Annotated in this window: 54 protein-coding genes (2 of these 54 only partly in view); 28 read left to right on the top strand and 26 right to left on the bottom strand. The window is 62.2% G+C overall.

Going from position 1 to position 57,116, the window contains the following annotated elements:
* The 9 genes from I6E74_RS04340 to I6E74_RS04300 all read left to right on the top strand — a co-directional run.
* On the top strand, positions 1-2,027 hold the 3' portion of the coding sequence (locus tag I6E74_RS04340) for a Na+/H+ antiporter subunit A (RefSeq protein ID WP_197123271.1). Its footprint begins 886 nt before the window's first position; the window shows 2,027 of its 2,913 coding nt (coding positions 887-2,913); its start codon lies beyond the left edge, outside the window; the stop codon is at positions 2,025-2,027.
* Positions 2,024-2,548, top strand: coding sequence for a Na(+)/H(+) antiporter subunit C (locus tag I6E74_RS04335; RefSeq protein WP_197123269.1), 525 nt, complete (start codon positions 2,024-2,026; stop codon positions 2,546-2,548). The genes I6E74_RS04340 and I6E74_RS04335 overlap by 4 nt, the downstream gene beginning before the upstream one ends.
* A complete protein-coding gene (locus I6E74_RS04330; protein WP_197123267.1) occupies positions 2,545-4,101 on the top strand; it encodes a Na+/H+ antiporter subunit D in 1,557 nt (518 codons plus the stop codon). Before I6E74_RS04335 ends, I6E74_RS04330 begins: the two co-directional genes overlap by 4 nt.
* On the top strand, positions 4,098-4,733 hold the full coding sequence (locus I6E74_RS04325; protein ID WP_197123266.1) for a Na+/H+ antiporter subunit E: 636 nt from the start codon (positions 4,098-4,100) through the stop codon (positions 4,731-4,733). The genes I6E74_RS04330 and I6E74_RS04325 overlap by 4 nt, the downstream gene beginning before the upstream one ends.
* Entirely contained in the window at positions 4,730-4,996 is a 267-nt protein-coding gene (locus tag I6E74_RS04320) for a monovalent cation/H+ antiporter complex subunit F (RefSeq protein WP_197123264.1), read from the top strand. The genes I6E74_RS04325 and I6E74_RS04320 overlap by 4 nt, the downstream gene beginning before the upstream one ends.
* The gene (gene mnhG, locus I6E74_RS04315; protein WP_197123262.1) at positions 4,993-5,373 is read left to right on the top strand and encodes a monovalent cation/H(+) antiporter subunit G; all 381 of its coding nucleotides are present in this window, start codon (positions 4,993-4,995) and stop codon (positions 5,371-5,373) included. Before I6E74_RS04320 ends, mnhG begins: the two co-directional genes overlap by 4 nt.
* Positions 5,374-5,453: 80 nt before the next feature.
* Positions 5,454-5,903 (top strand): FMN-binding protein, encoded by a 450-nt coding sequence (locus I6E74_RS04310; protein ID WP_197123260.1) that lies wholly within the window; start codon positions 5,454-5,456, stop codon positions 5,901-5,903.
* A complete protein-coding gene (locus I6E74_RS04305) occupies positions 5,887-6,747 on the top strand; it encodes an FAD:protein FMN transferase (protein WP_197123258.1) in 861 nt (286 codons plus the stop codon). The genes I6E74_RS04310 and I6E74_RS04305 overlap by 17 nt, the downstream gene beginning before the upstream one ends.
* The gene (locus tag I6E74_RS04300; protein WP_197123256.1) at positions 6,744-8,252 is read left to right on the top strand and encodes an oxidoreductase; all 1,509 of its coding nucleotides are present in this window, start codon (positions 6,744-6,746) and stop codon (positions 8,250-8,252) included. Before I6E74_RS04305 ends, I6E74_RS04300 begins: the two co-directional genes overlap by 4 nt.
* Here the strand turns inward: I6E74_RS04300 and I6E74_RS04295 are convergent.
* A complete protein-coding gene (locus I6E74_RS04295) occupies positions 8,249-10,144 on the bottom strand; it encodes a heavy metal translocating P-type ATPase (RefSeq protein WP_197123255.1) in 1,896 nt (631 codons plus the stop codon). The two genes, I6E74_RS04300 and I6E74_RS04295, sit on opposite strands and share 4 nt — an antisense overlap.
* Before the next feature lie 91 nt (positions 10,145-10,235).
* Here I6E74_RS04295 and I6E74_RS04290 point away from each other — a divergent pair, with 91 nt between their 5' ends.
* Together I6E74_RS04290 and I6E74_RS04285 are read left to right on the top strand one after the other, a co-directional pair.
* The gene (locus tag I6E74_RS04290) at positions 10,236-11,015 is read left to right on the top strand and encodes a potassium channel family protein (RefSeq protein WP_197123253.1); all 780 of its coding nucleotides are present in this window, start codon (positions 10,236-10,238) and stop codon (positions 11,013-11,015) included.
* Positions 11,016-11,052: 37 nt separating this feature from the next.
* A complete protein-coding gene (locus tag I6E74_RS04285; RefSeq protein WP_197123251.1) occupies positions 11,053-11,565 on the top strand; it encodes a DUF805 domain-containing protein in 513 nt (170 codons plus the stop codon).
* Here I6E74_RS04285 and I6E74_RS04280 read toward each other — a convergent pair.
* The 3 genes from I6E74_RS04280 to I6E74_RS04270 all read right to left on the bottom strand — a co-directional run bounded on the left by I6E74_RS04280 (position 11,562) and on the right by I6E74_RS04270 (position 14,410).
* Positions 11,562-12,440: a Rieske 2Fe-2S domain-containing protein gene (locus tag I6E74_RS04280; protein ID WP_197123249.1), complete on the bottom strand. Its 879-nt coding sequence runs from the start codon at positions 12,438-12,440 to the stop codon at positions 11,562-11,564. The two genes, I6E74_RS04285 and I6E74_RS04280, sit on opposite strands and share 4 nt — an antisense overlap.
* 37 nt (positions 12,441-12,477) lie before the next feature.
* Positions 12,478-12,972 carry a pyridoxamine 5'-phosphate oxidase family protein gene (locus I6E74_RS04275; RefSeq protein ID WP_197123247.1) on the bottom strand — a complete coding sequence of 165 codons (495 nt, stop codon included), beginning with the start codon at positions 12,970-12,972 and terminating at the stop codon, positions 12,478-12,480.
* 223 nt (positions 12,973-13,195) lie between these two features.
* On the bottom strand, positions 13,196-14,410 hold the full coding sequence (locus I6E74_RS04270; protein ID WP_197123245.1) for an NADP-dependent isocitrate dehydrogenase: 1,215 nt from the start codon (positions 14,408-14,410) through the stop codon (positions 13,196-13,198).
* Positions 14,411-14,515: 105 nt separating this feature from the next.
* Between I6E74_RS04270 and I6E74_RS04265 the strand changes: the two genes are divergently transcribed.
* Positions 14,516-14,968 carry an N-acetyltransferase gene (locus tag I6E74_RS04265; protein ID WP_197123243.1) on the top strand — a complete coding sequence of 151 codons (453 nt, stop codon included), beginning with the start codon at positions 14,516-14,518 and terminating at the stop codon, positions 14,966-14,968.
* A gap of 2 nt (positions 14,969-14,970) precedes the next feature.
* On the top strand, positions 14,971-15,282 hold the full coding sequence (locus I6E74_RS04260) for an MGMT family protein (RefSeq protein WP_197123241.1): 312 nt from the start codon (positions 14,971-14,973) through the stop codon (positions 15,280-15,282).
* On the opposite strand, the gene I6E74_RS04255 is transcribed toward I6E74_RS04260, so the two are convergent.
* From I6E74_RS04255 to I6E74_RS04210, 10 genes are all read right to left on the bottom strand, one after another.
* Positions 15,279-17,084: an ABC transporter ATP-binding protein gene (locus I6E74_RS04255; protein WP_197123239.1), complete on the bottom strand. Its 1,806-nt coding sequence runs from the start codon at positions 17,082-17,084 to the stop codon at positions 15,279-15,281. The two genes, I6E74_RS04260 and I6E74_RS04255, sit on opposite strands and share 4 nt — an antisense overlap.
* Positions 17,081-18,880, bottom strand: a complete 1,800-nt coding sequence (locus I6E74_RS04250) for an ABC transporter ATP-binding protein (RefSeq protein WP_197123237.1) — start codon at positions 18,878-18,880, stop codon at positions 17,081-17,083. Before I6E74_RS04250 ends, I6E74_RS04255 begins: the two co-directional genes overlap by 4 nt.
* A 179-nt stretch (positions 18,881-19,059) precedes the next feature.
* Positions 19,060-20,262, bottom strand: a complete 1,203-nt coding sequence (ddaH, locus tag I6E74_RS04245; protein WP_304611036.1) for a dimethylargininase — start codon at positions 20,260-20,262, stop codon at positions 19,060-19,062.
* 84 nt (positions 20,263-20,346) lie between these two features.
* Entirely contained in the window at positions 20,347-21,948 is a 1,602-nt protein-coding gene (purH, locus tag I6E74_RS04240; RefSeq protein ID WP_197109514.1) for a bifunctional phosphoribosylaminoimidazolecarboxamide formyltransferase/IMP cyclohydrolase, read from the bottom strand.
* Positions 21,949-21,953: 5 nt separating this feature from the next.
* Entirely contained in the window at positions 21,954-22,538 is a 585-nt protein-coding gene (gene purN / locus I6E74_RS04235) for a phosphoribosylglycinamide formyltransferase (RefSeq protein ID WP_197123235.1), read from the bottom strand.
* 9 nt (positions 22,539-22,547) lie between these two features.
* Complete coding sequence (locus I6E74_RS04230) at positions 22,548-23,762, bottom strand: DUF6350 family protein (protein WP_197123233.1); 1,215 nt, start codon at positions 23,760-23,762, stop codon at positions 22,548-22,550.
* A 146-nt stretch (positions 23,763-23,908) separates the two neighbouring features.
* Entirely contained in the window at positions 23,909-24,682 is a 774-nt protein-coding gene (gene dhaM, locus I6E74_RS04225; protein WP_197123231.1) for a dihydroxyacetone kinase phosphoryl donor subunit DhaM, read from the bottom strand.
* Between the two features lie 2 nt (positions 24,683-24,684).
* Positions 24,685-25,326 (bottom strand): dihydroxyacetone kinase subunit DhaL, encoded by a 642-nt coding sequence (gene dhaL, locus I6E74_RS04220; RefSeq protein WP_197123229.1) that lies wholly within the window; start codon positions 25,324-25,326, stop codon positions 24,685-24,687.
* A 5-nt stretch (positions 25,327-25,331) separates the two neighbouring features.
* Entirely contained in the window at positions 25,332-26,330 is a 999-nt protein-coding gene (gene dhaK, locus I6E74_RS04215; RefSeq protein ID WP_197123227.1) for a dihydroxyacetone kinase subunit DhaK, read from the bottom strand.
* On the bottom strand, positions 26,330-27,088 hold the full coding sequence (locus tag I6E74_RS04210; protein ID WP_197123225.1) for an MIP/aquaporin family protein: 759 nt from the start codon (positions 27,086-27,088) through the stop codon (positions 26,330-26,332). Before I6E74_RS04210 ends, dhaK begins: the two co-directional genes overlap by 1 nt.
* Positions 27,089-27,271: 183 nt before the next feature.
* Between I6E74_RS04210 and I6E74_RS04205 the strand changes: the two genes are divergently transcribed.
* Positions 27,272-28,045, top strand: coding sequence for an IclR family transcriptional regulator (locus I6E74_RS04205; protein WP_197106390.1), 774 nt, complete (start codon positions 27,272-27,274; stop codon positions 28,043-28,045).
* Between the two features lie 115 nt (positions 28,046-28,160).
* On the opposite strand, the gene I6E74_RS04200 is transcribed toward I6E74_RS04205, so the two are convergent.
* Complete coding sequence (locus tag I6E74_RS04200; RefSeq protein ID WP_197123223.1) at positions 28,161-31,760, bottom strand: S8 family serine peptidase; 3,600 nt, start codon at positions 31,758-31,760, stop codon at positions 28,161-28,163.
* A gap of 259 nt (positions 31,761-32,019) precedes the next feature.
* Here I6E74_RS04200 and I6E74_RS04195 point away from each other — a divergent pair, with 259 nt between their 5' ends.
* The 3 genes from I6E74_RS04195 (at position 32,020) to I6E74_RS04185 (ending at position 33,877) form a co-directional block, all read left to right on the top strand.
* Positions 32,020-32,625: a helix-turn-helix domain-containing protein gene (locus I6E74_RS04195; RefSeq protein WP_197123221.1), complete on the top strand. Its 606-nt coding sequence runs from the start codon at positions 32,020-32,022 to the stop codon at positions 32,623-32,625.
* A complete protein-coding gene (locus tag I6E74_RS04190; protein ID WP_197123219.1) occupies positions 32,618-33,505 on the top strand; it encodes a DMT family transporter in 888 nt (295 codons plus the stop codon). The genes I6E74_RS04195 and I6E74_RS04190 overlap by 8 nt, the downstream gene beginning before the upstream one ends.
* 117 nt (positions 33,506-33,622) lie before the next feature.
* Positions 33,623-33,877, top strand: coding sequence for a hypothetical protein (locus tag I6E74_RS04185; RefSeq protein ID WP_197123217.1), 255 nt, complete (start codon positions 33,623-33,625; stop codon positions 33,875-33,877).
* Positions 33,878-33,935: 58 nt separating this feature from the next.
* On the opposite strand, the gene sucD is transcribed toward I6E74_RS04185, so the two are convergent.
* Together sucD and sucC are read right to left on the bottom strand one after the other, a co-directional pair.
* Positions 33,936-34,823 (bottom strand): succinate--CoA ligase subunit alpha, encoded by an 888-nt coding sequence (sucD, locus tag I6E74_RS04180; protein ID WP_129072143.1) that lies wholly within the window; start codon positions 34,821-34,823, stop codon positions 33,936-33,938.
* 10 nt (positions 34,824-34,833) lie between these two features.
* The gene (sucC, locus tag I6E74_RS04175; RefSeq protein WP_129073528.1) at positions 34,834-36,003 is read right to left on the bottom strand and encodes an ADP-forming succinate--CoA ligase subunit beta; all 1,170 of its coding nucleotides are present in this window, start codon (positions 36,001-36,003) and stop codon (positions 34,834-34,836) included.
* Between the two features lie 189 nt (positions 36,004-36,192).
* Between sucC and I6E74_RS04170 the strand changes: the two genes are divergently transcribed.
* The 3 genes from I6E74_RS04170 to I6E74_RS04160 all read left to right on the top strand — a co-directional run bounded on the left by I6E74_RS04170 (position 36,193) and on the right by I6E74_RS04160 (position 38,737).
* Positions 36,193-36,966: an oxygenase MpaB family protein gene (locus I6E74_RS04170; RefSeq protein WP_197123215.1), complete on the top strand. Its 774-nt coding sequence runs from the start codon at positions 36,193-36,195 to the stop codon at positions 36,964-36,966.
* Positions 36,967-37,016: 50 nt separating this feature from the next.
* Positions 37,017-37,880, top strand: a complete 864-nt coding sequence (locus I6E74_RS04165) for a helix-turn-helix transcriptional regulator (protein WP_307784374.1) — start codon at positions 37,017-37,019, stop codon at positions 37,878-37,880.
* 92 nt (positions 37,881-37,972) lie between these two features.
* Positions 37,973-38,737, top strand: a complete 765-nt coding sequence (locus tag I6E74_RS04160; RefSeq protein ID WP_197123213.1) for a nuclear transport factor 2 family protein — start codon at positions 37,973-37,975, stop codon at positions 38,735-38,737.
* A gap of 15 nt (positions 38,738-38,752) precedes the next feature.
* Here the strand turns inward: I6E74_RS04160 and I6E74_RS04155 are convergent, their stop codons facing one another.
* The 3 genes from I6E74_RS04155 to I6E74_RS04145 are packed head-to-tail and all read right to left on the bottom strand — an operon-like array spanning position 38,753 to position 43,637.
* Positions 38,753-40,165, bottom strand: coding sequence for an RNB domain-containing ribonuclease (locus I6E74_RS04155; RefSeq protein ID WP_197123651.1), 1,413 nt, complete (start codon positions 40,163-40,165; stop codon positions 38,753-38,755).
* 52 nt (positions 40,166-40,217) lie between these two features.
* On the bottom strand, positions 40,218-42,623 hold the full coding sequence (locus I6E74_RS04150) for an ATP-dependent helicase (RefSeq protein ID WP_197123211.1): 2,406 nt from the start codon (positions 42,621-42,623) through the stop codon (positions 40,218-40,220).
* A gap of 12 nt (positions 42,624-42,635) precedes the next feature.
* Positions 42,636-43,637 carry a glycerophosphodiester phosphodiesterase family protein gene (locus tag I6E74_RS04145; RefSeq protein WP_197123209.1) on the bottom strand — a complete coding sequence of 334 codons (1,002 nt, stop codon included), beginning with the start codon at positions 43,635-43,637 and terminating at the stop codon, positions 42,636-42,638.
* A gap of 171 nt (positions 43,638-43,808) precedes the next feature.
* Here I6E74_RS04145 and I6E74_RS04140 point away from each other — a divergent pair, with 171 nt between their 5' ends.
* The 3 genes from I6E74_RS04140 (at position 43,809) to I6E74_RS04130 (ending at position 45,385) form a co-directional block, all read left to right on the top strand.
* Complete coding sequence (locus tag I6E74_RS04140; RefSeq protein ID WP_197123207.1) at positions 43,809-44,003, top strand: DUF4190 domain-containing protein; 195 nt, start codon at positions 43,809-43,811, stop codon at positions 44,001-44,003.
* Positions 43,993-44,502, top strand: coding sequence for a hypothetical protein (locus tag I6E74_RS04135; protein WP_197123205.1), 510 nt, complete (start codon positions 43,993-43,995; stop codon positions 44,500-44,502). Before I6E74_RS04140 ends, I6E74_RS04135 begins: the two co-directional genes overlap by 11 nt.
* Positions 44,503-44,581: 79 nt before the next feature.
* Positions 44,582-45,385 carry a Bax inhibitor-1/YccA family protein gene (locus I6E74_RS04130; RefSeq protein ID WP_197123203.1) on the top strand — a complete coding sequence of 268 codons (804 nt, stop codon included), beginning with the start codon at positions 44,582-44,584 and terminating at the stop codon, positions 45,383-45,385.
* Between the two features lie 75 nt (positions 45,386-45,460).
* On the opposite strand, the gene guaA is transcribed toward I6E74_RS04130, so the two are convergent.
* Genes guaA through I6E74_RS04105 form a run of 5 tightly spaced genes read right to left on the bottom strand, consistent with a single transcriptional unit; the run spans position 45,461 to position 51,214 of the window.
* Positions 45,461-47,056, bottom strand: a complete 1,596-nt coding sequence (gene guaA, locus I6E74_RS04125) for a glutamine-hydrolyzing GMP synthase (RefSeq protein WP_197106399.1) — start codon at positions 47,054-47,056, stop codon at positions 45,461-45,463.
* Entirely contained in the window at positions 47,053-47,511 is a 459-nt protein-coding gene (locus I6E74_RS04120) for a DUF3817 domain-containing protein (RefSeq protein ID WP_197123201.1), read from the bottom strand. The genes guaA and I6E74_RS04120 overlap by 4 nt, the downstream gene beginning before the upstream one ends.
* Before the next feature lie 4 nt (positions 47,512-47,515).
* Positions 47,516-48,328, bottom strand: coding sequence for an SURF1 family cytochrome oxidase biogenesis protein (locus I6E74_RS04115; RefSeq protein WP_307784373.1), 813 nt, complete (start codon positions 48,326-48,328; stop codon positions 47,516-47,518).
* Complete coding sequence (locus tag I6E74_RS04110; RefSeq protein ID WP_197123199.1) at positions 48,325-50,052, bottom strand: glycerol-3-phosphate dehydrogenase/oxidase; 1,728 nt, start codon at positions 50,050-50,052, stop codon at positions 48,325-48,327. Before I6E74_RS04110 ends, I6E74_RS04115 begins: the two co-directional genes overlap by 4 nt.
* A gap of 40 nt (positions 50,053-50,092) precedes the next feature.
* Positions 50,093-51,214, bottom strand: a complete 1,122-nt coding sequence (locus tag I6E74_RS04105) for a GuaB3 family IMP dehydrogenase-related protein (protein WP_197123197.1) — start codon at positions 51,212-51,214, stop codon at positions 50,093-50,095.
* Between the two features lie 124 nt (positions 51,215-51,338).
* Here I6E74_RS04105 and I6E74_RS04100 point away from each other — a divergent pair, with 124 nt between their 5' ends.
* Genes I6E74_RS04100 through I6E74_RS04090 form a run of 3 tightly spaced genes read left to right on the top strand, consistent with a single transcriptional unit; the run spans position 51,339 to position 53,696 of the window.
* A complete protein-coding gene (locus tag I6E74_RS04100) occupies positions 51,339-51,983 on the top strand; it encodes a TetR family transcriptional regulator (RefSeq protein ID WP_197123195.1) in 645 nt (214 codons plus the stop codon).
* A complete protein-coding gene (locus I6E74_RS04095; protein ID WP_197123192.1) occupies positions 51,967-52,881 on the top strand; it encodes an ABC transporter ATP-binding protein in 915 nt (304 codons plus the stop codon). The genes I6E74_RS04100 and I6E74_RS04095 overlap by 17 nt, the downstream gene beginning before the upstream one ends.
* The gene (locus I6E74_RS04090; RefSeq protein ID WP_197123190.1) at positions 52,878-53,696 is read left to right on the top strand and encodes an ABC transporter permease subunit; all 819 of its coding nucleotides are present in this window, start codon (positions 52,878-52,880) and stop codon (positions 53,694-53,696) included. The genes I6E74_RS04095 and I6E74_RS04090 overlap by 4 nt, the downstream gene beginning before the upstream one ends.
* 88 nt (positions 53,697-53,784) lie before the next feature.
* On the opposite strand, the gene guaB is transcribed toward I6E74_RS04090, so the two are convergent.
* Complete coding sequence (guaB, locus tag I6E74_RS04085) at positions 53,785-55,287, bottom strand: IMP dehydrogenase (RefSeq protein WP_197123188.1); 1,503 nt, start codon at positions 55,285-55,287, stop codon at positions 53,785-53,787.
* 280 nt (positions 55,288-55,567) lie between these two features.
* Here guaB and I6E74_RS04080 point away from each other — a divergent pair, with 280 nt between their 5' ends.
* Entirely contained in the window at positions 55,568-56,848 is a 1,281-nt protein-coding gene (locus I6E74_RS04080; RefSeq protein WP_197123186.1) for a branched-chain amino acid ABC transporter permease, read from the top strand.
* 9 nt (positions 56,849-56,857) lie between these two features.
* On the top strand, positions 56,858-57,116 hold the start of the coding sequence (locus I6E74_RS04075; RefSeq protein ID WP_197123184.1) for a branched-chain amino acid ABC transporter permease. The gene runs 722 nt beyond the window's last position; 259 of the gene's 981 nt are visible here — the first part of the coding sequence; it begins with the start codon at positions 56,858-56,860; its stop codon lies off the right edge, out of view.

The raw sequence follows: 57,116 nt of genomic DNA, 5'->3' as shown, positions 1-57,116 counted from the left end.
CCTATGGCACCGTCAGTCAGCTCGGGTTCTTGCTGACGGTCGTGAGTTTTGGCACTCGCACCGCGGCTCTCGCTGGAGTTGCGCTGCTTCTTGCTCACGCTCTCTTCAAGGCGGCGCTGTTCATGGTCGTCGGACTCATTGACCACCGTGTGGGAACACGCGACCTCACCAAGTTGAGCGGGCTTGGCCGCGAAGCCCCGTTCCTCGCCACGGTCGCGATCATCGCCGCAGTGTCAATGGCCGGTATCCCCTTCACCGCCGGGTTCGTCGCCAAGGAAGCTGTTCTTGCCAGCTTCCTTGAAAGCGCGAGCGCGGGATCGGCGCTGGGATGGATCGCGGTTATCGGAGTCGCCGTGGGATCTACCCTCACTGTGGCCTACAGCGCACGTTTCCTCTGGGGTGCCTTCGCTCGTAAAGACGGAGTCGAGACAGTGCGGCCGCTGCATGAGAATGTCTGGTTCCTGTCGTCGCCGGCAATTCTCGCGCTCACCGGTCTCGTTCTTGCCCCGCTCTTCGGCACCATCGGAACCGTGCTCGAAGGCTATTCGCAGCAGTTCGCCTCAGAAGGCTACGAGTATTCCCTCAAGCTCTGGCATGGCTTCGACGCCGCCTTCTTTATCTCGGCCGCCACGTTGCTCGGCGGCCTCGCACTCTTCTGGGCACGCACCCAGGTCTTCAGTCTCCAGTCCCGAGTGCCCTCGTTAGTCGACTCGAACAAGCTGTACCGCTCCGGCCTGCGCACGCTCGACCGTATTGCCTTGCGAGTGACAGCGACTACGCAGCGAGGTTCGCTGCCGTTCTATCTCACCGTCATCCTGCTCGTGATGGTCGGCTCGGTAGGCAGCACGCTGGCGCTGAATCGCACGTGGCCCGATTCCATCCGACTCTTCGACAGCCCAGGGCAACTCGCCATCGGCACCGTCATGATCGTTGCCGCCCTCGCCCTACTCGGCGCCCAGAAGCGGTTCCAAGCCGCTGTGCTCGTGGGAGTCGTGGGGTATGGCATGGCCGCGTTATTCGCATTCCACGGCGCTCCCGATATCGCGCTCACTCAAGTGTTGGTTGAGACCGTCACCCTGATTGCCTTCGTGCTGGTGCTGCGACGGCTGCCTGCTCGCTTGGGCAAAGCGCACGGCAGTTCGCGACGCGTATTGCGTGCTGCCGTTGGCCTCTCCGTCGGCCTCCTTATGGGCATCGTCGCCATCGTCGCGCTTGGCGCCCGAAGTGCAGATCCCATCTCCGTGTCGCTGCCTGAACTCGCGTACGAGATCGGTCACGGCCGCAACGTGGTTAACGTCGTGCTCGTCGACATCCGCGGTTGGGACACGCTCGGAGAACTCTCGGTGATCGTGGCTGCCGCGACCGGCGTCGCCAGTCTGGTGTTCTTGCGCAGCCGCACCGACAACCTGCCCCGTGTCTCCGAAACCCGTGCCCGCGGCACGATCCGCGCTCGACTCAAGCCATCACGCGAAATCGTGTCCTCCGAGTACCTGCCCGGTGTTCAAGACCCGTCGACTCGCACCGCGTGGCTACTCGCGGGCCGCAAGTTGGCTCCCGAAAACCGGTCGATTCTCCTCGAAGTTGTTATTCGCCTGCTCTTCCACCCCCTGATCGTGCTGTCGATCTACCTCTTGTTCGCTGGCCACAATTTGCCGGGAGGCGGGTTCGCCGCCGGTCTCGTGGCGGGACTCGCGCTCGCCGGTCGATACCTCGCCGGTGGACGCTACGAGCTCGGCGCAGCAGCGCCGTTCGATGCGGGGCGCATCCTGGGCGTCGGGCTCGTGCTCGCGGCGGGAACCGCCACCGTGCCACTCTTCCTCGGCGCGGATGCTCTTACCTCCACATTCTTCGAAACCACGATTCCCGTGCTCGGCCACCTTGAGTTCTCTACCTCCACCATTTTCGACATCGGGGTCTACCTCGTCGTCATCGGAATGGTGCTGGATGTTCTGCGCAGCCTCGGCGCCGAGATCGATCGCCAGCGCGAAGAGTCCTCTGAATCTCTCGAGAGCGGAAGCACCATATGAACGCCTCTCTCACCCTCGTCGTCATCATGGTCGTGCTCTACTCGGTAGGTGTTTACCTGCTTCTCGAGCGCAGCATGACGCGCGTCTTGTTGGGCTTCCTGCTCGTGGGTAATGCCACCAACTTGCTGATCCTTATCGTCTCGGGGCCTTCCGGAGCTGCAGCGTTCTTCGGCGAAGAGGATGCCACAGCCGATCCGCTGCCGCAGGCGTTCATCCTGACCGCCATCGTGATTACCTTCGGAGTCTCCGCATTCCTGCTCGCTCTTATCTACCGGTCGTGGCGCCTAGCCAATGCTGATGTGGTCTACGACGATTCAGAAGACCTCGCAATGGGCAGCCGGAGAAGTTCGGTGACCACCGATCGTGCCGTTGACGGTGACGACACCGAATTCGGCACTCGAGCCGCAGCGGCCATCTCCACCGCCCTCGACCTCGAAAAGCAGGAGGAACGCGAGGAGCAAGAGAGCCTGGCGGCCGAACGCAGACAGCGAGAAATCGACGAGAAGGAGGCAGGCGCATGAGCGCACTAACCACTCTTGTCGTTCTCCTGCCATTGCTCGGCGCAGCAGCAGCTCTCACCCAAGCCAACCGTCCCCGCGTTCAAACGCTCATTGCCGTGAGCGTGCTCAGCGCCGTTCTCCTGATCGGTGCCGCCTTGCTCGTGGCCGTCAACACCAATGGCGCGATTGCCGTTGAAGTCGGAGGCTGGCCTGCCCCCTACGGCATCGTGCTCGTGGTCGACCGGCTCTCTGCCCTCATGATCGTCGTCTCCGCCGCAGTGCTGCTGGCCGTTCTCGTGTTCTCGGTGGGCCAGGGCCTCGCCGATGGCGACCGCGAGACTCCCGTCTCGATCTACTATCCGACCTACCTCATTTTGGCGACCGGAGTCTTCAACGCCTTCGTCGCGGGTGACCTCTTCAACCTGTATGTCAGTTTCGAGATTCTTCTCGTCGCAAGCTACGTGCTGATCACTGTGGGCGGCACCAAACCCCGCATTCGTGCCGGCACCGTGTACATCGTCGTGAGCCTGGTCTCCTCCGCCATCTTCCTCGCCGCCATCGCCATGATTTACGGTGCGACCGGCACGGTGAACATCGCGCAGCTCACCGTGAGACTTGCGGAGTTGCCCGCCGACATCCAGTTGATTCTCCACGTCATGTTGCTGATTGGGTTCGGCATCAAGGCCGCAGTGTTCCCACTGTCGTTCTGGCTGCCCGACTCCTACCCGATGGCGCCAGCCCCCGTCACGGCAGTCTTCGCCGGCCTGCTCACCAAAGTCGGCGTGTACGCCATCATCCGCACCGAGATGATCATCTTCCCGGATGGCCAGCTCAATACCGTGCTGCTCATTGTGGCGGCGCTCACGATGGTGATTGGAATCTTGGGAGCCGTCGCGCAGTCCGATATCAAGCGACTGTTGTCCTTTACGCTCATCAGCCACATCGGCTACATGCTGTTCGGTATCGGCATCGACACGGCGGCCGGCCTCGCCGCGGCCACGTTCTACATCGTTCACCACATCACCGTTCAAACCACTCTCTTCTTGGCCACCGGGCTGGTGGAACGTCAAGGTGGCACGACCGGCATCAACAAGCTGGGCGGGATGCTCAAGACCAGTCCGTTGATTGCGGTGCTGTTCTTCATCCCCCTGTTGAACCTCGGCGGCATCCCGCCGTTCTCCGGTTTCCTCGGAAAGTTGGCACTGTTTGAGGCCGGAGCCAACAACGGGTCCGTGCTCGCGTGGGTACTGATCGGCTGCGGAGCGGCCGTGTCGCTGCTCACTCTCTATGCCCTCGCTCGTGCCTGGAGCATGATCTTCTGGCGCGACGCCGAAGAGGTGGCCGACTACGAAAACCCGTTGGCGATGCGGGCAGAAACCGGAAGCTCCCCCGTCGTTGAGTCAGTGCGCACCACGCCTCGAATCATGGTCGGCGCCACCGTCGCGATGGTGACGGTGAGCATCGCGCTCACCGTCTTCGCGACCCCGCTCTTCGACCTCAGCGCTAATGCCGGTGAGAACATCAATGGCCCCGCCTATTACGTCAATACTGTGTTCCCGGGAGGCCTCGAATGAGTCCTCAGGACGACCAGCCCGCCTCCGTAGCGGCGCCAACGACTGCGACCGCCTCTGAATCAGCGAGTGCACGCAAGGTCTCGCGCACCGAAGTTCGCGGCCGCGTCTGGAAGCAGCTGCCGCTGCTGCTCGGGCTCGTGGTGCTCTGGGGTGTGCTCTGGGGCCAGTTCTCGTGGCTGAACATCCTGACCGGATTTTTTGTGGCGATCGCCGTGACCCGAGTGCTCTATCTGCCCCCTGCCGACATTTCGGGCCGCCTGAACCTCTGGTACTCGCTCGTGTTTATCGCCCACTTCATCGCCGACGTCACGGTAGCCTCCTTCACCGTCGCCTTCCAAGCGCTGAACCCTCGACCGATCCCCACATCATCCGTCATTGCCGTTCAGCTGCGCACTCGCTCAGATTTCGTCATGACGCTCGACGCGATTGCGATGTCGCTGGTTCCCGGATCAATCGTCGTCGAAGTGGATCGGGAACGCGCCATCCTCTACTTCCACACCTTTGACACCACCACGGCCGCCGCTGTCGAAGCGATGCGCGCCAAGGTGCTCGTCGTGGAAGCGCGCATCGTTCGTGCCATCGGGTCGAAAGATGATCTTGCCCGCATTCATGAGACGGAGGCCACACGATGAGCGATTGGGTGTTTCTTGCCGTCGGTGTGATGCTGCTCATCGCAGGCCTTCTGGCGCTCTACCGCATCATCCGCGGCCCCTCCATCCTTGACCGTATGATCGCCTCTGACATGCTGCTCACGACGATCATTTGCGCGCTGGGAGCGGAGATGGTCTACAACGGTCACACGCGAAGCCTGCCAGCGATGCTCGTGCTCGCGAGCACTGCATTCCTCGGTTCCGTTGTGGTGGCGCGCTATGTCTCGAGGAGAACCAACTCATGATTCTCGACTCAATCCTCGACATCCTTACCGGCGTATTTCTTTTGCTCGGCGGGTTCCTCTCGGTCGCCGCTGGTGTTGGCCTTCTCCGTTTTCCGGATGCGATTGCACGTCTACACGCGACAACCAAACCCCAGATTCTGGGCTTGGCGTTCGTGCTGTTGGCCATCGCCCTGCAAGAACGTCAACTCTCCACAATTCTCCTGCTGATCTTCTTGCTCATTTTCCAAATGATCACCGCTCCGGTATCGGCCCACATGATTGCTCGCGCCGGCTACCGGGGAGGAATCATCGCGCCCCATTCGCTCCTTGTCGACGAACTGGAGCAGGCCATCGATGCCGCTCCAGAATTCGATGACACCGAACCCGGATCCGAATAAGGCGATTGACACCGTAAAATTCCAGCTTCCCGTCAGGATTGCTCGGGCATACTGAACACTCGCCTACCTCTGGGAGCCCCATGCGCAGCCTCACCGACAACAAGACCGCCGTTGCCCTCTTTGCCGGTGTCACCCTCGTGGGTGCACTCTCCGCTTGCTCAAGCACGGCAACCACTGCGGATGTCGGTTCGGCTGAAACCACTGTTCCCGATGCCACCGCGACCGGTGCCGAGTACACCGACGGAACCTACACGGAGTCGGGCAACTACACCTCCCCCGACGGCCAAGAACAAGTTGACGTGACGCTCACGCTCGAGAGTAATGTCATCACCGACGTCACCGTCGTCGGCAACGGAGACAACCCCAGCTCGAAGCAGTTCCAAGGCGAATTCATCAACGGAATCGCCGCCGAAGTTGTCGGCAAGAACATCGACGAACTTTCGGTGGACAAAGTAGCCGGCTCGTCGCTCACAAGCGGCGGCTTCAACAACGCCGTCGACGCCATCAAGGCGGATGCCCTCGCCGAGTAAACAGTTCGATGCCATTGGTGCGCCCTGGCAGATTGACACCGCCGATCCCCTCGACCCTGAGGTGTTCGCCGCGATTCAGCGCCGCATCGAGCAATTCGACCGCACCTACTCGCGATTTCGTGACGACTCCCTCGTCAGCCGAATCGCCCGCACCCCCGGCAGCTATCCTTTTCCGCCGGATGCTCCCCCACTGTTCGAGCTTTACCGCCGCCTCTACGATGCGACCGCCGGCGCCATGAGCCCGCTCGTGGGCCGTGCTCTGGAAGAGCTCGGCTACGACCGCACCTACTCGTTGCAGCCCACCGCGACCCGCACGCGCGTGCCCGACTGGCACGAAGCGATCAGCTGGAACGGCAGCGAACTCACCACCCTCACCCCCGCCGTGCTCGACGTCGGCGCTGCAGGCAAGGGCTACCTCGTCGATCTTGTGGCCGAGGTGCTCGCCGAGCACGGAGTCCACTCCGCCACGGTGGATGCGAGCGGAGACCTGCTGCACCGCGGCGACGGTGAACTGCGGGTCGCGCTGGAGCATCCGCTCAACACCAGCAAAGCCATCGGAGTGGTGACCGTGAGCAATGAGGCGATTTGTGCGTCAGCTCCTAACCGACGCGCCTGGGCTGGGCTGCACCACATTTTGGATGCCCGCACGGGCCTCCCCACCGACCGCATCATCGCCACCTGGGCGATCGCCCCAACCGCGCTCGAAGCCGACGGCCTTGCCACCGCACTCTTTTTTGCCGACCCCGCATCGCTCGCGGAGGAGTTCGATTGTCAGTGGGTGCGGATGCTGTCCACCGGCCAAGTAGAGCACTCGGCTGACTTCACGGGAGAATTATTTTTATGAAGCGCTGGCTTGATCGCACCCTCGGTGCCGTGCCGATGTACACCCTTGTGCTCGGGTCTCTCGCCGTTCTCGCGGTAGCGTCGATTGCACTCGCGTTCTTCGATCTCATCGCTGCTGATCCCTTTGCGTTGCTTGCCAGTCTGCCGATCGCCGTCGTGTTTAGCTCTGCGGCCAGCTGGCTCGGCGCGCGCATCGTGCGGCAGCGCGCGCACCTCGAATCGTCGCTCATCACCGGGTTGCTCGTCTTCTTCATCATGGCACCGAGCCTGCAACTCGACGGGCTGCTGTCGATCGCACTTGCCTCGACCGTTGCGGCGGCATCCAAATTTCTGATCGCATTCCGCGGGCGCCATATTTTCAATCCCGCAGCCCTCGGGGCCTACGTTTTCTACTGGGTTCCGATCGGATTCCCCACGTGGTGGATCGGCACCCCGTGGCTGCAGCCCCTCATCATCATCGCGGCGTTCCTTATTCTGTATCGCACTCAACGCCTCGATTTGGGGCTGACCTTTGTGGTGCTCGCGGCCAGCATCCGCATCGCCCTCACGCTTGCCAATGGTGGCGATATTGCCGAAGCGATCGCCGTCACGTTCACCTCCTCGCAACTGATCTTCTTCGTCGGCTTCATGCTCAGCGAACCGCTTACGCTACCGCCGCGACGCTGGCAACGCCTCAGCGTCGCCGCGCTCGTCGCCCTGCTCTTCGCCATCCCATTCTCGATTGGGACCCTCTACAGCGACCCGCTGCTGGCACTGCTCCTAGGCAATCTGGTCGCCTTCGCGTTCACTCAGCGCCGCACCATCCGGATGACGCTCACCGAAACCGAAGAGATAGCTCCCGGCACGTGGGAGCTCACTTTTGCCCCGCACCGCACTCTCGCGTTCCGGGCGGGTCAATACATTGAGCTCTCGTTGCCGCACCCTTCGCCCGACCTGCGGGGAGCACGTCGCTACTTCACGATCTCGTCTGCACCCTCGGCGGGGGCGACCCTGTCGATCACGTTCACGGCGCCCGAGAAGTCGAGCAGTTTCAAAGCAGCCCTCCTCGCACTGCCGCGCGGAGCCGACGTCAATGCCACCGGCATCTGGGGCGACTTCGTACTCCCTCGAAAGACCACCGAACCGTTGTTGCTCGTGGCCGGCGGTATCGGTGTCACGCCCTTCGCCAGCCAGGTCGCACACTCTCACCTGCACGATGACGAACGCGATATCGTGCTCATCTACGCGACCTCCAGCACCGAAACGTTGCCGTTCTCCGGACTCTTTGTGGAGGCCGGCGTGCGCGTCATTGTGTTCGGGCCGCAGCCGGTCGAGTCACTTCCCGAAGGCTGGGTGCTCGGCAGCGAGGGGCGGATGAACGGCGACGCCCTCTCCGCGCTCGTGCCCGACTTGGCCGACCGCCGCGCGTACCTCTCGGGCCCGCCCTCCCTCGTGAACGACCTCAAGGCGACACTGCGCGCTAACGGGGCCCGCCGCATCCACACCGACTACTTCTCGGGGTACTAGCTCGGCAGTTGCACGCCAGCCGCGTTCGAACTCGACGAGACACGCACGCGACGCTTGAGACTCAGTGCCCGCAACGCATTGAGAATCGCGACGAGGTCAACAACTTCTTGAAGCCCGGCGCCGACGACTGCAGGCAGCGCTCCCGTCATCGCAAAGAGCATGAGCCCCACGCTGATGGCGATACCGATCCAAATGCTTTGCAAGGCGATTTGCACAGTGCGCTGACTGACTTGCACCGCCGACACGACGCGGTAGAGATCATCGACGAGAATCACCACGTCAGCCGATTCGCTCGCCGCCGTCGAGCCCTTGGCGCCCATCGCGATGCCGACATCGGCAGCTCCCAATACGGGCGCATCGTTCACGCCGTCGCCCACCATTACGACCGGGTGCGGAGCAGTGGCGTGCACGAGTCGCACCTTGTCTTCGGGCAGGCACTCCGCGTGAACCTCACTGATGTGGAGTTCGTCGGCCACCTTGCGCGCCGTCTGCTCCACATCCCCCGTGAGCATTAAAGTTTTCTGGATGCCCAGTTCGCGCAGTCCTGTCAGGGTGCGTGCCGCTTCGGGCCGCACCGCATCGCGCAGCACAATCGCACCAGCGTACTGATCATCGATGCCCACGTAGACAGCAGCTTCGCCGCTTGCGAGATCGATTCGAGTGAGTGTGGGAGCCTGCTCGGCCACGAATGCAGGCTTACCCACGGTGACGAGCTTGCCTCCTACGCGAGCCTGCACACCGTGGGTGGCGACTTCGCGGGCATCCGATACTTCGGGGAGCGCGAGAGAGCATTGCTTCGCTGCCTCCACGAGGGATGCCGCAAGCACGTGGGAAGAATATTGTTCTGCTGCTGCCACGAGGGCCAGCAATTCGTCGGTGGTCACCGCGCCCTCAGGCCGCACGTCGACGACAACGGGACGACCGCTCGTGAGCGTGCCTGTCTTGTCGAACACGACCGTTTTCGCACGGGCCAGCACTTCGAGGGTGCCAGCGTTTTTCACCACGACGCCATAGGTAGACGCGCTCGACATCCCGGCCATGAACGCCACCGGGGCTGCGATTAACAGCGGACACGGTGTTGCCACCACAAGCACTTCGGCGAACCGCACAGGGTCACCCGAGATCCACCAGGCGATAGCAGCCAGGCCAATCGAGACGAGCGTGAACGGCACCGCGTAGCGATCAGCCAGACGCACGATGGGTGCTTTGCTCTCCGCCGCTTCGGTGACGAGCTCAACAATCCGTTGGTATTGGCTGTCGGATGCTCGCGCGCTCGCCTGCACCGTGACAGCTTCTGGCCCGTTCACCGAACCGCTCAACAGCAGGTCTCCGGTGACTTTCTCGACCGGCATGCTTTCGCCCGTGAGCGACGACTCATCGACTGCGGTCGTGGCAGACACCAGCACCGCATCCACCGGCACAATCTCCGAAGGGCGCACGACGAGGCGATCACCCACTGCAACCTCTGTGGCCGGCACATCAACAATGTCGCCGGCGGCCGTCAGCTGATGAGCTGTTTGAGGAACCCGATCTAGCAAGGCGTTCAGTTCGCGCTTGGCGCGACCGGCCGCAAAGTCTTCGAGCGCTTCACCACCGGTGAGCATCAGCACAATGACGATGCTCGCCCAGTATTCGCCAACAACTACCGTCGCCACGATCGCCGTCACCGCCAGCACGTCGAGCCCGAACTGGTGCTGCAGCAGTTTGCGCACCATCGACACGGCCTCACGCACGGCAACGCCGAGCGAATAGATCGACAGCAGCCAGGGAACGACTGCGGATGCCGGAGTCCAGTTCAGCGCGAGGCCCACCACGCCGACGACAACCGTCAGAGCGACGAGCGGATAGCGACGCACAGCCGAGCGCAACGTGACGGAAAGAAATGTAGCCATACCTTCGTTCTACTCTCGTTCGCGGTATCCGGCCAGCCAGCACAGGCTCCCCTTAGCCGCGCTCCTGAACGGGGTCGGTAGGCTCGACAGCATGACTCAACGGCGCTGGAAACAGATCATGGACATTCCCTTGACCGTTGCTGCCATCATTTTTCTTATCGCCTACGCGTGGGAGGTTATCGCCAATCTCTCCGGTACCGCCATGCTGGTGGCCGAGGTCATCATCGCTGTCACCTGGGTGGTGTTCGTGGCCGACTACCTCGTGAACCTCATTTTGGCTGAGCACCGCTGGTTTTGGTTCAGAAAGCACCTGTTCGACCTCATGGTCGTCGTGCTGCCCATGTTGCGCCCGCTGCGCCTCCTGCGTTTGGTCACTCTGCTGAGCGTGCTGCAACGACGGGCGGGAACCGCCGTGCGCGGTGGCGTGCTCACCTACGCGGTCGGGTCATCGCTCTTGCTCGTCTTTGTCGCCGGGCTCGCCATTTTGGATACCGAACGCAACGCCGACAGCACTCAGATCACCAGTCTCGGCGATGGTATTTGGTGGGCCTTCGTCACGATCACGACCGTCGGCTACGGCGACATCTATCCCGCTACGACGCTAGGTCGAGTGATCGCCGCTGGCGTGATGATGGCCGGAATCGCCCTCCTTGGTGTTGTTACGGCAACCCTGGCCTCGTGGATCGTGGAACGAGTTGCGGCTCAAGACGAGCTCTCGCATGTCGCGACGCGTCGCGAGGTCACGGATCTCACGAAGCAGGTGGCCGAACTCAAGCACGTGCTCCTCGAGCATGCGACGCAGATGGCCGCTACCTCGGGCAACCCGGCTCCCACCTTGCCGGGCTCCTCCGAGAAAAAACCGTCGCCCTAGAGTTACGAAACGAAATTCGCTCATCTATGATGTGGGCATGACCTTCACCGCCACAGCAGCACCCACGATGGAGCCTTCGAGCGCACCGCTCCTCGGTGCGTCGATGCGCGGTGCGATGCAGCGATTCTTCGATCGATCGTTCAGGATGCGCGGTCGCGCCAGTCGCAGCGAGTACTGGTGGTGGATGCTCGTGAATATCGCCGTAATTACCGCGCTGGAGGTCGTCGCGCCGCTACTGATCGCGGGCCGCCCCATGGTGACCGAACTCACCGTCGGCCCGTTCGGCTCACTGGTCTACCCGACTCTCACCATTGCAAGCTGGAGCGGCGCCACCACAGCCATTTCTCCCGCCCTCGTGTTTCTCTCCTTCATTGCGGGAGGCTGGGTGTTGCTCACAGCAATTCCCGGCATCGCCATTGCCGTGCGGCGCCTCCACGATTCGAACCTTTCGGGAGGGTGGGCATTTCTCGCGCTCGTCCCGCCTGGCGCCCTCATTGTGCTCGTGCTCGCCCTCCGCGGCTCGCGCCCCGAGGGGTTGCGTTTCGACTAGCGCGGCAACCGAATCTCCACCGTGCCATCCACGACTCGGCTCTCGAAGCGCGGCTGTGGACTCGTCGCTGGCCCGTGGATGACTTCCCCCGTGTCGAGCGGAAACGCACTCTGGTGCCACGGGCATTCCACACACGCTCCGCCCGGGGTGGAGTCATCGCCGACGACGTACCCGTCATGGAGTTCGGCTCCGAGGTGGCTGCACGTGTTCGAGAGTACGGAGACGCGGTCTCCGCGACGGAAGACCACCACCTCGGTATCGGCGACAACGCGCTTGTCGAGTGAGCCATCCGCAAGCTCGGTGAGCGGAGCGAGCTGCTGCCACCCGCTGGGGAAGGACGCCTCCACGTCGGGAGCATGACTGACACCCGCTGCTTGCCGGTAGGTCAGGTGTCCACCTAGATAGCCGCCGCCCGACGCGATCGCGAGCCCGGCATAGCTCAGTACCTTGCCGCTCGTGTGCTTTCCGCGGGAGCGCTGCACGAAGGATGCCGCGAAGAATCCCGTCGCCACCATGTTGACCGCGGCATGCACGAAGCCGACGCGCTGCTGCTTTTCGTCGAGCTTCGACCAGTCCGCGAAGCCGGCGACCGCTGTTCCGCTCGCGCCAAGCACCCCGACTCCGACGAGTGCCCGTGACGCCTTCTCGGTACCGGGCAGGGCGTCCAGCACGCCCGCCGAGATCCACGCGCCCAGAGGAACGTGGACACCGAGCGGATGCACCGGGTGACCCAGCGGAACGCCATGCAGCAGGTCTCGCAACCACCGCGGGCGAAGAACTGCATCCACGACGGCCCGCGTCTTCTCAACAGCGGGATCGAGCGCGGCCGCTTCCTCTAGACGGTCAACATTTCGCAATACTGGCAGTCGTTTCATCAGAGCCTCGTCCCTCTCAGCGTGTGTTGTTGGAGAACTAGATCGTGACCGATTCGGACGACCCGGTGTGAGGCTCATCCCCGGTTACCTTCGCAGCGACAACGCTAACGAGAGTCGCAACTTTGCCTGCGCTCTCCCAGTACTGTGCCGAGTCGGCCTTGACGTGAATCAGCACCACCGAAGGATCTTCGGCCCCGTCTTCGAACCACACATCAGTGAACGAGTTCCAGAGTTCTTTCTTCTTCGCCACATCCCGAATAATTTCGGCAGAGCCCGACAGCGATAGCCACTCGGACGAACCCGCATAGGCCAGGTTGACCTGAGGATGCGCCAGCAACTGATTCACGGTGTCGGACTCGGCGGAGGCCAAGAACCAGCAATCGCCATCGAATTCTGCCTCCTGCACGGTCATGGGGTGGCTGTGCAGCGCGCCGTCTGCGGAGACGCTCGTGAGCATCGCGATCCGGGTCTTTTTCATGATCGACCGGATGGTGTCGAGCTGGCCTGTTGTTGCTTGGGTCTGAAATGACATGGTGTCTCCAATTCGTCGACGGTTCGCAGTTATGCTGCGCTCCGACGCTAGGGAGCAATCCTCAACGCTTGCCGAATGCTTGCCGAGTGTTGGGTGAGAACGCGCAGAATGTCGGCAACAACGACGAGCGCCGGGCACGCAAAAGGGCCCGGAAGCCGAAGCTTCCGGGCCCTTCTCACAACGTGCTGGCGATAAGCCAGTCGTCAGGAATGCGAAGTGCTACTTACGCAAGTCGTGTTGCGAGGTTCTTGTCGAGCGTGTCGAGGAACTCTTCGGTGGTTTCCCACTTCTGGTCCGGTCCGACGAGCAGTGCGAGGTCCTTGGTCATGTGACCGGCCTCAACGCTCTTGATGACGACGTCTTCCAGGGTCGACGCGAAGTCGACGAGTTCCTGGTTGTTGTCGAGCACACCACGGTGAGCCAGTCCACGGGTCCATGCGTAGATCGACGCGATTGGGTTCGTGGAGGTGGGCTTGCCCTGCTGGTGCTGGCGGTAGTGACGGGTCACGGTGCCGTGAGCTGCCTCGGCTTCAACGACCTTTCCGTCTGGCGTGGCCAGAACGGAGGTCATGAGGCCGAGCGAGCCGAAGCCCTGAGCTACGGTGTCGGACTGAACGTCGCCGTCGTAGTTCTTGCAGGCCCAGACGTAGCCGCCCTCCCACTTCATGGCCGATGCGACCATGTCGTCGATGAGGCGGTGCTCGTAGGTGAGGCCGGCTGCTTCGAACTTGTCCTTGAACTCGTTCTGGAAGATCTCCTCGAAGATGTCCTTGAATCGACCGTCGTAGGCCTTGAGGATCGTGTTCTTCGTCGAGAGGTACACGGGGTAGTTGCGCGTGAGGCCGTAGTTGAGGCTGGCACGAGCGAAGTCAATGATCGAGTCATCGAGGTTGTACTGAACCTGCGCGATTCCATCGCCCGGGGAGTCATAAACCTCAAACTTCATCGGCTCGGAACCATCTTCGGGAGCGAACTCAACGGTCAGCTTTCCCTTGCCCTTGAAGCGGAAGTCGGTGGCACGGTACTGGTCGCCGAAGGCGTGACGGCCGATGATGATCGGCTTGTTCCAGCCCGGCACGAGGCGCGGGATATTCGAGATGATGATGGGCTCGCGGAAGATAACGCCACCGAGGATGTTGCGGATGGTGCCGTTAGGGCTGCGCCACATCTTCTTGAGGCCGAATTCTTCAACACGGGCTTCGTCGGGGGTAATGGTTGCGCACTTGACGCCAACACCGTGCTTTTGGATGGCGTGAGCCGCATCAATGGTGATCTGGTCGTCGGTTGCGTCGCGGCTTTCAATGCCGAGGTCGTAGTACTCGAGGTTGACGTCAACGTAGGGGTGGATCAGGGTTTCCTTGATCCGGTGCCAAATAATGCGCGTCATTTCGTCGCCGTCGAGTTCGACGACGGTGCCTTCTACCTTGATCTTGGACAAGCTTTGCTCCTTAGTTAGTGGCTACGACCAGCTTACTCTTTTTCCTATGTATCTCGACATCGAGATACCTTGGCGCATCTGTCTACCGCGGGTTAGCCTGTATTCATGGGTGAGCTAAGACTTGAAGAATTATCGGCAAGCACCATCGTGGCTGCCAACAACCTGTCGCTGCGTCGCGGGCAGGAGCAGTTCGTTACGCCGCCCTCCTACGCGATCGCGGATGCCTTCATTGACCCGCTGACGTCGTGGCCGCGCGTTGTCGTTGACGGCGACAAGGTCGTCGGATTCGTCCGGGGCAATTTCGACCCCGATGCGTCTCAAGAAGAGTTTCGCAGCTGCATCTGGCGCGTGAGCGTCGCCGGTGACGAGCAGGGTCAAGGAATCGGTCGTTTCGCCGTGAAGGCAATCGCTGAAGAAGCACGCAGCCGTGGCTTCGATCGCATCACCGCCATTTGGGAAGAGGGCGACGACGGCCCTGAGCAGTTCTTCCTCAAGGTCGGTTTCAAGGTCGTCGGCGAAACTCAATACGGCGAGAAGCTCGGCGAATACACGCTCTAAGCGTGCCCGCTCCTAGCGACGATTTCGTGAGCCGCGTGCTCGAGGTCGTTGAATCGATCCCGCCCGGCCACGTGATGACCTACGGCGAGGTCGCTGCCACGATCGGCTCGCGAGCCGCGCGGGCCGTCGGCACCGTGATGGCCCGCTACGGTTCCGACGTGGCGTGGTGGCGCGTCATCCGTTCTGGCGGGCATCCACCCCTCGCTCACGAAGATCGGGCGCTCGTGCACTACGAGGCCGAATCAACGCCGCTGACATGGATGCCCGACGGCAGCTATCGCGTCAACCTACGGTTAGCGCGATACCGCCCCTAAACGAGCGAGTCCCGCCAGGCCGCGTGCAATTGCGCGAACTTGCCGGAGCCCGAAATGAGATCTTGCGGGGTGCCATCTTCGATGACGCGACCGTGTTCCATGACGAGCACGCGGTCAGCGATTGCGACCGTCGATAGACGGTGCGCAATGATGATGGCGGTGCGGTCGGAGAGCAGCGTCTGAAGGCCAGCCTGAACAAGGCGTTCGCTCGGGATATCGAGCGACGCGGTTGCCTCATCCAGAATCAGCACGACAGGGTCGGCGATGAACGCGCGCGCAAACGACAACAGTTGTCGCTGCCCGGCACTCACTCGACCGCCACGCTTGTTTACGTCGGTGTCGTAACCGTTGGGCAGCGCTTCAATGAATTCGTGCGCGCCAACCGCCTTCGCAGCCTTCACGATCTCCTCGCGGGTCGCATCGGGCTTACCGAGCGCAATGTTGTCGGCAACGTTGCCCGAGAACAGGTACGCCTCTTGCGTGACCATAACGATGGCACGGCGCAGATCTTTCGGATGCAGCTTGCGCAGGTCGACACCGTCGAGCGACACGGTGCCCTGGCTGGGGTCGTAGAAGCGCGAAATGAGCTTCGCGAGGGTCGACTTTCCGGCACCCGTCGTTCCCACCATCGCGACTGTCTGACCGGCTGGCAGCTCAAGATCAAACTTCGGCAGGATCACCTTGTCGGCGTTGTAGGCAAATTCCACACCGTCGAACTTCACGGTTCCCTTGGCCTTGCGCAGGTCAATCGGAGTCGTGGGGTCAGCAACGGTCGGGCGCTCTTCGAGCACTCCCGAAATCTTCTCCAAAGCCGCGGCAGCGGACTGGTAGGAGTTGTAGAACATCGCCATCTCTTGCGCAGGCGCAAAGAACTGGCGGGCATACAGCAGCGCGCCGAGCAGGGCACCGATCGCGAGATCGCCGGTCGAGACACGCAGGCCGCCCACGAGCAGGATCATCGCAAGAGCAACGTTTCCGATGAGAACCAGACCCGGGTCAAAGATTCCGAACAATTGGATGACGCGGGCGTTGGCATCCCGATAATTCTCAACGAGCCCCCCGAATTGTTCGCGGTTGCGCTCTTCTTTGCGGAAGGCCTTCACCGCACGGATGCCGGTCATGGTCTCCACAAAGTGCACGATCAGCTTGGCCGAAGTCGTGCGCGTCTCACGAAAGTGCAATTGCGACCGCACCTGGAACCAACGCGTGAGGAAGCCCAACGGTATTAGCGCGAAGAACAGAATGACGCCGCTCACCCAGTCGAGCGAGAACATCGCGATAGCGATGAATCCCATGTAGAGCGCACCCTGCACGAGCTGGTTGATACCCGAGTCGAGTAGTTCGCGAATCGCATCGAGGTCACTCGTTTGACGCGCGATGATGCGCCCCGAGGTGTAGCTCTCGTGGAATTCAAGGCTCAGCCGTTGCGTGTGCAAGAAGACGCGTTTGCGCAAGTCGAACAGGATTGCTTGGCTCACGCGGGCGCTCAGCACGGTGTACCAGGCGATCATTGATGCGCCAACGATGCCTGTGAACAGGTACGCGCTGACGACAAGCACGAGCGGCAACGTTTCGCCGTCGATGAGGGCGGGCAACGCGTTGTCGATGCCGTACGCGATCAGCGCGGGGCCAGCCACTTGCGCGGCAGTGCTCACGACAACAACAGCCATCGTGAGGACAACACGAAGGCGCACGGGCGCGATCAACGATCCGAGCAGGCGCAGCGAGCGCTGCCGAATCTGACGGCTCTCGTCCTTGGTGTAGTCGTTGCGTTCTTCGCCGGAGGTTCCCATCACGCTCATGAACTGACCTCCTGCTCTTCCTCTTCAAGACTGGATATGACGTAACGGTAGTGACTGCTGGTCGCCAGCAGGTCGGAGTGCTTTCCGACCGCGGTGACCTTGCCATCTTCGAGAAGAGCAACGCGGTCAGCGAGCATCACGGTCGATGGGCGGTGAGCGACGATAAGCGCGGTCGTGGAGCTCAGCACCTTGCGCAGCGCGGCCTCGACAAGTGCTTCAGTGTCGACGTCGAGCGCCGACAACGGGTCATCGAGCACAAGCACCGCGGGCTTCGCGGCGACGGCGCGAGCGAGCGCGAGGCGCTGCCGTTGACCACCTGACAAGCTCAGGCCCTCTTCACCGACGAGCGTGTCGAGGCCCTTGGGCAGGTCGTACACGAAGTCGGCTTGCGCGATGCTCAACGCTTCGCGCAGTTCTTCTTCGGTGGAATCGGGGCGCCCCATGAGCACGTTCTCGCGCACGCTCGATGAGAACAGCGTGGCATCCTCGAACGCCATCGCCAGGTGACGCCGCAGCTCAATCAGGGTGAGGTTGCGGATGTCGACGCCGTCGATGCTGATTGACCCTTCTGTCACGTCGTAGAGACGTGTTGTGAGGGCCGTGATCGTCGATTTGCCCGAGCCCGTCAGCCCCACGAGGGCCATGGTCTCGCCTGGCTCAATGCTCAAGTCGATGCCGTTGACGAGGTCGGGAACATTCGCGGGCGAATCGGGGTAGCGGTAGTGCACGTTCGTGAACTGAAGGTGACCCCGGCTATCCGTGATCGTTTCGGGGTGTTCGGGGTCGGTGATGGGGTTTGCTGAGTCCATCACTTCGAAGAAACGGTCGGCGGCGGTGCGCGCATCGAAAGTCATCGAGAGCAGGAAGCCGATCGACTCTACGGGGAACCTCAACACGGTGGCCGTGGCGAAGAACGCGACCAGGTCACCGGCAGAGATGTTGCCCTCAACAACGAGCCACACGCCGCCGAGAAGTCCGAGCGCAAACATGACGTCGGGCACGAGCAGCAGCCAGAGCCAGATGCCGGCGATAGCGCGGGCCTTCTCAATCTCGGTGCCACGCAAGCTTTCGGCCTGAGCCGAGAAGCCGATGAGCGCGTGCTTTCCTCGACCAAAGGCTTTCAGAACACGGATGCCGTGCACCGACTCTTCGACGGCCGTCGCGAGGTCACCGGTCTGGTCTTGGCTGCGGCGGGCCACGATCGAGTACTTCTTTTCGAAGACGTACCCGTAGATCCACAACGGGATCGAGGTGACGATAAAGATCACGCCGAGCACCCACGAGATGTTTACGAGGAACAGCAGCCCCACGATGATCGTGAGCACGTTGACCACGAGCAACACGAGTCCGAACGACAGCCACCGACGGATGAGGTTGAGGTCGCTGACGGCCCGTGACAGCAGCTGGCCGCTCGGCCACCGGTCGTGGAAGCTCACCGGCAGGTGCTGCAAGGTCATGTAGAGGGTGTTGCGCATGCGCGCCTCGACATGGGTTCCCGGCGTCAGCACAAAGTAGCGACGAAGCGCGATCATGATCGCCTCGACAATGCCGAGCCCGAGAACGATGAAGAAGGCGGGCCAAATCTGGCTTGAATCGCCCGACTGAAGCGGCCCATCCACGAGCGAGCGCAACACTTGCGGGATGAGCAACGCCACAATTCCGGCGGCGAGCGCTGCTGCCATGCCGAGGTAGATGAACGGCATGGCCGATTTGGCGTAGGGGTAAAGCCGGCGGATAGCCGCAAAAGTGCCGACCGCTTTCACGCGTTCTGGCTGGTCAGACTGTGGTGACACCATGGATCCTTGACGAGAGGGATCCCTGCGTTCAGGGATCGCGATTACTGCGGGTCGCGTCGTGTGCGACCGTGAACCGCTGCTCCTCGTCGTGATTGGCGCGGGGCAGACAGCCTTTTAGAATATGCCCGCCCCGGCGCTTTCACAATCACTATCCACAAATTTTTTGACAGAGTCTCAATTCAGCGGATGCGGACGGAGAGGCACGTGACGCAGCCCTCCATCTTCTCAAACTCTGACACGTCTACAGTCACGACGCGATACCCGAGGTTCTCGATGAGGGCCGCGGTTTTCGGGGCCGACGATGACATCAGCACCGCGTCATCCGACAGCACCACAACAGCGGCACCTTCGGCCTCGGGCACGGCCAAGAAACGGTCATAGAGGTCGACATTGTCGACGAGATCGGGGTACCCAATGATCGTGCCGTCGGGAAGAGCCGTGACACCGCTCTTGAGGTGCAGCACCTTCTCGACCGGCACGGCAATGAGGGTGTAGCCCAGGGGCGTTACGATCGCGCGCAACTGACGGATACCTTCAGCATTAGTGCGACCACCGCGTCCCACATAAACCGTGGAGCCGACCTTGAGAACGTCACCACCGTCGAGAGTTCCCGGCTGAGTGATCTCGCGGAGTTCGAGACCCAGTCCAGCGACGCTCTCGCGAACAGCATCAATCTCAGCCTGACGGCTCTCAGCACCGGGGCTCGTGAGCACCGCAACCTCGCCGAACATCACCACGGTGTCTTCGATGAAAACAGAATCGGCGAGATCGTCGTCGGCGGGCACTTCGATTACTTCGAAGCCGTTGTCTTTGAGGGCGGCAACGTAGGCCTCCCACTGCGAATCGGCAAGGTCGGCATCCACGGGAACACGGTCGAGGTGAGTCAGTTCTCCCTCAGCCATGCGCGAGGAGGGGGCACGTACGAGAGCGGTCAGCGTGGAGGTCGACTGCGGGGCACGGGCGACCATGGCAAACCACACGCGGCGACCAACCGTCAGGGCGGTCACGATCGTGGCGACGACAAAGATGAGGTTCGTGCCGAGCAGGCTTGCCAAGATGAAGGCCATCGCTTCGGGATTCCATTCGGCTCCCGAGGCAATGATGCCGAGGGCGGTGCCGAAGAAGGCCGCGGCGATGCCGATCACGAGAGCCGACACTGCGGTCGTGTACCAGTAGCGGTGAATCTCGAGCGCCGCCGCGAGCGAGTAGAGCAAGAAGAGCACAAGTGCCATCGGCAAGAAGTACTCGGCGATCGTCGGCAGGTTCTCTGCCGCAGCACCGTTCGACGTAAAGAACGCCAGCCCGGTTGCGAGGTAGACGGTGCCGGCAACGGCAATTCCGGAAATAAAAGCTGCGGCCATACGCCGTTGTGCACTGATCATGCGCCCCAACTTACCGGGAAGATTCTATGCGTTTGCCTTACGCCGGCTCCCCGGAGAGAGCCGGCGTACACCAGGCGACATTTGTTAGTGGAAGAAGTGCCGCTCACCCGTGAAGTACATGGTCACGCCAGCGTCAACCGCTGCCGCAATCACTTCTTCGTCACGGATCGAACCGCCAGGCTGAACCACCGCACGCACACCCGCATCGAGCAGCAACTGCAGGCCATCAGCGAAGGGGAAGAACGCGTCACTGGCCGCAACGGAACCTGCGGCACGGTCACCAGCCCGCGAGATCGCTAACTGGCACGAGTCAACACGGTTGACCTGCCCCATACCGACACCCACGGATGCTCCGCCGTTAGCCAGCAAAATAGCGTTCGACTTCACGGCGCGCACCGCTCGCCACGCGAACTCAAGGTCGGCGAGTGTCTCGGCATCGGCGGCGTCACCGGCAGCGAGCGTCCACGCGGAGGCCGGGGAGAAGTGCTTATCCAGTTCTTGCACGAGCATGCCGCCCGAGATCTGGCGCAGCTCACGGCTGTCACGCGCGTAGCCCTCAGGCAGCTGCAGCAAGCGCAGGTTCTTCTTGGCCTTCAATATTTCGAGTGCTTCAGGCTCAAAGCCGGGAGCAACAACAACCTCGGTGAAGATCGGAGCGATTGACTCGGCAGCAGCCTTCGTGATGATTCCGTTGGCCGCGATCACTCCGCCGTAGGCCGAGATCGGGTCGCAGGCGTGCGCCAAAACGTGAGCCTCCGCGATGCTGGCCGCAGTGGCGATTCCGCACGGGTTAGCGTGCTTGATGACCGCAACAGCGGGAGTGTCGTGGTCGAAGGCGGCGCGCAGAGCGGCGTCGGCATCCACGTAGTTGTTGTACGACATCTCTTTGCCACCGAGCTGCGTGGCCTGCGCGATTCCGGGCTGAGCGGCCACACCGTAGAGGGCTGCCTGCTGGTGGGCGTTCTCGCCATAGCGAAGTACGGCGAGCTGGTCGGCGGCAACCTCGAGGTGCACCGGCAGTGTGGGGGCGGATGCCGCGGCATCCGTCTCACCGAGAAGCGCACCGGTCAGGAACCACTGCGACACAGCGGTGTCATAGGCGGCGGTCTGGGCGAAGGCCTTGGAGGCGAGCGCATAACGCTGAGCGAAGGTCGTGCCCTCCCCCGCTGCCGCGGCGATGATCTCGTCGTAGCTGTCTGGGCTCGTGACGATGGCAACGTTGGCGTGGTTCTTGGCGGAGGCGCGCACCATGGCGGGGCCCCCGATGTCGATCTGCTCGACGATGTCGGCGGGAGCAGCGCCAGAGGCAACTGTTTCCACGAAGGGGTAGAGGTTCACAACAACGAGGTCGAAGGCTTTGATGCCGAGCTCGGCGAGCTGAGCTTCGTGCGACTCAAGGCGCAGGTCAGCGAGAATGCCGGCGTGCACGGACGGGTGCAGCGTCTTGACGCGACCATCGAGCGACTCGGGGAAACCCGTGACGGTCGATACCTCGGTGACGTCATAACCGGCTTCGGCGATCGTCTTCGCTGTGGAACCGGTCGAGACGAGCTCTACGCCCGCATCGGCAAGCGCACCCGCGAGGTCGAGGAGTCGCGACTTGTCGCTCACCGAAATAAGGGCGCGGCGGATGGGAACGACATCGCGTTCGCGGAAATCGGCTGGGTTGTGGCTAGGGCCGCTCATGGGATTCAGAGTTCCTTTAGGTTGATGCGATTGGTGGCAATGTCTTCGATCGTCTGCACGAGCAAGCGCCGTTCGATCGGCTTAATGCGGGCGTGCAGGTGTTCTTCGGTGTCTCCCGGCTCGATTGCAACGCGCTCTTGCACGATGATCGGACCACTATCGACACCGTTGTCGACCTTGATAACACTGGCACCCGTCTGGGTTGCCCCAGCAGCAAGCGCATCGCGAACCGCGTGGGCTCCCGGAAACTCCGGCAGGTAGGCCGGATGAGTGTTGATGATGTTGGGCGAAAGAGCCTCGACGACGCGCGGCGGCAGCAGCTTCATGAAGCCACTCAGCACGACGAGGTCAGCGTTCCAGAACTGGATCTGCTCCAGAAGTTCATCGCCCCACTCATCGCGGTTCTTGAAGTTCGACATCGCGACAGAGAAGGTGGGGATGCCGTAATGCTCGGCATGGTCGAGCCCGTCAGCAACGCGGTCGGCGCCAACGGCGACGACACGGGCAGGGAAGTCGGCACTCTCGGCCGCTTCGAGCAGGGCGGCGAGGTTAGACCCGCCCCCGGAAATCAAGACAACGAGTGTGAGCACGCACCCAGCCTAGCGCTCAGTGAAGCCGTCGTCAGTGCGCTCCGGGCGTGCGGACGCCAGAAGACCGAGCCCCGCTGCGACCGAAAACTCCACGAACGCCCACAGGGCAACAATCCACGGCTCCGGGCCAACATCAACGAGTCGTCCGGGACCGGCAGCTCCCGCGGATGCCCACGTCAACAACCCCATGATGGCTGCGGCCGTAAGCCCGATACCGACCGCGACGATGGCCAGTTCGCGGCGACGCAGTTCTCCGGCGATACGCGGGCCGAGCACGGCGGCGACGAGGAAGCCGACGACAACGGGGGCGAGGAGTCCGGCGAATCCGAATGCGAAATCTCCGCTCGGCAGGGCACCAAAAACGGGGATGGCAGGAATGGGCCCGAGGGTGGTGGCCAGGGGCGACACAGCGGAACCTGTTCCGATCGCAAAGCCAGGACCCACGAGCCAGGCAGCCGCCCACAACACGATGTTCGGTAACAGCGCGAGTTGGCCGATCGTCACCGCGACGCCACCCAGCACCTCGGTGTGGAGTCCTTCATACAGCGTGATGATTTCGGCGAAGGACGTGACAATCGCGAGCGTCGTCACGAGAGACGCGACCGTGAGCAAACCGGCAGCCGCGATCGCCCCGCCCCGCAGCGCGGTGGCCACGATCGTGCGCACGTGAGCTGGCCATCCCGCAATCCAGCGGCGAATGCCTCCCGACACCGGGTTGGCTGCTGACACGATTTGGCTGCCAATCAGCAGCCCCACCGCGAACACAACAGTCGGTAAGAGAGTGCCCTGCCACAGCGATGGGCGCGCCACCGGATGCAGAGCCGACAAGGTGAGCACAAGCGAAGCGGCACCGAAGGTGGCAAGCGAGGCGAGCGTGCCGAGCAGCATGTGGGGCGTCTCGGCGACCCGACGACCAGCCCGAACACCGAGCAGAAGAGTCAGAAGAGCGAACCCGAGCAGCGCCATGGTGATCGTGACCGGTGTGCTCGCTGCGGGCAAACCGACGGCACTCGCGACGGTCGGATCAAGCACAACGGTGATATCGACGCCATGGCCGACAAGCCAAATATCAACGGCGGCACGCCAGAACACAGTCCAGTCGATGGCCAAGCCGTAGTGGATGCCCCACAGCAGCGTCAGCGGAACCAGCGGAATCGCGATCCCGATAGCGACAACGAGGAGCGCCTCGAAGGCGGCGAAGAGAAGAGTGAGCTGGCGATTCATGTCTCGGTGAGCGTACCCGCCCGCGCGCCAACAGCCGCGACGGCGGACCGAAAATAGATCGATCTGTCAGCGTTATGGATGCCGCCGCCGGGCGGACCGGTGGCGCTCAGGCTGGCGAAACTCAGGCGGGTGACGCCGCGAATTTGCTAGCTCGCGAGTTCTCCGAAGCCATCGCCCGTCATCGTGACAAGCGTGTCGACGGCCTCTTGTGCCGCGCCGCCGGTGGCCGTGAACTTGAGGACGTGGTCTTTGGCAGCGCCAAGCGACATGATTCCGATCAGGCTGTTGCCCGAAACCGGTCCCTTGCCGGCGGTCACGTCGGTGATCGTAAGCTTGGCGTCCACTCCCGCGAGCGCCTGCACAATGAGCGATGCAGGGCGCGCGTGCAAGCCATCAGGGTTCACAAGCGGAACTTCGACGGTGACTTCTGTGGGGTCCGCTGACGTGCCATCCGCGGCAGGAGCGGCCGCAGCGGGTGCCTCAGCGGCAAGAGCAGCATCCGCGGCAGCAGCACCGCCCTGGTCAGCAAGCTGACTCTGCTTTGCGCCCATTGCTGCCCGCGCTTCGCGGTCGACCTCGTCGAGCGAGGCCCCTGCATTGGCGAGCACAATTGCCGCGATGAGTCCTTCTACGAAGGGCGCATCGGTGAGCCGCACCTCGTCCGTTGTTGTCATGAACTCGGTGGCCATGGTGCTGCTGAGCACCGCTGAGCCGAGATCCATGAAGACGAGAACGCCCTCACCGCTGGCGACCTCGTCGATTGCCGCAGCAACTTTCACGGCATCCGTACCGATGATGCCGTCGCCAGCCCCCGCAGCGATCGCGATCGGCGGCGGGGTCTCCCCCACCATTTCAAGCGCGAGATCCACAGCGGCCTGCGCGAGGGCAGGGCTGTGGCTTACGACCACAATGCCAATCACGATCAGCTCGAAACGGTGTCGTCGAGTGCCTGGAAGAGCAGTGTGCTCGAGGTGGCACCCGGGTCGATGTGGCCGGCGCTACGCTCACCGAGGTAGCTCGCCCGACCCTTGCGGGCAACGAGCGGTTCGGTCGCTAGGCGGCCCTTGTCAGCAGCAGCGAGAGCAACGGATGCCGCGGCAGCAACATCGGCACCGTCAGCGACAGCGACATCCCACGCGTCGAGCGCCGGAGCGATGGCGTCAAACATGGTCTTGTCGCCCGCTTCAGCCTTGCCCCGTGCCACTACGCCCTCAAGACCGGCTCGCAGTGCTGCGCCGAGGGCGGCAGCGTCAAGCTCGGTCACGGGGCCAGCGTTCACGCCCATGCGCAGGAAGAGCGTGCCATAGAGGGGACCGCTCGCGCCGCCGACGGACGTCACCAAAGTCATACCTACAGACTTCAGCAGTGCGTCGGCGGCGGTCGCGGGTTCCGCACCAATCTTCTCGACCACTGCGTTCATACCGCGAACCATATTGGAGCCGTGGTCAGCGTCGCCGATGGCCGAATCGAGTTCGGTCAGGTAGCTCTGTTTCTCGGTCACGAGATCGCGGAACCGCGAAAGCCAGGCGATCAGTTGGTCGAGCGAGATGGTGCTTGTAGACATAGTTCTTAGACTCCCCAGCGGAGCCCGGCGGTGTTCACCGGGGCATCCCATAGTTTCAACATTTCATCGTCAGCCTTGAGGATCGTGACCGAGCATCCGGCCATATCAAGGCTCGTGATGTAGTCACCGACGAGGTTGCGCACAACCTCAACTCCGGCAGCCTTGAGCAGCTTTGCGACCTCGTTGTACATGATGTACAACTCGATCTGCGGGGTGCCGCCCATACCGTTCATCATCACAATGGCTGGTGATCCTGTGAAGTCCATGTCGGCCAAGATCGGGTCGACCAGTTGCTTAGCGATGGATGCCGCATCCGCGAGCTTTTCGCGGTGACGACCGGGTTCTCCGTGGATGCCGACGCCGATTTCCATCATGTCGTCTGGCAGATCGAAGGTCGGCTTGCCTGCGGCCGGAACGGTACAGCTGGTGAGTGCCATACCCATGGAGCGGCCGGAGTCGTTGACACGGTGTGCCAGTGCGGTGACCGCGGCGAGGTCTTGCCCCTCTTCCGCTGCTGCGCCGACGATCTTTTCGAGCAATACGGTGAGGCCAACGCCGCGGCGTCCGGCTGTGAAGAGCGAGTCCTGAACGGCCACGTCGTCGTTGACGACGACCGAGGCAACCTTCACTCCGGTTTCCGCTTCGGCCATTTCGGCGGCCATCTCGAAGTTCATGACGTCGCCGGTGTAGTTCTTGACGATGTGCAGCACGCCAGCACCAGAGTCAGCAACCTTGGTCGCTTCCTGCATCTGGTCGGGGGTGGGCGAGGTGAAGACTTCGCCGGCACACGCTGCGTCGAGCATCCCGAAGCCAACGAAGCCGCCGTGAAGCGGTTCGTGGCCCGAGCCGCCACCAGAGATCAGCGCAACCTTGCCCGCGCGAGTGGGTTCTGCACGGTAGATCACGCGGTTGACGTGGTCGACCTTGAGCTCTGGATGCGCGGCGTCGATTCCGGCGAGCGCGTCGGCGAGTACCGATTCGGGGGTATTGATCAGTTTCTTCATTACTTGGCCTTCTCTTCTGTGAGTGCTTCAGTGAGGGTCTCGTTGTCGGCGTTGGTCTTGGAAATGAAACCGAAAGCAAGTGCGGCAAGCACACCAGCGAGCAGTTCAGCTACGAGGTAGACCCACAGCTGCTCCCACGCCACTTCGCCGCCCATGATCTGCTGAACGAGCATCGGACCAGTGGTACGAGCGGGGTTGATGGATGCACCAGTGATCGGGCCAACGGGAATGATGGCGGCGAAGACGACGAAACCAATGGCGAGTCCGGCAAAGCCGGGGGCTGCCTTGCGGTGGATAACTCCAAAGACGGTGAAGACGAGGAGGAACGTTCCGACGAACTCGGCGAAGAATGCCTGTCCGACGGGAATCGTGTCGGGGTTGTAGGCGGCGACACCAAGACCGGCATCCACAGCAGCCTGACCAAGAACGCCGACGATCGCAAAGGCACCGGCGGTTGCACCGAGGAGCTGAGCGATGAGGTAGCCGGGCACTTCGCGCCACGCGAACTTACCGGCGACAGCGAGGCCGAGGGTGACGGCGGGGTTGATGTGGTTTCCGGAGATGTAGCCGAAGACATAGACCGTGACGACCACGATCAGACCGAACGCGAAGGAGATGATTCCGAGACTCGCCATGGTGAATGGCTCATCACCATTCAAGATGAACGTCGCGGGCACTGAGCCAACGCCGACGAAAACGAGGAAGGCGGTTCCTAGAAACTCCGCAGCCAGCTTCTGCCACTGCTTGTTCTCATCCATGAGTTCTCCTTTGAACTTGTATTGCGCGTGCGACCGGGTGTCGCGAACGTTCGTCAATATCGGAACGTTATTCGATAATGTCGAATATGCTACGTTCAGTTATATCTTGTCAAGCACTGTCGCTACAAAAGTGGACCATCAGTGCCGAGATAATGAATACCGGCTAAATGACGGGGAACAGCGTTGATCCAATCCATTGATCGAGCAGCACAGGTGCTCTCGTCGCTCCAAGGTGCACGCCATCTCGGCATCACCGAGCTCGCCGGCTTACTCTCGCTTCCGCCGTCCACCGTGCATGGCATCGTCAAGTCCCTTCAAGTGCACGGACTCGTCGCCAAAGAACCCAACGGCAACCGCTACATGCTCGGCCCGGCCCTACTAAAACTCTCCAATGTCTATCTCGACACCCTCGATGTTCGCGCTCGCGCCATGCGCTGGACGCAAGAACTTTCCCGACGCACCGGGCTCGCCGTTCGCCTCGGCTCCGAACTTTTCGACGAAGTCATCGTCATCCATCACAACAATCGGCCAGATGGCACCGAACAAATGCCAGAGACAGGCCTCTCCATTCCCGTGCACGCCTCCGCCATGGGCAAAATCCTGTTGACCTACAACGCGGATGCCGCCGACCAGCTTTTTGAGAAACCACTGCGCAGCCTCACCGGTGACACCATCACCGATCCCTCGAAGCTCATTCTGCAGTTTGCGCAGATTGCCGAGCGCGGCATCGCCACGGAGCAAGATGAAGCGGTTCTCGGCGAATCCTCGATTGCGGCCCCTATCGCCGACCGCAACGGCAACGTCATCGCCGCCGTGGCCGTCGTACTTCACTCCAGCGAATGGCCGCCCGAAGACAACGTATTGAATGTGTTGCGCGAAACTGCCCGCAATATCTCGCGCGAACTCGGCTACACCGCGTGGCCGCCGCCCGTTGTGCGGCGGCCCACCGACGACTAACACCCAGCGCGCCAACGCGCCTAACACTGCGAGCGCGGCAACACACAACAACGGCTGGCCGCCCGTGGGGAGGCGACCAGCCGTTGTTGAGTGTTAGCTACTGAGCAGGTGTCGCCTAGAAGACGATCCACACCCAGTCGTTGCGACTGCTTGAGCCAGTCACGTTGTCACCGGCCGGAGTGAACTCTGCCTTCACCTGGTGCAGGCCACGGTCGAGCTTCGGCAGCTTCACCGTCACCTTTCCGTTGTCGGCTTCGTCCAGCGTGATGGTGTCAACCTTCTTGCCGTCGACCGTCACCTTCACGGTTCCGGTCGCTGCGGCGTCCTCACCGGTAGCGACTCGGATGGTGGCGCTCACGGTATTCCACGAGAAGGCAACGTGCTTGCTCACTGACAGGCTCACGCTCGAGCTGTAGTTGATCATCACAGCCTCGGAGGTGGCGCTTGCGCTTGGCAGGTCCTTCTTGCTGGCGGTGACGACGACGGTGATCGCCTTGCCCTCGTCAGCGTTCGTGACCGTGTACTTGCGCTTGTCGGCGCCGGCGATGTTCTCGCCGTTTGCCTGCCACTGGTAGCTGAACTTCAGCCCGTCAACATCCCACTCACCGGGGTTAGCCGTGAGCTTCTTGCCGACAAGTGGCTTGCCCGAGATGGTCGGCAATACGGTGTTCACGGGCGTACCCGGCAGAACATCTTCTTGCGTCACAACCTCAATCGCGGTCGTTGCCCCAGTGTCGCCATAGCTGACGAGCCCCAGGTAGTTCGTGAAGGGAGCCAGGCCCTCCCACGATGCGGTGTAGCTCACTGCTTCACCCTGCACACCCGGGAGAACTTCGGGGTCCAATCCGAGGGGCTCTCCCGCGCCAGGCACGACGGCGAAGGTGCGCACGTCGAACGCGGTCGACGGGTTCGCGGCATACACCGACGCGATCACGAGGTAGTCACCCGGTGTCGGATCAGCAAGGTTGACGCGCTCATCGGCGGCTCCCGTGGCTGACTGCCACCCGGCGATCGGAGTGCCACTGCCATCGAGCAGGTACACGATCAGGTCGAGGTCGGCGGTGTCATCGATCGAGTCGAGATCGAAGCGCGCATACGTTGTGCCCTCGGGCACGGTTGCTGCGTACTCAAACTCGTCTCCGCTCACACCAGAACCCGAGTGCTCGGTTTCGGTGCCAGTGGGGTCTTCGTAGAAGACTCCAGCGGTGAGGCCGGTCGAGGTCAGCGGGATGTCGCCGGTTCCGCCGGGCGTGACCGTTACTTCAACGGCGCCGTAGGTTCCGGTTCCGCTTGCCGTATCCGGCGCGAGGATGGTGACGGGGCGCACAGCGATGGGGCTGTGCACGACGGTGTCGCCACTGGTCCACGTGAGAGCTCCGGTGGTGAACTGGTCGAGCGGAGCATCCGTTCGGCTAATCGTCACTTCGTAGCTCTGAGTCTCGCCGGCAGCGCCAAAGGTCAGCGTTGAGGGCGACACCGTGGCGTCGATTCCCGGAACGGAGATGGATGCCTCGAACGTGCCCGCCTGAGTGGAGGTCACGGTGCGAGTAATCGTCTCGGCTGCCGTCAGCGAACCGATACCGATGGATGCCAGATTGAGATTACTGGGATCGATTGCTTCGACCGCGGGGTCGAGCACATCGTAGCCAGCGCCCTCAATGTAGGACAGCCAATCGCCGATGCCGTTCAGGTAGAGCAGGCCAGGTTCAAAGAACTTGGTGGGGTCAACGTGACCGGAGCCCTGCGTGAAGGGATCGGTGACGGGGTTTCCGTCGCCATCCACGGTGTCGTACGCGGTTGTCATGAACGCCGACTTGATCTCAGCGGGAGTCGCGTTGGGGCGCTCCCCGAGGTAGAGCGCGGCGAGACCAGCAATGTGCGGCGATGACATCGAGGTGCCCGAGAGCAGCGCGAACGTGGGCTCGGCTCCTTCAGCATTGGCACTGGCGGCGAGGATTCCCACGCCGGGTGCCGAAATGTCGGGCTTGATGATGTCGCTGCCGTCAGCTTCAACGGGACCACGCGAGGAGAAGCCAGCGACCTGAGGTGTCGGCGGCTGGTACGCGGTTTCGTTGCCGGGCGTGAAGGTCGCGGTCGCACCTTCGGTCGCTGCATACGCAAGGACAGCATCGCGGTACTGAGCATCCAAGTGGATGGTCGGAATCACGTGGGTGTCGAGGTCGGTCGAACTCGGCGTCACGTTCACAAGAACCGCACCGATACCGCCAGCGCGCGCAACCTCGGCCGACTTGTCGACGCGAGCGATGACTCCGCGGTCACAGACCACGATCTTGCCGTCAACGAGAGCCGGGTCGAGAGTGTCAGCGAGGCACAGGTCGGGGTCAACTGCGCCCTCGAGGGCGACATCCGCCGCGTAGACGAGCTCACCCGTCAGCGGTTCTGCAGCAGGGTCGAGGTCGACCGTGATCGATGCACCGGCGAACTCTTGGCCGTCACCGAGGGTGACGGTGGCTTCGTAGTTCGGGATGGTGCTGGCGGCGACCGTGGTGATCCACGGTGCCGCGTTGTCGAGCGTTGACGCATCGGGGCCAGAGTTTCCGGCAGAAGCAGCGACGAAAACGCCGGCTGCAGCGGCACCGAGGAAGGCCTGGTCGGTAGGCGAAACGGTGCTGGAAGCAGCGCCTCCACCGATCGAGTAGTTGATCACGTCAACACCGTCAGCGACAGCCTGGTCGATCGCGGCGAGAAGGTCAGTGGATGCACAACCGTCGTCCGTCGTATCAACGGGGTCTGGTCCACTCCAGCACACCTTGTAGGCAGCGATCTTGGCGGCGGGAGCCACTCCGGAGAAGTACCCGAGAGCGTTGCCACCGACGTTAGCGTCGACTTCAAGGTTTCCGGCTGCCGTGCTCGCGGTGTGCGAGCCGTGACCGTCGCCGTCGCGCGGCGAGACGTACTCGCCAACGCTCGCGTCGCCGAGATTGCCGGCACCGAAGCCGTCAACGAAGTAGCGAGCGCTGATGACCTTGGTCGTGCAGTCCTCGGCGGTGAACTGGTCGCCCTCGGTGCAGACACCCGTGAAGGTTTGACCGTCTGACTTCTCGAAGACGATGGAGTCACCATCGCGGTAGGGTTCGGCACCCGGCGTGCTGCCGAGAGCGTCACCAGCGAAGGCCGGGTTCTCCGGAGCGAAGCCGGTGTCAAGGACACCGACAACGATTCCCTCGCCGGCAGTCTCTGCTCCGCCGGTTGCGGCCCAGAGTCCGTCGGCGCCTTCAAGGCCAAGGAACTCTGTTGACCGCTGCGCTGCGGTGATCTTCTTCAGCTCATCCGGAACGATCGAGGCAACGAGCTTGTTGGCCGAAAGCTCAACTGCTTGGGCCGCGGTCAAGTCGGCTGCGAAGCCGTTGGTCGCAAGCGTGTACGAATAATCGATGTCAGCTCCGACGGATGCCGCGACATCGTCTTGCTTCTCTTCCAAATACTCGGTGTAGTCCTGCACTACTTGGCGGCGAGTGTCGAGCTGCTCGCCATCGGGTGGGGTTGTTGCGTCAAAACCGCGTACACCACCGTCGTAGGTTGCAGCAGCCTGATCCACCATGGTGACGATGTAACGTCCCGGGGTGAATTCAGTTTGGCCGCCGCCACCAATGGATGCTGGTGCAGCTGTGGCGCCGAGTGCGGCGCCGGTAACCAGGGAAGTGGCGACAAGAGTTGTCGCCGCCACTACCGATATGACTCTTCGAATGCTCACGAATGTTCCTATTCTTCTGTGAATGGGACTTGCCTATGTGACGTACACACGCTGATCAGAGCGTGTTTGCAAAGCTGGTGGTCGGGCACGCACCACGAGCCACTATATGCACGTTCTACCCCTCTTCAGGGGGTCTTCATCGATCAGCGTTACCTTAACGTGACTTATTGTCCGCTCTTTGGGGGACTGCCTTGGTGGCATCTCGGCGTCGAGACTCGGCCCCTTCAGCAATGCACTATCAGTGCACTATGCTGCACTCATGGATGAACCCACCGAGCTCCTTGCACGCACGATCGGCACCCGCGTAAAGAACGAGCGCCACGCGCGCACGCTGACACTCGACCAGCTCGCCGAGAAAGCGGGAGTCAGCCGCCGGATGCTGGTCAACGTTGAGCAGGGCGCAGCGAACCCCAGCGTCGGCACCCTGCTTCGCCTCAGCGAAGCCCTCGGCGCGAGCTTGCCCGCCCTCGTGGAGCCGCCCACCGCCCAGAAGGCGAAGGTAACGCGCGCCGGTGCTGGTGCAGCCCTCTGGGCGGGAGAGAACGGCGGCCGCGGCATCCTGCTGGCCTCCAGCAACATCCCCGAAGCTCTGGAACTGTGGGAGTGGACCTTCATGCCCGGCGAATCGCATTCGAGCGAACCGCACAGTGCGGGCACTCAAGAACTGCTGCACTTGCTCGAGGGTGAAATCACGATGACCGTGGCCGCCGAGAAGTTCGTGCTCGGCACGGGTGATTCGATGGCTTTCGCCGGCGACGAAGACCACGCCTACGAAAACACGAGCGGCATGCCCGCCCGCTTCGTTTTGTCCGTGCTCGAACCGGGTATCGGCGCGTCATCCCGAGCGGATCGCTCCCATGCGTAGCGCGCGCGAGCCGCTCCCTGCGTGGTCGATGGCGGTGGCCGCCATGATGATGATCCAGTTGAGCTCAGCCTTTTCGGTAGGGCTGATCGAGCAAGTCGGCGCCAGCGGAACCGCGTGGTTGCGGTTGGCGCTCGGTGGCCTCATCTTCTTGATCATTGCCCGGCCGCAGGTGCGTCGCATCCGCCGTCAGGATCTCGGGCCCCTTCTCGGGTTAGGTGTCGCCAGCGCGGTCATGTCTGTCTCTTTTCTGTCAGCGCTCGAACACATCCCGCTCGGCACCGCCGTGGCCATCGAGTTCTTGGGGCCGCTCGCGGTGGCCGCGATTCGAAGCGGCAGTTCCCGGATGCTCGCCTGGCCCGCCTTGGCGCTGGTCGGCGTTGTGCTGCTCACCGAACCGTGGGAGGGCGAAACGAATCTCATCGGCGTCGGTTTCGCGCTGCTCGCCGGAGTCGGCTGGGGAACCTACATTCTGCTCACCCAAAAGGTCGGTGATCGCTTCACAGGAATCAGCTCGCTCGCGATGACGATCCCCATCGCCGCCTTCATCACCACCTTCGTGGGAGCGCCCCAGGTCATCCCCGACTTCGACTGGCGCGTGCTGCCCATCGCCCTCGGCCTGGCCCTGCTCTCCCCCGTCGTGCCTTTCGTGCTCGAACTGCTGGCGCTGCGCCGGATGACCCACACCGCGTTCGGAACGCTCATGTCGCTCGAACCAGCCTTCGGAGTGCTCATCGGCCTGATCGTGTTACACCAGATTCCGTCCTTCGTGCAGTGGATCGGAATCGGCCTCGTCGTGCTCGCGGGAGCAGCGGCGCAACGCAGCGGCACGCGCGCACCGGCCGCTGCCGCCCCCGAGCTCGATCCCGCACCGCACGCCTGATGCGAACCGTCGACTACTGAGTCAAAATCACTTAGGGTGAATATTGGTCATCCGCAAGCGTGACGCTAGTTGAACGCAGGCCGACTGATCCGCACGAAGAACCCAGCGGAGGAGCGCATGAGAGTCTATTTTTTGATTTCATCGTGGCTAGTGACAGCCTTGATCGCGGTGCTGGGCGTGTTTGCCGGGCAAACAATCTGGTTCTACGAAGAGCCATTGCTTGGTGCGATCGGTACCCCGTCGAGCTATTACGTAGCGGCGTACTCGGGCATCGCTGTCCTGACCTTGAGCTTCGCGCAGAGCGTCGTGCTGTCAGTCGGTTTCGCAATGAGAAAAGCCCCGTCGGCACCATCATCCGAAGTCCCTCAATAACGAAACAAGCGCCGCTCGTCACAAAGACGAGCGGCGCTTGGAGTAGCGAAAGCGTTAGCTACAGAGTTTCGAGAATTTCGCGCATGAGCTTGGCTGCTTCAGACGGCGTCTTGCCGACCTTCACGCCTGCAGCTTCAAGTGCTTCCTTCTTGGCCTGAGCGGTTCCGGCGGAGCCAGAAACGATCGCACCGGCGTGACCCATGGTCTTACCCTCGGGAGCCGTGAAGCCAGCAACGTAGCCCACAACGGGCTTCGTGACGTGAGCCTTGATGTAGTCAGCGGCACGCTCTTCAGCATCTCCACCGATCTCACCGATCATGACGATCGCTTTGGTCTCGGGGTCCGCCTCGAACGCGGCAAGAGCGTCGATGTGCGTCGTGCCGATGATGGGGTCGCCACCGATACCGATAGCGGTCGAGAATCCGAGGTCACGGAGTTCGTACATCATCTGGTACGTGAGCGTTCCCGACTTGGAGACGAGACCGATCGGGCCCTTGCCGGTGATGTTCGCGGGCGTGATACCGACGAGTGCTTCACCGGGCGTGATGATGCCGGGGCAGTTCGGACCAATGATGCGGGTCTTGTTGCCCTTCTCCTGGGCGTAAGCCCAGAACTCGGCAGAGTCGCCGACGGGAACACCCTCGGTGATGATGACGAGCAGCGGCATCTCAGCGTCGATGGCTTCGATAACGGCATCCTTGGTGAAGGCCGGAGGAACGAAAGCGATCGAAACATCCGCCCCCGTCTTTTCCATGGCTTCAGCAACAGTGCCGAATACGGGCAGCTCAACGTCGCCGTGGGTGACGGTGGTGCCAGCCTTGCGGGCGTTGACACCGCCAACGACCTGGGTGCCAGCAGCAAGCATGAGGGCGGTGTGCTTGGTGCCCTCACCGCCGGTGATGCCCTGAACGATGACCTTGGAGTCCTTGTTGAGGAAAATTGACATGCTCGGTTCCTTACTTCGCGGCGTTGGCGAGTTCGGCAGCCTTGTCGGCGCCCTCGTCCATAGAGGCGGCTAGCGTCACGAGGGGGTGGTTCGCTTCAGCAAGAATCGCGCGACCCTCCTCGACCTTGTTGCCGTCGAGACGAACAACGAGAGGCTTGTTGGCGGAGTCACCGAGCTCGGCGAGCGCACCCACGATTCCGTGAGCAACAGCGTCACACGCGGTGATTCCACCGAAGACGTTGACGAACACGCTCTTGACCTGAGGGTCGTTGAGAATGACGTCAAGGCCGGCGGCCATGACAGCAGCGGATGCTCCGCCACCGATGTCGAGGAAGTTGGCGGGTTTCACGTTGCCGTGGTTTTCGCCAGCGTAAGCAACGACGTCCAGCGTCGACATGACGAGGCCGGCACCGTTACCGATGACACCCACTTCACCGTCGAGCTTGACGTAGTTGAGGCCGTTGGCCTTAGCCTTCGCCTCGAGGGGATCAGCAGCGTCAGCATCTTCGAGCTCGGCGTGCGAGGGGTGACGGAAGTCTGCGTTCTCGTCGATCGAGACCTTGCCGTCGAGGGCAACGATGTCGCCGTCTTCGGTGATCACGAGAGGGTTGACCTCAACGAGAGTGGCGTCCTCGCCCTTGTACACGTCGTAGAGCTTGACGAAGACAGGCGCAACCTTTTCGACGAGCTCGGCGGAGAATCCGGCCGCGGTCGCGATTTCGGTGGCCTTGGCGAGGTCGATACCCGTGAGCGGGTTGACCTCGATCTTGGCGAGAGCCTCGGGGCGCTCAACAGCAAGCACCTCGATTTCCACTCCACCTTCAACGCTGCACAGCGAAAGGTAGGAGCGGTTTGCTCGGTCGAGCAGCACGGAGAAGTAGAACTCCTGCGCGATGCGAGCACCGGCAGCAATCATTACTCGCTTGACCGTGTGGCCGTTGATGTCGAGACCAAGAATCTGCTCGGCTGCGGCGTAGGCGTCGTCGGCGTTGTGAACAACCTTGACTCCACCTGCTTTGCCGCGACCGCCGGTCTTGACCTGAGCCTTGACAACGACAGTTCCACCGATTTTCTCGGCTGCTGCTTTGGCTTCTTCTGGGGTGTCGGCAATCAGGCCGGCAAGTACTGGTACGCCATACGACTCAAATACGTCCCTGGCTTGGTACTCATATAGATCCACGCTGCTCATTCCAATCCGCGCGTAATGGTGAGTGGGGAAGGCGGCGAATCGGTGCCAAATTGGTCGGCTCCATGAGTCGCGCGCCAATAGAAAACCTTACCGTGCCTAACGTTGTGCGTTTTCCGATAGCGGGCTGTACAGGGCGAAAGATCAGCAAATCTTCTGTTTGCACACTCCTAAACTGGCTTCATGCCCGCATCCGCCCCTCTCAGAATTGCGGATGTCTCTGCCGACGTCGCTCTGCTGGCTGGCGGCGGGGCGGCCATCCTGTTGCAAATCGCGCACCCCGCTGTGGGCCAGGCGGTCGCCGAGCACAGCGACTTTGCGCGGCGCCCCTTGGATCGCCTCAACGGCACCCTCACCTATCTCTACGTCACCGTGTATGGCACCCCGGCCGAGGCTGCCAAGGTCGCCCGGCGCGTGGGCGCGGCTCACCGCCCGGTGCGGGCAGACAGTTATGACGCCCGTGATCCGCAGCTGCAGTTGTGGGTCGCCGCTACTTTGTACGACACCGCGATGCGGGTGCGTGAGCTGGTCTTCGGGCCGCTGCGCGACGTGGATGCCGAGAGCTTGCTCGCTGACTACGCCGTGATCGCGACCGCGCTGGGCGTTCCGCGCGCGCTGTGGCCCGCCGACCGCGCGGCTTTCGCCGCGTACTGGACCGAGAGCGTGGCCTCGTTGCGCGTCACGGACGCGAGCCTCGGAGTTGCCCAGCAGCTGCTACATCCGACCGGCGGACCCTGGTGGCTCCGCGCCTCGATGCCGCTCGTTCGAGTACTGACCGCTGGGCTCCTGAGCGCTGAACTGCGCGAGGCGTATGCGCTCCCCCATCACCCGAGACGCTTCACCCGGATCATGCGGGTCACTCGGGCGGTGTACCCACGCCTGCCGCGGTGGGTGCGCTTCGCGGCGCAGCGGCGGTATCTGGCGTCGTTCCGGCGATCGCTCGCAATCGGCGGCTGACCGGCGCCGCGTCACGATCACCCGCGACTCCCGCCCACTACCATCAGCGTGTGGCCACTATTGACGACGAGCGCGACGAGACCGTGCTGCCGGTCGACTTCGCGAGTGAGCACGGCCACGCGCTTCCCGTCGAGGTGCTCGACTACGCGGCGCTCGTGGAACGAATGGGGCCAGCGTATTTCGAGCGCGCGCAGCGGCCCTCCTTCGAGCTCATGATCGTCATCCGCAGCGGCACGGGGTCCCACACCGTCGACTTCCAGACGACCGCGTTGCATCCCGGACGAGTGCTGTTCGTGCGCGCCGGCCAGGTGCAGCAGTGGCATGTTCAGAACGATCTCAGCGCCAGCGTTGTGGTCGCATCGCCCACCGCTACGAGAGCGGCGGCGTGGCTCCCCGGCGACCCTACTCACGCCGACCTCGGCGAGCACTCCCTCACCACCGCGCTCGACCTTGTCGCCGCAATCGAGCGAGAACAGCAGCGGTTCACAGCAGACGAGCACTCCGTCACCCTGCTCACCGCTCTGTTTGCCGCCCTCGTCGCGCTCTATCAGCGCGCGAGCAGCGAGCCCGGCCGCGGCGCTCTCCCCCACGCCTACCTCGCCTTTCGTGCCGCCCTCGAACGCGATCTCACCCGCAGCCGCAACGTTCGCGACTACGTCACGGGCCTCGGCTATTCCGAGCGCACGGTCAGCCGCGCGTGCCAAACCGTCACCGGCCTCACCGCCAAAGCGCTGCTGGATGAGCGGCTCATGCTCGAGGCGAAACGACTACTGGCGCACACCGACGGCACTGTGGCATCCATCTCGACAGCCCTCGGATTCAGCGAATCCACCAACTTCACGAAGTTCTTTGAGCGCGTGATCGGCACGTCGCCCGCAGAGTTCCGGCGCGGCCTTGTCCACTTTGCACCATAAGCAGTCGTGGTCGCACCTGTGCGGCACGCGCTCCGCGCGGGAGGCTGGAAGCACGCAATCGCACCCCCTCACCTCGCCGCTAGGAGCACTCCATGGGACAACGACTCGACAACGTCACGGGCCTCTATCTTGAAGGTATCCGCGACGGCAACTACGTCGACGCGATCAACAACTATGCGGGCCAGCGCTACACGCAGCACTCCACGCCCGTGCGCGACGGCCGCGAAGGTTTCATCGAATTCTTCGCAGACTTCACGACCCGCAACCCCCTCCGCGACATCGAGATCGTTCGCGGCTTCGAAGATGGACACTTCGTCTTCATCCAGGCCCGCCAGAAGCTCAACAACGGCGAATTCACCTATGTGACCGCCGACATTTTCGACACCGACGACGATGCCAAGCTCATCGAGCACTGGGACATGATCGCCGAAGTCGAGCCCACGAGCGTGAGCGGGCGCACACCGTTTGATGGCCCGACCGAGGTTACGGATCTCGACAAGACCGAGGTCAACAAACGGCTCGTCTTCGAATACGTGACGAAGGTTCTCATCGAGGGCGACCGCACGCTCGCCGCGTCGTTTGTGCACCCCGATCTCGCCCAGCACGACCCGCTGATTGCCGACGGCCGCGACGCTTATCTTGCGTTTGCCAATGCACACGCAGTTCGTTACCAGCAGATTCACAATCTCATCGGGTCGGGAAACTTCGTTGCCGTTCTCGCGGCGGCCGACAAAGACGGAATTGCGCAAGCCCTCATCGACCTCTACCGCGTCGAGAACGGCCTCATCGTCGAGCACTGGGTGGTCTCCGAGGAGATCACCGACCCGAGCACCTGGGTGAACTCCGGCAAGTTCTAACGGGGCTGAAGCGACCTAAACGAGTTCGAACTCGATCGTTCCGGTCGCAATTTCGGCAGAAACAAGTCGAACCCGCACCGTGTCTCCGGCCGAAACCGTGCCGGAGATGCGGGCCGTGATCACCGGATCAGCAATCTGGATGACGCCACCGTCGCCGCGCTCGGAGACCACTGTGGCCTCGAACTCGTCGCCCACGCGCGGCCGCAACAGTGCCGCTTCGATCACGTCAACCGACGAGCGATCGAACTGCGACGCGAGCTGACTCGTGCGCCCCATGATCTTCGGCAATTGCGGGAGAGCTTCGCGAACCCACTTCGGAACATCCCGGCCAGCAACGATCGCTTCACACGCCACGAGCACGAAGCGGTCGACGAGGCGGCGCAGCGGTGCTGTCGCATGAGCGTAGGGCGCTGCAACGGCAGCCTGGATGGTGTCTTCGGGCAGCTCGCCGTCGAACGGCGTGTAGCCCGCTCCACGGAAGAGTGAAGTGGCGGCATGGGTCGCCGCGAGGGCGCGAGGGTCGGAGTGGTCGAGAGCACGCAGGTACTCGCCATAGTTCTGGTTCTCGGGCCACGGGCATCCGAGGCTCGCCACCTGACGGCGGAACTGTTGGAGCGTTTCGTCATCCGGCGCGGGCATCGTGCGCAGAATGCCGACTTTGCCTTCGAGCATGATGCGAGCGGCTTCCATGCCGGTCATGAGCGAGACGTGAGCGTTGTAGTCCTCAACGGGCAGCGACGCTCGGCGCTCGATCACATACTGGCCGTCGACGACAGCGACTTCTTCGTCGGGACGATTGAGGCTTGCTCCCCCGCGCTGACGTTCGAGCTCGGTACGCAGGCGCCCAAACTCGGGCAGCAACGAGAGTGATTCGTCCGCGCGGTCATTGTCGAGCAACTCTTGCACTTCGACATAGTTGAACTGGCGACGGTTTCGCACTTGGGCGCGCACGAGAGTTGTCGTGATGACCTCGCCCGCGGCATCCAAGTCAAAGGTCCACACAAAAGCGGGTCGCGTCGCACCGGCGAGGAGCGAGGCGGCGTCTTCGCTGATGATGGTCGGATGCAGCGGCACCCGTTCGTCGGGACCGTACAAGGTTTGGCCACGCTTGCGGGCTTCAGCATCCACGGCTGAGCCGGGAAGCACGAAGGCGGGCACTTCTGCGATGGCGTACATCACGCGCAGTGTTTCGCCGGTGCGTTCGAGGTAGAGCGCCTGGTCGAGATCGGTTGCGCCCTCGGGGTCGATTGTCACGAAAGGGATGGCTGTGAGGTCGAGTTCCGGCGGCTCGAATGCTGCCACCGCGGCGTTGGCTGCTTCCTCGACTTCAGCGCTGAACTCGGTGGGAAGCTTTAGCTCGACCCGCACTGCCGCGAGCGCCTGAGCCAACTCGTCGTCGGTGTCGAGTGGCCGAACGCGCGGCACCACGAGCCGGGGTTCCCAGTGGCGCGGCGTGCCCGACTGCGGTGTTCCTTCGGAATCAAAGTTTCTCAATGGGAGCAATCTTGATCAGCAGGCGCTTGCGCCCGGAGGTGTCGAATTGAACGTCAGCGATGCTCTTAGGGCCAGCGCCCGTGACTTGGTTCACGGTTCCGTCACCAAAATCAGTGTGGCGGATGCGGTCGCCCGCCGCCAGAGTGAGGTCACCGTTGTCGCGCACGGTTGCGGTGATGGGGCTGGCCCATTCCGTCTTGGCCCGCGGCGGTGCCGGAGGCAGACCACCGGATGCCGCTTGCCGCAGCGAGCCGGCCCACGAGCCGCCGCCACTGTTGCCGTCGCGGCGAGCGTTGAGCGCACGGGACTGGGTTCCGCCGCGCGAGTTCGCCATTCCGGGTGATTGCTTCCACTCGATAAGTTCGATGGGAATCTCTTGCAGGTAGCGGCTCGGCATCGCGACGTTGACTTCGCCGAACTGGGCGCGGGTCATGGCCAGCGAGAGAAAGAGTCTTTTGCGGGCACGCGTGATGCCGACATAGAACAGTCGACGTTCTTCGGCGGGACCGCCCGGCTCGTTGGCCGACATGCGGTGCGGCAGCAGATCTTCTTCGACTCCGGTGAGGAACACCGAATCGTATTCGAGGCCCTTCGCGGTGTGCAGCGTCATGAGCGAGACGGTTCCGCTGGAGTCATCCAGATCATCGGCCGCCGCCACGAGAGACACCTCGGTGAGGAAGTCGAGCAGTGTGCCGTCGGGGTTGTTCTTGCCAAACTCCTTCGTCACCGCCACGAGCTCGTCCACGTTCTCGGCGCGAGCTTCATCTTGCGGGTCTTGCGAGGCGCGCAGCGCCGTCAGATACCCCGAGCGTTCCAGCAACTCAGTCAAAATGTCGGCGGGCTTGGATGTCTCCACCTTCGCCATCACTTCATCGAGCACCTCAGCCAGACCAACGATCGCTTTCGTGACCTTGGGGCCGAGGCCGAGTTCGGAGGCGTTGCGCATCGCATCGCGCAGGGTCATCCCCCGGTCATCCGCCCACGCCTGCAGCGCAGCTTCCGTCGCCGGACCAATGCCGCGCTTCGGCGTGTTCATGATGCGACGCAGGGCCAACGGATCCGCCGGGTTCGCGACCGCAATCAGGTAGCCGAAGGCATCCTTGATTTCTGCGCGCTCGTAGAACTTGGTGCCGCCGAGCACGCGGTACGGCAACGCTGCGCGAATGAAAATCTCTTCCAGCGCACGAGTCTGCGAGTTGGTGCGATAGAAAACCGCGACGTCTTTGTATGCGACGCCCTGATCGTGCAGCTTCTGAATCTCGTCGGCCACAAACTGCGCTTCGTCGTGGCCCGAGTAACCGGTGAAGCCCATGATCTTGTCGCCAGCCCCCACCGTCGTAAAGAGCTTCTTGTCTTTGCGGTCGAAATTGTGGGAGATGACCGCGTTGGCCGCATCCAGAATCGTCTGGGTCGAGCGGTAGTTCTGCTCGAGCAGAATCACGGTCGAGTTCGGGAAGTCACGCTCGAACTCCACAATGTTGCGGATGTCGGCCCCGCGGAACGCATAAATCGACTGGTCGCTGTCACCGACCACGGTCAGCGACGCGGCATCCGCCTCGCTGCTGGAGCCGGCAATGAGCACGCCAGGCGAGGTCTCGAACTGCTCAGGAGCCGGCGGCCGCGTCAGCTCGCGGATGAGCGAATACTGCGCGTGGTTAGTGTCTTGGTACTCATCGACGAGGATGTGCTTGAAGCGACGCTGGTAGGTAGCCGCGATCTGCGGGAATGCCCGGAAGAGGTACACGGTCTGACCGATGAGGTCATCGAAGTCGAACGCGTTGGCGTCGCTGAGGCCGCGCGTGTAGCGACGGAAAACCTCAAGGAACTTCTTCTCAGTAGGGTCGCTCATATTGGCATCCCGCGCGAAACCGTCGACGTCGGTTAGCTCATTCTTGAGCTGCGAAATGCGATTCGCTGCCTTGCTGACGGTGAGCCCGAACATGTCGGCGTCGAGCTCTTTGAGAATCCGCTTGAGCAGAGCCTTGCTGTCGGCGGAGTCATAGATCGTAAAGTTCTTGGAGAAGCCAAACGCTTCCGCTTCACGCCGCAAGATGCGCACGCACGCGGAGTGGAAGGTCGAGATCCACATGCCCTCAGCGGTGTTGCCGACGATGGCCCCCACACGCTCACGCATCTCAGCAGCAGCCTTGTTGGTGAAGGTGATGGCGAGAATCTGGCTCGGCCAGGCTTCTCCCGAACGCAACAGCCCGGCAATGCGACGCGTCAGAACGCTCGTCTTACCCGAGCCAGCGCCCGCCACAATCAGCAGCGAAGGCCCGCGGTATTCAACAGCCTCGCGTTGACGCGGATTTAGCCCGTCGAGCAGAGGGTCGCTAATGGAATCCCCGTCGTCAGAACGGCCAGGGTCGTGAGGGTCAAGAGCAGTCGTCATGGCCCCTTGACTCTACCCGCGCGCGCTGACGGCGAGGTCGGGTTGGTCCGCGAAGACGCCATCGAGACCGGAATCGATGAGCATCCGAAACTCCGCACGCCAATCTCCGTGCTGCTCGGGCTGCGTGCTCGAACGCAAGTTCTTCGGCAAGAAGCGGTTCTCAGCCCGCAGAGTCCAGCAGAAGACGAGCAGTCCGACCGCATGGGCGCGGTCGACGAGGTCGTTAGTGCCGGTGAGATTACCAGCGAGGTCTTTCACCATCAGCATCTTCTTATCGACACTGATTCCGTCGACTTCGCGTGCCAACTGTGCAAGGCCATCAGCGGTGAGATGGTCGGCGTAGCTCCGCGCTTTCGTACCAAAGCGGGCAATCAAATCTGACGGCGCCCCACTCGACTCGAGCAAGAACACGAGCTGGCCCGGAACCCCACACTCCCGGATGCGGTGCAGCACGCTCTGCTCGAATGATTCGATGATGAGATTGTCGGCCGTCGCCCACCCACTCACGTCGCGGGCGAAAAGCTCGTCAAGCGGCAGCCCGATCGACGCGAAGTAGCTCGCATGCTTGATCTCGGCGACGATCTTCAGCGGGCGACGCGCAGCCTCCGGATGCTGGTCCACGATCTCGAGCAGGTCGCTCAATCGCAGAATGGGCGAAACATCGTTGTGGGCGGTGCTCGCCTGCCGCACCTCGGGCAAGCGTTCACGAGCGTGCAGCGTGCTGAGTTCCTCCCACGTGAAGTCTTCGGTAAACCAGCCCGTCATCGCGGTGCCGTCGATCGTCTTTGACGTGCGCCGGTCAGCAAACTCGGGATGCTCCGCCACGTCCGTCGTGCCCGAAATCTCGTTCTCGTGACGCAACACCAGCACGCCATCGCGGGTCGCCACGATGTCGGGTTCGACAGCATCCGCCCCCAGGGTGAAAGCGAGTTCGTAGGCGGATCGAGTGTGTTCTGGGCGGTATCCGCTTGCCCCGCGGTGCCCGATCACAAGCGGGCGAATGGTGGTGCTCATTGGGTCAAGAATATGCGTTACGCGACCAACCACTAATATTTAGTTATGCCCGAATGTTCGTCATGCGCTGCAGCAGTGCAACCGGAGTGGAAATTCTGCATTTATTGCGGAGAACCCACGTCTGCTGATGCTGCCCGCCCGGCGCCGCTGGCAGCAAAACGAACGAGTCCTTTGGCTATTCTCGCGCTCATTTTGGCCGCGATTGGCGGGCCTCCCGCACTGATTTTTGGCCACTTGGCGCTTCGGCAGATCAAAGAGACGGGCGAACGCGGCAAAGCCATGGCAATCATTGCCACGGCGCTGGGTTATGTGTGGTTAGTCGTGTGGGCAATTCTGTTGTACTCGCTGCTCACCAATGGTCGCTAAGCCGCCAACACGCACGCGGTTCCGGGAGCCAACCCGGCGCCTTCCCCTGCGGTGGGGCAACTACGCCGACCGCTACTACACGGGGTTGGTGCTCATCATCGCGGGCGCCATGCACCTGCAGGGAGCCAACAACTACACGCTCATCATCTTGCTCATCGGCACCACATCGACGGTCGTCGGGTACTCGATCATGCCCGCCAAAGGGTGGCGACGGATGATCGTGGCCCTGCCAGCGGTCACCCAAATCTGGCTCATGCTCACGGGCCCGATGTCGATGTGGACCCTCGTGATCCCGCTGCTGTGCTGGCTCATCGTGCGACACCGACCGCTCATCTCGTATCTCGCGCTTGCCCTCCCGATTGCCAACGGCATCATCCTTCCGCAGTTCTATCAGGAATACTCGCAAATGCCTCAGGCACTCGCCATTTCTTTCGTCGTGCTCGTGGCGGCAGCATGGCTTGCTCGGCTGATCGCTGTCAGCGCAGCCGCCCGACGCTAAAACGCGGCATTTCTCAGCGAACTCCGGTAGTTTTGGGGGTGCGTCACAAACGTGTGACACCACACCAACCAGAGGAATCATGGCACTCAATAACCCCGCTTTCTCCCGCGATGCTGCATTCAGCTCGCGCGGCGGAATCGCCGTCGCGAACCAGGTCTCCAACCAGCAGCTCAACGACATGTACAACCAGGAGTCGGCTCCCGCCTCCGGTGATGTCATGACCGTTGAAGACACCATTGCCAAGACTGTAGGGGCCTTCGCGCTTCTTGTCGTCGGCGCTGGCCTCAGCTGGATGCTCGTTCCCGCATTTCCCCTTCTGTGGATCGGTGCAGGCCTCATCGGCTTCGTGCTGGCCCTCGTCAACATCTTCAAGAAGCAGCCATCCGGCGCTCTTGTTCTGACCTACGCGGCCTTCGAAGGTCTCTTCGTCGGCGGCATCTCGCGCGTATTCGAAAACGCGTATGGCGGAGTCGTCTCGCAGGCTGTTATCGCCACCGTCGTTGTCGTGGGCGTCACGCTCGCGCTCTTCGCGAGTGGCAAGATCCGCGCGTCGAAGAAGGCCACCAAGGTCTTCATGATTGCGATGATCGGTTACGTTGTCTTCTCGCTCGTGAACTTCGTCATGATGATCACCGGCGCTACCGACAATGCGTTCGGCCTCCGCAGCGAGACCATCTTCGGCATCCCCTTCGGTCTCATCTTGGGCGTGCTCGTCGTCATCATGGCCGCGTACTCCCTCGTGCTCGACTTCGACTTTATCCAGCGAGGTGCCAACAATCGCGCACCCCGCGCGTTCGGCTGGAAGGGTGCCTTCGGCATCATGGTCACCGTCATCTGGCTCTACCTCGAACTGCTGCGCATGTTCGCCATCAGCCGCGACTAGCAGCACCACTCAGCAACGACAAAGCCCCCGTCACCTCGGCATTAGCCGGGTGACGGGGGCTTTGTTGTTAAAGCGCTATTCCCACTCGATGGTTCCCGGTGGCTTCGACGTGACGTCGAGCACCACGCGGTTGACCCCGTCCACCTCGTTGGTGATGCGGTTAGAAATCTTGGCGAGCACGTCGTACGGCAGGCGCGTCCAGTCGGCGGTCATCGCGTCTTCCGACGAGACGGGGCGCAACACGATCGGGTGACCGTAAGTGCGACCATCGCCCTGCACGCCGACCGAGCGCACGTCAGCAAGAAGCACGACGGGGCACTGCCAGATCGTGTCATCCAGACCAGCGGCGGTCAGCTCGGCGCGAGCAATCGCGTCAGCCTTGCGCAACAACTCGAGACGATCGTGCGTGACCTCACCAATAATGCGGATGCCGAGGCCGGGGCCAGGGAACGGCTGGCGGCCCACAATGACCTCCGGCAAGCCCAGCTCGCGACCGATCGCGCGCACCTCATCTTTGAACAGGGTGCGCAGCGGTTCGACAAGCTCGAACTGCAAGTCTTCGGGGAGTCCGCCGACGTTGTGGTGGCTCTTGATGTTGGCGGTGCCGGTTCCTCCGCCACTTTCGACGACATCCGGGTAGAGCGTTCCCTGCACGAGGAACTTGACGGTGTCTTCGCTGCCCTTCGTTTCAAGCACGAGGGCTTCTGCTGCGTTTTCAAAGCTGCGGATGAACTCGCGGCCGATGATCTTGCGTTTTGTTTCGGGGTCAGTGACTCCGGCGAGAGCATCCATGAACTGGTCAACGGCATCAACGGTGACGAGACGCACACCGGTCGAGGCAACGTAATCTTCTTCAACTTGGCGGCGCTCATCCTGACGCAGCAGACCGTGGTCAACAAAGATACAAACGAGTTGATCGCCGACAGCTTCGTGCACGATCGCGGCGGCAACAGCGGAATCGACGCCACCAGAGAGACCACAAATGACCTTGGCCGAGCCAACTTGCTCGCGAATGCGCGCAACCTGCTCAGCAATAACGTTGCCGCTGTTCCAGTCGGCGGGGATGCCCGCAGCATCGTGCAAGAAGTTCTCAAGCAAGTCTTGACCGTGTGTCGAGTGCTTGACCTCGGGGTGCCACTGCACTCCATACAGGCCGCGCTCAACGCTGGAGAATGCGGCGACCGGAGTCGCCTCGCTGCTCGCCAACACGGCAAAGCCTTCTGGCGCTTCGGTCACAGCATCGCCGTGGCTCATCCAGACGGTCTGCTCCGACGGCTGATCGCCCAAGAGGTTTCCGCCACCGCCCTGAACAGTCATGTCGGTAGCGCCGTATTCGCGCAGCCCCGTCTTGGCAACGGTGCCGCCGAGCTGACGGGCCATCACCTGGAAGCCGTAGCAAATACCAAAAACGGGAACACCGAGCTTGAGGATGCCGGGGTCGAGGTCGGGCGAGCCAGGCTCGTAGACGCTCGACGGGCCACCACTCAGCACGATGCCAGCCGGGTTCTTGGCGGCGATCTCCGCTGCGGTGATGGTGTGAGGAACAATCTCGCTGTAGACGTTCGCCTCACGCACGCGACGTGCGATCAGTTGCGCGTATTGGGCGCCGAAGTCGACGACAAGAACGGGGCGTGCATTCGTGTCTGCGGATGTGGCCGTGGAGTCGGTCATGCAGTTGCCTTTGCGGAGTCAGTGCCGGCCGCTTTCGCAGCAGCAGCGGATTCGAGTTGTGCGATCTTCGCCTCAACGAGGCGCGGTACCTGACGTTCGAGGAAGAACGACAGAAAAGGGATGACACCGCCGAGGGCGATGTAGAGGAAGCGCAAGAACGAGTAGCGCGTGAGGCGCCACAGGATGAAGTCTGCGGCAACGTAAAAGACGTAGAGCCAGCCGTGGACGATGAGGATAATCGTCGACACGTTGATGCCCTGCACGAGAATCTTGGGCGTCAACGTGAGGAAGCCCGCGGGGCCGTTCAGCTCGATGTCGCCGCCCAGTCCGTAGCGGAAGATCATCATGAGGCACAGCACAAGCAGGAAGGTTCCGGTGACGATCGACGACACCTTGTAGAACGAAAGCGTGCGACGAATGCTGGGAATATCTGAAAGCCGGGGACCGAGAGCCATGGCTCTAGTCTACGGCCGCGTCGGAGCTGCGAGCTTCGCGCTCCTCTTCCCATACATCCCGCACGAGGCGGAACCAGAGGAAGACGGCGAATCCCGCGAACACAACCCATTCCACGGCGTAGAACACATTGAGCAGGTTGAGTGAAACCTCGGTCGATGGGGGCGGAGCGTCAATTGCGACCAAGCCAGCCGGGGATTCGAAACTGATGACGTAGCCGCCGTAAGTTCCCGCCGGAACTTCTGCCCACAGGTTCACGAGTTCGGAAACCGCGAGGGCGCTGCGCTCCCCCTCTTCGAAGTCCGACTGTTGCGGTGACTCGGTCGGCAGCAACCGTCCGGTCAGCGTCACCGGCCCCGTCATCGTATCCAAATCTGCGATAGCGGATGCCGCAGCATCCGCCGACTCGGCCCAGCCCAACGCGATGGCAATACTCGCACCACTCGGTTCGACTCCATGAGCGACGACCCAGTAGCCAATGCCTTCGCTGTCGTTGCTACGGTCGGAGAGGATGACGTAGTCGCCCGCAATCAGGTCTGCCGTAAGTGTGACCGTTTGACCGGTTGTGAGGTACGACAGCGGCTCTTGAGCAGTAGCGACCGAATCGAGTTCGACTGCTGTTTCGCTTTGCTGCTCGGTGATCTCGCCACCTTCGAGGCTGCGGCTGAGCTGCCACTGGCCAAGCGCCGCGAAACTGGCGGCAATGGCGAGGGCCAAGACGAGGGCGCCAATCCAGCGCGGGCGTCGTGCGATTTCCCACATCGTCGCCGGCTCAGTGTCGGGGACCGACTTGCTTAGGGGGGAATTGCTCGTACTCACTCGCTAACAATATCTGGTGATTCGAGGCGAACCCTGTCAGCCGACTCATCATCGGGCTGCTTCTGGCTGGCCAGCTCGGCTTCGACTCGCTGGAGGTAGCGCTCGATCTCCGTGTGAGTGCGAGCTTCGTCCCAGCCCAGCACGCCAGCCATGAGCTGTGCCGCCAGCGGCGCCGCGGACACTCCGCGATCCCATGCCTCAATCGATATACGAGTGCGGCGAGCCAGCGCGTCGTCCAGATGAAGGGCACCTTCAGCACTCGTGGCGTAGACGATCTCGGCCGCGATGTAGTCGTCGGCGCCCGGAAGAGCTTCGGCCAGGCTCGGCGTCGCGCGCACCAGCTCAAGCACCTCGGTGGCGAGCACCCCGTAGCGGTTCAGCAGATGTTCGACGCGCGACTTGTGCACGTCGTAGGTGCGCGCGAGAGCCGCTCGCTTGTTCCACGCGGCGCGGTAGCCTTCGGCTCCGAGGAGCGCGACGTCTTCAGTGATGCTCGGTGAGATCTTGCCGTCGAGAGCGTCGACCGCGGCATCCACGGCATCCTTCGCCATGATGCGGTAGGTGGTCCATTTGCCGCCGGCGACGACGACCAGACCGGGGACGCTGTGCGTGACGATGTGTTCCCGGCTGAGCTTCGAGGTGAGATCCGACTCCCCCGCGAGCAGTGGGCGCAGGCCAGCGTAGACGCCTTCGACATCGTCACGGGTCAGCGGAACAGCCAGCACTTTATTGACGTGGGCCAGCAAATAGTCGATATCGGCCGCCGTAGCAGCGGGGTGCGCCTTGTCGAGATCCCAGTCAGTGTCGGTGGTGCCGATGAGCCAATGACGACCCCACGGAATCACAAACAGCACGCTCTTCTCGGTGCGCAGCAGCAGCCCCAGCTTCGACTGAAAACGATCGCGCGGCACCACGAGGTGCACACCCTTGGAGGCTCTAACCTTGAACTGACCGCGCGTTCCCACCATCGCCTGAGTGTCGTCGGTCCACACTCCGGTGGCGTTAACGACTTGCTTGGCGCGAATTTCAAACTTTTCACCGGTCTCGAGATCGTGCGCCAGCACACCGACTACACGCTCGCCCACCTTCACGAAATCTTCGACCCGCACGCGGTTCGCAACGTGAGCGCCGTAGAAGCTGGCGGTGCGCGCGAGAGTCGACACGTAGCGGGCATCGTCAACTTGAGCGTCGTAGTAGGTGAGCCCACCGCGAAAGGCGTCGCCTCGCAAGCTCGGTGCCGCCCGCAGCATCTGCCCGCGCGTGAGGTGCCGGTGATGAGGCACTCCTGGCGGTCGACCGCCGGTATAACTGAGAAGGTCGTAGAGCAACATTCCCGCACCGATATATAGCCGTTCGATAACAGGCTTCGTCACGGGGTAGAGAAAGCGCACGGGCTTCACCAGATGAGGCGCAAGCCGCTGCAAGAGCAAGCCACGTTCCTTGAGCGCTTCGCGCACGAGTCGAAAATCGAGTTGTTCCAGATAGCGGATGCCGCCGTGTACGAGCTTCGATGACCGACTCGACGTGCCTGAGGCCCAGTCCCGCGCCTCGACCATGCCGACGTTCAGGCCGCGCGTCACGGCATCCAAGGCGCTGCCGGTGCCGACAATGCCGCCACCGATCACGAGAATGTCGAGTTCAGCGTCGCGCAGTGCCGCAATGGCGGCGGTGCGTTGTTCGGCGCTCAGCGGCGCTGTCGGGGCAATCGATCGGGGCTTGACCATTGTTTTCCTCCAGCGCCAGATGACGTGAACGTGGGTTTAGCTACAGCGGATTGTACGGAGCAACAACAACATCGACCCGTTGGAATTCCTTGAGGTCGGAGTAGCCGGTGGTGGCCATCGAGCGACGCAGCGCACCGATGAGGTTCGACTGACCGTTCGGGTGTGACGAGGGGCCGTTGAGGATTTCTGCGAGAGGAGCAAGCTGCCCAACTTCGACACGGTTTCCGCGGGGAAGTTCAGAGTGGTGCGCTTCTTGACCCCAGTGGTAACCGCCACCAGGCGCCTCGGTGGCGCGAGCGAGAGCGGTACCGAGCATGACGGCATCCGCACCAACAGAGATTGCTTTAACGATGTCGCCACTGGTACCCAGACCACCATCGGCGATCACGTGCACATAGCGGCCGCCCGACTCGTCCATGTAGTCGCGGCGAGCGCCGGCAACATCGGCAACAGCGGTTGCCATGGGAGCGTGGATGCCGAGGGCAGTGCGCGTGGTGCTGGAGGCTCCGCCGCCGAATCCCACGAGTACGCCAGCGGCGCCGGTGCGCATGAGGTGCAGAGCCGCGGTGTAGGTTGCGGCGCCTCCCACGATCACGGGAACGTCGAGTTCATAAATGAACTCCTTGAGGTTGAGCGGCTCAGTCGTCTTGGAGACGTGCTCGGCACTCACGGTTGTGCCGCGGATGACGAACAGGTCGACTCCGGCATCAACCACAGTTTGATACAGCTCTTGAGTGCGCTGCGGGCTCAGGGCGCCGGCAACGGGCACTCCGGCTTCCCGGATTTCCGCGAGACGCTGCGTGACGAGCTCGGGCTTGATCGGCTCGGCGTACAGCTGTTGCATGCGCGCGGTCGCCTGGTCGGCGGGCAGCGAACGAATTTCTTCGAGAACGGGTTCGGGGTTTTCGTAGCGAGTCCAGAGACCTTCGAGGTCGAGAACACCGAGGCCGCCGAGCTTTCCCATGGCGATCGCGGTCGCCGGCGACACCACGGAGTCCATGGGGGCTGCGATCACGGGGATGTCGAACGTGTAGGCGTCAATCGTCCAGCTCACCGACACATCACGAGGGTCACGCGTGCGGCGCGACGGCACGATAGCGATGTCATCAAAGGAGTAGACGCGGCGAGCGCGCTTGGCGCGGCCAATCTCGAAATCATTCACCCGTCAAGACTACCCGGCCAGCGATTGTGAGACACCGCTGCTGCGGGGAGCCGCCCATTTAGTGGAAGAGCGCGTGGGACACGCACGATTGACAACAATTGAACAAGCGTTTAGTTTGTTAAACATGCGTTCAAGATCGGATGATTCCACCACGAAGGCTCGCATCCGCGACGCCGCAATCCGGCTCATCGGACAGAACGGGTTTGCCGCGACGAGCGCCCGTGGTGTCGCGACCGAAGCCGGAGTGAGTGCTGGCCTTGTCATCCACCACTTTGGAAGCATGCGCGAGCTCAAGGTCGCGTGTGACGATTTCATCATCACCGAGGTCACCCACCGCAAAGTCGGGATGGGCGAAGGCGACGTGAGCGCGGCAGTGAGCGAGTGGTACGCCGATCTGCCCACCTTCGAGCCCTGGCTTATCTACCTGGGCCGCCTCTTCACCGACGACTCAGTTGCCGGGGCAGACCTGTTCGACCGCCTCGTCGCCATGTCCCACACCATGCTCGCTGACGGAGTGGCGAGCGGAGCCATCACGCCCAGCGCCGACGAGCACGCGCGCGCCGTGCTACTCGTTACCCACAGCCTGTCGAGCCTCACTCTGCAAAGCCACATCGCCCGCAGTCTCGGCAGCAGCCAACTCAGCCTCGACAGCCTCAGCCGCATGGGCAATGCCGCCCTCGAGCTCTATACCCACGGCATCTACACCCCCTCAACGATTCCCTCCCAGGAAGGACCAGGCTCCGGCCCCACCCATGACTTACGCCATTGAAACTCAGGCGCTGACCAAGCGTTACGGCAAAAACACTGCCCTCGACGGCTTGGATCTCGCCGTGGAAACCGGCAGCGTATTCGGCATGATCGGCCCTAACGGTGCCGGCAAGACGACCGCGATGCGGCTACTGCTCGACATCATTCGCCCCACCTCGGGCAGTGCCACCGTGCTCGGCCAGTCCCCCATCACCGGCGGTGCTGCACTGCGCCGTGACATCGGATTCCTGCCGGGCGAACTACTCCTTGAGGGCCGCGTCACTGGCCGCTCGCTGCTCAAGCACTACGCCGAAATCAGCGGCCCTGTAGCGCCCGGCCGCATCGATTCGCTCGCTGAGCGGTTGGGGCTCGACCTCACCCGCCACGTGCGCACGCTCTCCAAAGGCAACAAGCAGAAGCTGGGGCTCGTGCAGGCCTTCATGCACGAGCCGAAACTTCTCGTGCTCGACGAACCAACAAGCGGCCTCGACCCTCTGGTGCAACAAGAGTTCCTCTCGATGGTGCGCGAAGCTCAACACAATGGTCAGACAGTGTTCCTCAGCTCTCACGTCTTGAGCGAGATCCAGAACGCTGCCGATCAGGTTGCGGTACTCCGCAACGGCACCGTGGTGAAAGTGGGCGACGTCGCCAGCCTGCGCGCGAGCGCCATCCGCCGCGTTGTCATTGACTTCACGGATGCCGCAGCCGACGACATCCGCACTGCCCTGCTTGCCCTGCCGCAACTGGCTAACCTCACCGTCGCTGATGGCGAGGTGATTCAGGTCACCGGCACGGTCGAGGGACACATCGACGCCCTCGTCAAGGCGATCGCCCCCTTCCACGTGGTCGATCTGCGGGTGGAAGAGCAAGATCTCGAATCGTCGGTTATCGACCTCTACTCGAATGAGGCGAACAAATGAGTCAGAGCATGACCGGGCGCTTTCTGCCCCTCACTCGGCGCAACCTTGCCGACTCATGGCGAGGCCTACTCGGCTGGACGGCCGGCGTCACGGGAGCGATTTTTCTCTATGTGCCGCTGTATTCCTCGTTCTCGGGAGACAACGCGGGCTTCGAAGACATCATTGCCTCGCTGCCGGATGGACTCGCGAGCACTCTTGGTTTCCAAGACCTCGCCAGCGGCGCCGGCTACGTGCAGGCGACGTACCTTGGCCTCATCGGGTTCGTGCTCTTCACGATTGCCGCCACCCTGTGGAGCTCGGCGGCGATCGCGGGCGATGAGGAGTCGGGTTCGCTCGAACTCACTCTCGCCCATGGGGTTTCCCGCGTGCAGATTATGGTCGAGCGTAGCCTCGGAGTAATCCTGCGCCTGCTGTGGTTGAGCATCGTTTCGGCGCTGCTGATTCTCGCGCTCAACGATTCCTCGGGGATCGACCTTGAGCCTGCCCATGTGATCGGCGGATGCGCGGCGCTGTTCGGTGTGGGAGTGCTCGCGGCCAGCTTTGGTCTCGCTGTCGGCGCCATCACCGGTCGTCGCAGTTTTGCCTCTGCTGCCGCCGCAGGAATCTCCCTGCTCGGGTACATCCTCAACTCACTTGGCAACCAAAGCGCCGGTGTCGAATGGCTGCACAACCTCTCGCCCTACTACTGGGCGTTCGGCAACTCTCCGCTGAGCGAGGGAGCCGACTGGGGTGCCCTCGGGCTCATCTTCGGAATTTCTGCCGTCATGCTCGTTCTCGGTGGGTTCGTCTTCAACCGCCGCGACGTGTCCGCCTAGCCGGGCAGGTCTCGCCCTCCCCAACGCGAAAGGCCTGCTGGAAGCAATCGCTCCAGCAGGCCTTCAGTGTGTTTCGGTCGCGTAGTTTCTAGCGGCGGTAGTTCGGTGCCTCAACGACCATCTGGATGTCGTGGGGGTGCGATTCCTTCAAGCCTGCGGCGGTGATCCGCACAAACTTGCCCTTCTGCTGGAGCTCCTCAATGGTGCGAGCTCCCGTGTAAAACATCGACTGGCGCAGGCCACCGAGCAACTGGTACATCACCGTTGAGACGGGACCGCGATAGGGAACCTGGCCCTCGATACCCTCGGGGATCAGTTGGTCGTCCGACGGGACATCCGCCTGGAAGTAGCGGTCGCGCGAGTATGACGTCTTCTTGCCGCGCGTCTGCATCGCGCCGAGCGAACCCATGCCGCGGTAGCTCTTGAACTGTTTGCCGTTGAGGAAGATGAGGTCGCCGGGGCTTTCGTCGGTTCCGGCGAGCAGCGAACCAAGCATGACAGTCTCAGCACCAGCAACGAGCGCCTTGGCGATGTCGCCCGAGTACTGGAGTCCACCGTCAGCGATCACCGGAATGCCGGCCTCACGAGCGGCGAGTGACGCTTCGTAGACGGCGGTAACCTGGGGCACACCGACGCCAGCAACGACGCGGGTCGTACAAATGGAGCCGGGGCCAACGCCGACCTTGACCGCATCCACCCCTGCGTCAATGAGAGCTTGAGCTCCCGCGCGAGTAGCGACGTTGCCGCCGATGATGTCGATGGCGTCGAACGAGGAATCAGCCTTGAGGCGACGCACGATGTCGATGACGCCAGCGGATTCGCCGTTGGCGGTGTCGACAACGATGAGGTCGACGCCAGCATCGCGCAAACGCTCGGCGCGCTCCCATGCGTCGCCGAAGAAACCGATTGCCGCTCCTACGCGCAGTCGGCCTTCTTCGTCTTTGGTGGCGTTGGGGTACTGGTCGGTCTTTTCGAAGTCTTTGACCGTGATGAGTCCGCTGAGCTTGCCCGCGTCATCAACGAGGGGCAGCTTCTCGATTTTGTGCTTGTTCAAGATCGCGATGGCGCCGTCGCGGTCGATCCCGACCGGAGCTGTAACGAGCGGCAATGTTGTCATGACGTCGCGCACGAGCACGGAATCCATGTCCGCTGGCTCGATGAATCGCATGTCACGGTTCGTGATGATTCCGACGAGCGTTCCGTCTTCTTCAATAACGGGCAAACCCGACACACGGAACTGACCGCACAACGCGTCAACTTCCGCAACAGTGGCCTGTTGCGTAGTTGTTACCGGATTGGTAATCATTCCCGATTCGCTGCGCTTGACCTTGTCGACATAAGCCGCTTGATCGTCGATGGAAAGGTTGCGGTGAAGCACTCCCAGACCACCGTTGCGGGCCATGGCAATCGCCATTCGGGCCTCGGTGACCGTGTCCATGGCCGACGAGATAAGCGGCGAAGATACGCGGATTCTGCGGGTAAGACGTGAACTGGTGTCAGCATCGCTTGGAATTACGTCGGTGTGACCGGGCAAAAGCATTACGTCGTCATAGGTGAGGCCGACGAAGCCGAAGGGGTCTGGTTGTTCCATGTTAAATCTTCCTTACGGCAGGAGCGCGAAACCGGTGATCTTGTGTTAAATCTCCGGCCAATCAATATTAACGGGTTTCGTGCCAGAACATTCCCCCGCATAATGGCTTCACCGCTTTGTACCCGACAAGCATTTGTATGTCGGACCGCAATCGGCCGGTGCCGTCATTGCCGTCGGCACATCAGAACCCGCGGGATTCTTGAGTCCGGCTGGGTCCCTTCCTGGAGGTCCTGTGAACACAGCGGATTATCGCCGCACGCGACGGAAAAATAGACGAGGAGTGCTTGTAGCACTCATCGTCGCACTTTCTGCCGCCTTCTCTCTGATGGCCATGCCTGCAATGGCCGACGAGGTAAACGTCGACGAATACGACAACAGCATCATCGGTAACGTCAAGCTCGAAAGCGTGGCACTAGAGGGTGTACTTCTCACCATCTCTGGCGGCGGCTACGAGGTTGAAGTAGCCACGGATGCTGATGGTCGTTGGAAAGTCGGAGTTCCCGACGGTGACGAATTCACTGTCACCCTCAACGAAGAAACGCTGCCCGAGGGCATTGCGGTAATCGACGAGGTCGGCGACGACGACACCCCCAACGTTAAAGAGGCGATGATCGGCCCGAGTGGCTCGACCGTCATGAACTTCTTTATCGGCCGCGGTGAACGCAACGTCACGAGCTTCTTCGATCAATTCGTTGAACGAATCGTCAATGGCGTGAACTTCGGACTGATGCTCGGCCTCGCTGCCATCGGCATCTCGCTCGTTTACGGAACCACCGGGCTCTCCAACTTTGCGCACGCAGAAATGGTGACCTTCGGTGCGGTGATGGCGCTCATTGTGTCGGTCGACCTCGGTTGGCCTGTCTGGATTGCGATACCGCTCGCCGTACTCCTCAGTGCCGGCTTCGGGTGGTCACTCGATGCCGCGCTCTGGAAACCGCTGCGCAAGAAGGGCGTCGGTATCGTTCAGCTCATGATCGTGTCAATCGGTCTGTCGCTGGCACTTCGCTATACGTTCCAGTACTTCCGTGGAGGAGGAACCGAGCAACTACCCGGCTCCGACTCCCCCGATATCCCGCTCTTCGGATCGGTATCGCTCAGCCAAACCAACATGATCAGCATGGTCATCAGCATCGTCGTGATCGTGATCTTCGCGTGGTGGCTCGTCAAGACCAAGATCGGTAAGGCAACTCGCGCCGTCTCTGACAACCCGTCTCTGGCAGCGGCATCGGGAATCGACGTCGACCAAGTCGTCCGTGTGGTTTGGATCCTCGCTGCCGCCATGGCCGGTCTTGCCGGTGTTCTCTGGGCCTACTTCCGCCCGGGCATCCGTTGGGACATGGGAGCGCAGATCTTGCTGCTCGTGTTTGCCGCAGTCACCCTGGGTGGACTCGGAACAGCATTCGGTGCGCTCGTCGGCTCGATCATCGTCGGCGTTCTTGTTGAGACGTCTAGCCTCTTCATCCCATCAGACCTGAAGTACGTGGGTGCGCTCGGCGTGCTCATCATCGTCTTGTTGTTCAGACCACAAGGCATCTTGGGTCGCAAAGAGAGAATAGGTTAGGGGCCGCTCATGGATATTCTGCAAATTCTCTCCAACACCGGGTCATCACTGATTGCACCGGCAACGATCGGGTATGCCCTTGCGGCGCTCGGTCTCGCCATGCACTTCGGATTCACCGGTTTGCTCAACATGGGTATGGCCGCCTTCATGGCGATCGGCGCCTATGGCTACGCAATCTCGATCCTCACCTTCGGTTTTCCGTGGTGGGGCGGCATGCTCGTCGGTGTCGGTGGCTCGCTTGTCTTCGCCCTGATCCTCGGTATCCCTA

Source organism: Salinibacterium sp. SWN139 (assembly GCF_015864625.1).
Classification (GTDB): Bacteria; Actinomycetota; Actinomycetes; order Actinomycetales; family Microbacteriaceae; genus Rhodoglobus.
The sequence above is the reverse complement of the archived record's forward strand: the minus strand, read 5'-3'. Positions and strand labels throughout refer to the sequence as shown.

Coding starts and splice junctions, on each gene's coding strand:
- I6E74_RS04230 (WP_197123233.1), bottom strand. CDS start 23,762: ATGAATCGCCAGCTCACTCTTCTCTTCGCCGCCTTCGAGGCGCTCCTC.
- I6E74_RS04325 (WP_197123266.1), top strand. CDS start 4,098: ATGAGTCCTCAGGACGACCAGCCCGCCTCCGTAGCGGCGCCAACGACT.
- dhaK (WP_197123227.1), bottom strand. CDS start 26,330: ATGAAGAAACTGATCAATACCCCCGAATCGGTACTCGCCGACGCGCTC.
- I6E74_RS04330 (WP_197123267.1), top strand. CDS start 2,545: ATGAGCGCACTAACCACTCTTGTCGTTCTCCTGCCATTGCTCGGCGCA.
- guaA (WP_197106399.1), bottom strand. CDS start 47,056: ATGACCGACTCCACGGCCACATCCGCAGACACGAATGCACGCCCCGTT.
- I6E74_RS04280 (WP_197123249.1), bottom strand. CDS start 12,440: ATGAAACGACTGCCAGTATTGCGAAATGTTGACCGTCTAGAGGAAGCG.
- I6E74_RS04295 (WP_197123255.1), bottom strand. CDS start 10,144: ATGGCTACATTTCTTTCCGTCACGTTGCGCTCGGCTGTGCGTCGCTAT.
- I6E74_RS04110 (WP_197123199.1), bottom strand. CDS start 50,052: ATGGTCAAGCCCCGATCGATTGCCCCGACAGCGCCGCTGAGCGCCGAA.
- guaB (WP_197123188.1), bottom strand. CDS start 55,287: ATGGAACAACCAGACCCCTTCGGCTTCGTCGGCCTCACCTATGACGAC.
- I6E74_RS04255 (WP_197123239.1), bottom strand. CDS start 17,084: ATGAGCGTGATGGGAACCTCCGGCGAAGAACGCAACGACTACACCAAG.
- I6E74_RS04195 (WP_197123221.1), top strand. CDS start 32,020: ATGGATGAACCCACCGAGCTCCTTGCACGCACGATCGGCACCCGCGTA.
- I6E74_RS04305 (WP_197123258.1), top strand. CDS start 5,887: ATGCCCTCGCCGAGTAAACAGTTCGATGCCATTGGTGCGCCCTGGCAG.
- I6E74_RS04120 (WP_197123201.1), bottom strand. CDS start 47,511: ATGGCTCTCGGTCCCCGGCTTTCAGATATTCCCAGCATTCGTCGCACG.
- I6E74_RS04095 (WP_197123192.1), top strand. CDS start 51,967: ATGACTTACGCCATTGAAACTCAGGCGCTGACCAAGCGTTACGGCAAA.
- I6E74_RS04335 (WP_197123269.1), top strand. CDS start 2,024: ATGAACGCCTCTCTCACCCTCGTCGTCATCATGGTCGTGCTCTACTCG.
- I6E74_RS04145 (WP_197123209.1), bottom strand. CDS start 43,637: ATGAGCACCACCATTCGCCCGCTTGTGATCGGGCACCGCGGGGCAAGC.
- I6E74_RS04310 (WP_197123260.1), top strand. CDS start 5,454: ATGCGCAGCCTCACCGACAACAAGACCGCCGTTGCCCTCTTTGCCGGT.
- dhaL (WP_197123229.1), bottom strand. CDS start 25,326: ATGTCTACAAGCACCATCTCGCTCGACCAACTGATCGCCTGGCTTTCG.
- sucD (WP_129072143.1), bottom strand. CDS start 34,823: ATGTCAATTTTCCTCAACAAGGACTCCAAGGTCATCGTTCAGGGCATC.
- I6E74_RS04100 (WP_197123195.1), top strand. CDS start 51,339: ATGCGTTCAAGATCGGATGATTCCACCACGAAGGCTCGCATCCGCGAC.
- I6E74_RS04265 (WP_197123243.1), top strand. CDS start 14,516: ATGGGTGAGCTAAGACTTGAAGAATTATCGGCAAGCACCATCGTGGCT.
- I6E74_RS04275 (WP_197123247.1), bottom strand. CDS start 12,972: ATGTCATTTCAGACCCAAGCAACAACAGGCCAGCTCGACACCATCCGG.
- ddaH (WP_304611036.1), bottom strand. CDS start 20,262: ATGATCAGTGCACAACGGCGTATGGCCGCAGCTTTTATTTCCGGAATT.
- I6E74_RS04090 (WP_197123190.1), top strand. CDS start 52,878: ATGAGTCAGAGCATGACCGGGCGCTTTCTGCCCCTCACTCGGCGCAAC.
- I6E74_RS04300 (WP_197123256.1), top strand. CDS start 6,744: ATGAAGCGCTGGCTTGATCGCACCCTCGGTGCCGTGCCGATGTACACC.
- I6E74_RS04150 (WP_197123211.1), bottom strand. CDS start 42,623: ATGACGACTGCTCTTGACCCTCACGACCCTGGCCGTTCTGACGACGGG.
- I6E74_RS04285 (WP_197123251.1), top strand. CDS start 11,053: ATGACCTTCACCGCCACAGCAGCACCCACGATGGAGCCTTCGAGCGCA.
- I6E74_RS04290 (WP_197123253.1), top strand. CDS start 10,236: ATGACTCAACGGCGCTGGAAACAGATCATGGACATTCCCTTGACCGTT.
- I6E74_RS04135 (WP_197123205.1), top strand. CDS start 43,993: ATGGTCGCTAAGCCGCCAACACGCACGCGGTTCCGGGAGCCAACCCGG.
- I6E74_RS04190 (WP_197123219.1), top strand. CDS start 32,618: ATGCGTAGCGCGCGCGAGCCGCTCCCTGCGTGGTCGATGGCGGTGGCC.
- I6E74_RS04320 (WP_197123264.1), top strand. CDS start 4,730: ATGAGCGATTGGGTGTTTCTTGCCGTCGGTGTGATGCTGCTCATCGCA.
- I6E74_RS04130 (WP_197123203.1), top strand. CDS start 44,582: ATGGCACTCAATAACCCCGCTTTCTCCCGCGATGCTGCATTCAGCTCG.
- I6E74_RS04185 (WP_197123217.1), top strand. CDS start 33,623: ATGAGAGTCTATTTTTTGATTTCATCGTGGCTAGTGACAGCCTTGATC.
- purH (WP_197109514.1), bottom strand. CDS start 21,948: ATGAGCGGCCCTAGCCACAACCCAGCCGATTTCCGCGAACGCGATGTC.
- I6E74_RS04160 (WP_197123213.1), top strand. CDS start 37,973: ATGGGACAACGACTCGACAACGTCACGGGCCTCTATCTTGAAGGTATC.
- I6E74_RS04210 (WP_197123225.1), bottom strand. CDS start 27,088: ATGGATGAGAACAAGCAGTGGCAGAAGCTGGCTGCGGAGTTTCTAGGA.
- I6E74_RS04170 (WP_197123215.1), top strand. CDS start 36,193: ATGCCCGCATCCGCCCCTCTCAGAATTGCGGATGTCTCTGCCGACGTC.
- I6E74_RS04250 (WP_197123237.1), bottom strand. CDS start 18,880: ATGGTGTCACCACAGTCTGACCAGCCAGAACGCGTGAAAGCGGTCGGC.
- mnhG (WP_197123262.1), top strand. CDS start 4,993: ATGATTCTCGACTCAATCCTCGACATCCTTACCGGCGTATTTCTTTTG.